We start from the raw sequence: 57,671 nt of genomic DNA, 5'->3' as shown, positions 1-57,671 counted from the left end.
CCGGTCAGGAGCGTTCCGGCATCTCCGGCCCCGACCGCCGTCGCCACCTGTCGGCCGGGGTCGGAATACCGCCAGATGCCCCCGACCGCACCCACGAGGTCGAGTCCGGCGAGGGCGGCCGGCGCTCCGGCATCGATGGCCGCACTGCGCAGGGCATCGGCCATCATCTCGACGGGTGTGCGGGCCAACTCCGGATCGTCCACCCGATCGGTGACCTGGGCGACGCCGATGATCACCGGAGTGCGTGGGTCGATGCTCACCGGACCATCATCGTCCCCACGGTGGCGACCGACCGCACCGGGTCGCCTATCGTCTCGCCGCAAGGTGGCCGACGGCACATCGCGCCCGGTGGGGATCAGCCTGCGTTGTCGACTGGCGATTACTAGAGACGATGACCGGAGGCGGCGATGGGCGACTGGGACCGGGATACCACGACGGACCAGGTGCTGGCAGGCCTCGACCTGTCCGGTCGTCGGATGGTGGTCACCGGTGCATCCGGTGGGCTCGGCGAGGAGACGGCGCGTGCGCTCGCCGCCGCCGGTGCGTCGGTGGTCATGGCGGCGCGGAACCCGGCGAAGAATGAGGAGGCGGCCGGTCGCATCCGGGATCGACACCCCTCTGCCGACCTGGAGCTCCGGGAGCTGGACCTTGGCTCGCTGGCCGCCGTGAGGGACTTTGCCGGGGGATTCCTGGCCGACCACGACGGCCTCCACGTGCTCGTCAACAACGCCGGGATCATGTGCACCCCGTTCGGTACCACGGCCGACGGCTTCGAGCAGCAGTTCGGCGTCAACCACCTCGGCCACTTCCTGCTGACCGGCCTACTGCTACCTGCCCTTACCACCGCGGCCCCGTCGAGGGTGGTTTGCCTTTCGTCCGGGGCCCACGGGATCTGTGGCGTCGACCTCGACGACCTGATGTTCGAGCGCCGTGACTACGAGGGTTGGGCTGCATACGGCCAGTCCAAGTCGGCCAACGCCCTGTTCGCACGCGAGTTGGACCGCCGGGTCGGTGGAGGTGGCGTGCGGGCCCTCGCCGTCCACCCGGGCGTGATCATGACCGAGTTGAGCAGGCACCTGGACGAGGTGGCCTACGAACGCCTCAAGGAGCGCCGCCGGGCCCAGATATCGGCCGCTGTGGACACGTCGGGGATGACCCCCAAGGCGGTGGAGGCCGGCGCGGCCACCAGCGTGTGGGCGGCTACCGCTCCCGAACTGGACGCCCACGGCGGTGCCTACCTGGGCGACTGCCAGCTGGGGGTACCCGAGGGCGAGCCCGGTACCGGTCCGGGTGGTCGCGGGATCTCACCGTGGATCCTCGACGACGACACGGCGGCCGCGTTGTGGTCTGCCAGCGAGGACCTGGTCGGGCTGTCCTGGGGCGGCTGATGCCGACTGGACCCTGGGCTGATGCCGGTCCTGCACCTGCCAGTCGCCCGGATCCGGCGGCGGGGACGGGGCGTAGACTCGGGACGTGCCGTACGAGACGCCGGAGTACCACCCGGCCTTCGAGGAGTACTGCGAGACGATCTTCGAGCTCGCCGAGGACGACCTGGACGTCATACAGGCCCGGATCGCCGAGCGCCTCGAGGTGAGCCGACCGGCGGTGTCCGAGATGGTCAAGCGCCTCGAGAAGGAGGGCCTGGTCACCAGCGACGACCATGTGATCCTCCTCACCGAGGATGGGCGGGAGTTGGCCACCTCGGTGGTGCGACGACATCGGCTGGCCGAGCGGTTCCTGACCGACGTCCTGGGCCTCTCCTGGACCGAGGCGCACCACGAGGCCGGCAAGTGGGAGCACGTCATCTCGCCTGCCGTGGAGTCGGCGCTGGATCGCCTGCTGGGCCAGCCGACCACCTGCCCGCACGGCAACCCGATTCCCGGGAGCTCCTACCGTGAGCCCGACACCCGACAGTTGGCCGACATCGGGGTGGGGGAGTCGTTCACGGTGAGTCGGATCCCCGAGGAGTTGGAGTTCGCCGAGGGGCTGCTGGAGTTCCTGGAGGTCTCCAGCCTCATGCCGGGCGAGCAGGGTGCAGTCACCGCTTCGGCCGATGGCGCCGTAACCGTCGAGATCGGCGGTTGCCGGGTTGAGGTGGAGCAGTACGTGGCCGACCGGATCCTCGTCACCACACGCTGACCGCCCGGCCTGCCGGCCGTTCGGGAGTACGGCACTGGGGGCGTCAGCGCAGGTGCTCGCTGTGGCGCACCACCAGCAGCCAGGTGAGGGCCGCACTGATGCCCAGCAGCACCAGGGCGAGGATCGCAGTCTCCGGTAGGAACAGAGCCTCGTAGGTGTTCCAGATCTGGGTGGCCAGCGTCTGGAACCCTATGGGTGAGGCCAGCAGGGTGGCCGGCAGCTCCTTCATGGTGGAGAGCATCACGAGGCCCGCTCCGGCAGCCAGGCCGGGAGCCATCAGCGGGAGGTCCACGGTGGTCAGGCGTCGAAGGCGGCCGGCGCCCAGGAGGCGGGCGGCGTCGTCCATGCGTAGCGGAACGGTTCCGACGGCAACCTGCGCGGTACGCATGGCCTGGGCCCCGAAGTGGACGACGTAGGCGAAGACCAGCACGGGCATGGAGCCGATGAGGAACTCGAACGGCGAGGCGTGCATCGTCCAGAAGACCAGCGAGAGCGCAACCACCAGGCCCGGGATGGCGAACCCGGCCACCACGACGGCGTTGACCACCTCGCCCAGCCTGCTGCGGTGACGGGCCAGCAGGTAGGCCACGGGGAGCACCACGGCGACCGCCACCATGGCGGTCACCACGCTGATCCAGACCGTGTTCCAGGTGGGGCCCAGGACGTCGTTCCAATCGAGGCGGAGCGGAGCGCCGTCGCGACGGGCCCGCAGGAGGCCGAACAGTCCCCAGTCGGCCAGCGACACCGCCGGTGCGACGAGGGCCACACCGACCACCGAGGTCGTGGCGGCCAGGGCCGGCGCGGTCCAGCCTCTCAGCGGCACGACGAGGGCCCGTCGTTCGCCCACCACGTCCAGCCGCGCTCCCCGTCGTTGGCCGGCCCGGGCCACGGTGCGTTCGGCGGCCACCACCAGCAGCGCCAGAACCAGGAGCACGAGGGCCAAGGCGAACGACCGGTCCCGGTCGAACAGCCGGGTCCGGAAGATCGTCTGGGTGAGCGTCTCGAACCGCATGAGGTGCACGGCACCGAAGTCCGAGACCGTGTACAGGAACACCAGCAGCGATCCGGCGGCGATCGATGACCAGACCTGGGGGAGCACGACACGGGCGAAGACCCGCCCCGGTCCGTCGCCGAGCAGGCGTGCGTTCTCCTCGAAGGCTCCCCGCAGCGCGGTCAGGCGTGCGGCAACCGGGAGGTACACGTACGGGTAGGTGAACAGGGTGAGCACCAGCCACGCCCCGGTCAGCCCGTGGAGTCGGATGGAGAGGTCGATCCCCAGCCCGCCGGCCAGGTCGTCGACGATCCCACCCGGTGTCAGCCCGGAGATGAACGCGGCTGCCCCCACGAAGCTCGGGTAGACGAGCGGGAGCGGTACGACGATGCGCCAGAAGCGACGCAGCGGAATGTCGGTCCGGGTGGTCAGCCACGCCAGGCCGGTGCCGAGCACCGCGGAGGAGGCCGAGACGAGGACGGCCAGCTGGATGGTGCGCCACAGGGGTTCGAGGGTCCGGCGCGAGGCCAGCAGGGCGATCGGCGAGGCCGAGCCGCCGATGACCCGCCAGACCACGTAGCCGCCGGGTAGGGCGAAGAGCGCAGCGACCGCGAGTGCCGCCGCGGTGAGGGTTCTGGGGGGCCGCCGTACGCCCACCCGGCGTTGGACGGCCCCCGTCCGTGGAGCATCGGTGGCGGCCATCGTCACGACGGGCCGGACCGCCATCGGTCCCGTCGACGGCTGGCCACCGTGGCTCCGGCGGTCATTGGTCGAGGATGCCGCTGGCCTCGATGATCTCGATGGTCCGGGTGAATTCGGCGGCCACGTCGTCGATGTCCACGGCACCCACCCGGTCGGCCGGAGCTGGCGGGAGGACGTCGGCCGGGGCGACGCCGAGGGCAAGCGGGTACTCGTACACCTTGTTGGTCAGGTAGGCCTGTTGCTCATCGCTCAGGAGGTGGGCCAGGAGTCGGTTGGCGGCGTCCTTCTCGTCGCTCTGGCTGAGCACCGCCGCCGTTGCGATGATCATGAGGCCGCCGTCGTCGCGCGGGGCGAAGCCGTGGTTGGCCGAGCGCTGGGAGCCACCGTTGGCCGCCACCTTCTGGAAGTTGTAGTAGTGGTTCACGAGGCCGAACTGGATCTCGTTGCGGCCCACGGCTTCCACGATGGCGCCGTTCTTCGGGTAGAAGCGGGAGCCGTTGGCCACCATGGCGTCCAGCCATTCGATCGCCACGTCGTCGCCGTTGCGCAGCCGGAACAAGGTGAACCAGTCCTGGAACGAGGAGTTGGAGCCCGGTACGGCCACCCGGCCGGCGTACTCGGAACTGGTCAGGTCGAATACCGAGTCGGGTAGGTCGGCGGCGTCCACCTTGTCGATGTTGTAGACGAGGACCCGGCCCCGGCCGGCGAAGCCGACCCAGGTGCCGTCAGGCGAGCGGTCGCCGTCGGCCACCCGTTCCAGAACGTGGTCGGCGACGACCGAGAGCATGCCGAGGTCGTCCAGGTAGCCGGCCGGGCCGGGGCTTCGCGAGAGGAACACGTCTGCGGGTGTCTTGTCGCCCTCCTCGGCCAGCAGCAGGGCCAGGTCGTTGGACGAGCCGTAGCGCACCTTCAGGCGGATGTCAGTCTCCGCGGTGAAGGCATCCAGGATCGGACCGACCAACTTCTCGCTGCGGCCGGAGTAGACGACCAGCGACTCGGGGTCGCCGTCTCCACAGGCCGTGGCCGATGCACCGAGGCCGAGGGTGAGGAGGATGACCGTCGCCGTGGCGGCCATCCGTTGGGACAGTCGTCGGAGGCTGCGTTCGTTCATGAGGAGGGGTTAGCCATCTTGGCATGTAGGTGTAAGGGTGCCCTAACAGAGCGTGAAGGGAACCTAACAACTACAGGTCGGCGATCAAACCCCGAGGGCCACGGCACCGGGGCCGACATATGTCACACCGACCGCGTCGCCGCGCTGGTGGGCCAGGTCGGACCCGGTCCTGACTCGTATAGAGGTGCCATCCTGGAGGCGGACCAGGACCATCGCATCGTGGCCGTAGTACTCGACCAGCTCGACGATTCCGTCCTCGCCGTCGGCCACCCGTATGTCCTCGGGGCGCAGGAGCAGCTCGGCTGGTCCGTCCACGCCCTCGGCCACCGGCACGTCGCCCACCGCCGTGCGACACGTTCCGATCGCCTTGGCCACCGGAATCAGGTTGGCGTCACCGACGAAGGTCGCCACCCAGCGGTCGACCGGATGGCGGTAGAGCTCGTCAGGTGTCCCGACCTGGGCCAGGCGTCCGTCGTTCAGGACGGCCACCCGGTCGCCCAGTACGAAGGCCTCCTCCTGGTCGTGCGTGACGAACACCGTGGTCACCCCCAACTCCAGGAGCAGGTGGTGGATCTCGCTCCTGACCTGGACCCGGAGCGAGGTGTCGAGGCTGGAGAAGGGTTCGTCCAGGAGCAGGACGCCGGGCCGTGGAGCCAGTGCCCGGGCCAGCGCCACGCGCTGCTGCTGGCCGCCCGAGAGCGAGCCGGGCATGCGGTCGACCATGCCGGCCAGCCCGACCAGCTCCAGGGTGTCGGCCACCCGTGTGGAACGGCGTTCGGCACGGGGCAGGCCGTAGGCCACGTTCTGGCCCACGTCGAGGTGGGGGAACAGGGCGCCGTCCTGGAAGACCATGCCGATGCGGCGCTTCTCCGGTGGCACGAACGTGGTGCCGTCACTGAGCACCCGGTCACCGAGGCGCACCGTGCCGGTCTGCTGGCGCTCGAGGCCGGCGATGGTGCGCAGCAACGTGGTCTTGCCACACCCGCTGGGTCCGAGCAGGGCTACCACCTCGCCGGCGGCCACCTCCAGCGACACAAGAGTGAGGACGGGTGGACCGTCGTAGGCGACCGACAGGTCCGACACCTCGAGCCCCTCGGCCGTCGCCCGGGGCACATGGGTGCGCCTGTTCAGCATGCCTAACAGGATATGGGTCGCCGCGGCACTCCCCAAGGCCGGGGTTGTGGGCACCTGGAGGTGGATGCACCGCCCGGTGGTTGCTGGCTACGGTGCGACGGTGACCGACATGGACATCGGCTGGTGGGGGCTGGTCGCCTCGCTCGTCCCGGTGGCCGTGGCGGCGGGCGTCTCGGTGGTACGCCACCTAGGGCTGGAGCGGGCGCTGCTCGTGGCTACGGTCCGCGCCATCGCGCAGCTGGTGCTGGCCGGCTGGGCCCTGACCCTGCTGCTGGACGAGGGAACATCGATCCTCTGGGCCTGGGCCTGGGTGGTCGCCATGGTCCCGATGGCCGGCGACGCAGCCCGTCGTCGCGAGCCCCGACTCCGGGGCCTCGGCCTGATGACGACCGGGGGCGCCGCACTGGGCCTGTCGGTCTCGCTGGCCACCGTATTCGCCTTCGGGATTCTTCCGCTGGAGGCACGGGTGCTTGTACCGGTCTCCGGCATGGTTGTCGGCAACTCGTTGAAGGTCGTGGTGGTGGCAGCTACCCGCCTGGTGGACGGCATCCGGGACCGGGCCGGCGAGGTCGAGGCCATGCTCGCCCTTGGCTTCGGACCGGGTCGAGCCGTGCGCGACGTGACCTCCGACGCCCTGCGGCTGGCACTGCGGCCCCAGATCGAGATCACCCGGTCGGCCGGCGTGGTGTTCCTGCCCGGGGCCCTGACCGGCCTGATCCTGGCCGGGGTGGACCCACTCCAGGCGGCGCTGATCCAGGTGGCCATCCTGTTCCTCATCCTGGGGACGGCGGCGGTGACCGCGCTGGTGGTGGTGTTGCTGGGTGTCCGGACGTTTCTCAGCGACGACCGACGGCTGGTCCCGCCAGTCGGCTGAGGTCCCCCGATCAGCCCCCGGGTAGACGTCGCCATGCACCGTCGGCGGGACCGACGGTGGCCAGGAGCTCCAGCACGGTGGTGACCGGCAGGCCGATGACGTTGTCCCGGCTTCCCACCAGCTCCACCACGAAGTCCTCTCCTCCACCCTGGAGCCCGTAGCCGCCGGCCTTGTCGAGCGGCTCTCCCGTGGCCACGTAGTCGGCCACCTCCTTGTCGGAGAGCTCCCGCCAGGTCACCTCGGTACGTACCGTCGTCGATGCCCGACCGGTCGGCCCAGCCACCGCCACGCCGCTCAGCACCTCGTGGGTCCGGCCCGATAGGCGCTTCAGCATGGCGGTGGCGCGGTCCGGCGTGCCCGGCTTGCCGAGCGCCTCACCGTCCAACACCACCACGGTGTCGGCTGCCACCACCCACTCCCCAGCACCGGCCACGGAGTCCCGTTTGGCGCAGGCCAGCCGCTCCACCATGGCCGCCACGTCCTCGCCGGGGAGGCGGGTCTCTTGGACGTCGGGGACACGCACCTCGGGGTCGAGGTCCACCCGGCGGAGCAGGTCGAGTCGGCGGGGCGAGGCCGACGCCAGGATCAGGTGGTCCGGGAGCATCTCTCAAGTAGCCGTGGCGAGGCCGACGACGGGATCAGGTGGTCGGGGAGCATCGGCAGGGTCGGCAGGGCAGACAGGGTCGCCGGGCTCAGCCCCCGGAGACCAGGACCTCGGCGGATGCTGGCGGCGGCGTGGCGTCCAGCGGATCGTCCAGCCAGCCTTCGGGCAGGACCACCGGCCTCGGACCGCTGCGGTGGCTCCGGGGAATGCGCAGCGACCCGGGATCTAGCGTCATGTCGGGATCCACCTCGTCCAGCAGGGCGGCCAGCAGGCGGTCCAGGTGGTCGACGTCGGCGATCGTCTGGAGGTCCCGGCGGGCCGCCGGACCGGTGGCGTAGCCCTTCAGGTACCACGCGGTGTGCTTCCGGAAGTCCCTGATGCCGTGCGGTCCGGCCCAGTCCACCAGCAGCCGGGCGTGGCGGGACATGGCGACCGTGACGTCACGGAGCCTCGGGGGATCTCCCGGTTCCCCGCCGCCGACCGAGGGCTCGTCGCCGAACACGTCGGCCAGGTCGCCGAAGAGCCACGGGCGGCCGAGGCAGCCACGCCCGACCACCACACCGTCGCAGCCGGTGGCCCGCATGAGGCGTAGTGCGTCCCACGGCTCCCAGACGTCGCCGTTGCCGAACACCGGGATGGTGGCCACCGCCGCCTTCAGGTCGGCCACCGCCGACCAGTCGGCCTCGCCCGAGTACAACTGTTCGGCCGTGCGGGCGTGGAGCGACACCGCGGCGGCCCCCACCGCCTCGGCGATTCGTCCCGCCTCCAGGAAGGTGAGGTGGTCGTCGTCGGTGCCCTTGCGGAACTTGACGGTTACCGGCACGTCTCCGGAGAACTCCACGGCGGCCCGCACGATGTCCTCGAACAGCCGTGGCTTCAGCGGGATGGCCGCCCCGCCACCCCTGCGGGTCACCTTCGGCATCGGGCATCCGAAGTTCATGTCGATGTGGTCGACCCGTCCCTCGTCGACCAGCAGGTCAACGGCCCGTCCGATGCTCTCCGGCTCGGTGCCGTACAGCTGGATGCTGCGGGGCGATTCGTCGGGACCGAAGTGGGCGAGGCGCGTCGTCTTGATGTGACCGTCGAGCAGGCCCCGTGCCGTAACCATCTCGCTGACGTAGAGGCCTGCTCCGAACTCCCGGCAGAGGGTGCGGAACGGTGCGTTGGTGACACCGGCCATCGGAGCCAGGACGACCGGGGGCCATACATCCAGTGGTCCGATCCGGGGTACGGCGAACTCGCCGGGGGAGGCCGGCGGGACGTGCTGGTTCACCGCGCTGCGCAGGCCCATGGACCCAATGCTACGGGTGGACCGCCGCGAGGCCGGTCAACGTTCAACGGGCGAGACGGAACCCCTGGTGTCCGGTGGTGCTGTCCGGGGGAGTGAACGACCGGGCGGCCAGCCGATAGCGGTGGCAGTAGCTGTCGTGGCAGAGGTACGAACCACCCTTGACCACCCGGTCCACGCCGATCGGCGGACCGGTCGGATCGATGTGCGGAGCGGTGGCCGGGGCGCCGTGATCGGTTTCGAACCAGTCGGACGTCCACTCCCAGACGTTGCCAGAGCAGTTGTATAGGCCGTAGCCGTTGGGTGCGAAGGCGTCGACCGGGCAGGTGCCTGCCCAGCCGTCCTCGGCTGTGTCCGCGGTGGGGAAGCTCCCGGTGAAGATGTTGAACCGGTGGTCGTCGGGACCGTCGGGTCGGTTCTCGTCTCCCCACGGCAGGCGTTTCTGGTCGAGGCCGCCCCTGGCTGCGTACTCCCACTCGGCCTCGGTGGGCAGGCGACCACCGGCCCAGGAGGAAAACGCCGCCGCGTCGGTCGACGACACGTGGACCACCGGATGGTCGCTTCGGTCGGCGAGGTCGCTGTGTGGGCCTTCGGGATGGCGCCAGTCGGCACCGAATACCTGGCGCCACCACTCGGCGCCCACCACGCCCCGGGTGGCCTCGAACTCGTCGGGCAGCTGCCCGGCGAAGACGAACGACCAGCCCTCGCGCTCGGCGGTGGTTACGTGCCCGGTGGCCTCCACGAAGGCGGAGAACTGTGTCGTGGCCACCGCTGTGGCCGAGATGGCGAACGCCGACAGGACCACGGCCCGGACCGGCCCCTCCCCGTCGGCTGGGTACCCGCCCTCGTCGTTGCCCATGCGGAACCCACCGCCTGGCAACTCGACCATCCGGGCCAGCGGATCGGCTCTCATCCGGTGCCAGCCGGGAGGGGTTCGGTGGTCATGTAGCGGTCGCCGAGTCGGAGCTCGTCGTCATCGACCGTGCAGTCCGGCCATGAAACGCCTTACGGCCGCCGCGCACTCGCCGGGGGCCTTCACGTGCACCATGTGGCCCATGTCCGGGACGACGACGGTCTCTCGCACGTCCAGGTCGCGCTCGAAGAGGGCGGCCGACGCCGCGAAACGGGTGTCACGCTCGCCGAGCAGCACGAGGACCGGAACGCTGACCTCGGCCAGGTGGTCGATGACGTGGGCGTCGTGGTGCATCGAGATCTCCTCGGCTCCCGGTGGCAGGTCAATCCCCGCAGCGGCCTCCCGGACCGATTCGTTCCACTGCTCGCGGGCGTCCACCTTGCGGAAGCCAGGGCCGGTGGCCACGAGCACCAGGCCGGCCACCTCTTCCGGGTGGTCGACGGCGTGGGCCAGCGACAGGAAGCCGCCCAGGCTGTGGCCCATCAGCACGGCCGGGCGACCCGCCCGGTCCAGCACGGCGGCCAGGTCGCCCAGGGCGTGGGCCCGGGTATAGCAGCCGGGGGGTGGGGCTCCGCTGGCCCCGTGGCCCCGAAGGTCCCACGTGGTGATCAGGTGGTCGCTGCACAGGTCGTCAACCATCGGCGTCCAGACGCTCCGGTCGTTGGCCCATCCCGTGGTGGCGACGATCGGAGGCCAGGTCGTGTGGGTTGCCGGACCCCTGGTCTCGGACGCGATCGAGACGGACCCGGCACCGACCAGCATCGTCGCCGGGCTCATCGAAGGCCCCGGAAGAACTCGCGCACGTCGGCCACCAGGGCCTCGGGGCGCTCCATGGCGGCGAAGTGTCCGCCCCGGTTGTGTTCACGCCAGAACGTCACGTTGTGGGTTGCCTCCACCCAGCGCCGGCGGGACATGAAGAGCTCGGCCGGGAATGCCGACACCCCCAGCGGCACCTCCGGATCCTCGGCCAGCACCTCGCCGCGGGCCAGGGCCTTCATCGTCTCGAAGTACATGCGGGTCGAGGAGTTGATGGTGCCCGTGAACCAGTAGGTGCTGACGTTGGCCAGGACCTGGTCACGGTCGACCACGTCCAGCGGGTTGCCGTCGTGATCGACCCAGCCGTGGAACTTCTCGCCGATCCACGACAGCAGGCCGGCCGGAGAGTCGTTCAGCCCGGTGCCGAGCGTCTGGGGTCGGGTCTCCTGGATGCGGAAGTACCCGTTGTCCTCGGCCATGTACCAGGTGCCCCGGTCCATGAGCCGCTGTTCGGTCACTGTGACGTCGTCGAAGTCGTCGTCGTGGCCCGGGGGCCCGCCGGCGAACATGTTGACGTGGCAGCCGACCACCCGGTCGGGTGCGGCGGCCGCCACCTGCCGGGAGACCATGGATCCCCAGTCACCGCCCTGCACGCCGTAGCGGTCGTAGCCCAGGCGGTCCGCCAACTCGACGAACGCCATGGCGGTCCGTCCAACGCCCCAGCCCCGCTCGGTGGTCGGACCGGACCAGCCGTAGCCGGGAAGCGACGGGGCGATGACGTGGAAGGCGTCAGCCGGATCGCCGCCGTGGGCGGCCGGATCGGCGAGCGGCCCGATCACCCCGAGGAACTCCACCACCGAGCCGGGCCAGCCGTGGCTGATGAGCAGCGGTAGCGCATCGGGCTCCGGGGACCGCTGGTGGATGGCATGGATGCGCTGACCGTCGATGGTGGTGACGACCTGGTCCATCGAGTTGAGTCGCGCCTCGGCGGCCCGCCAGTCGAAGCCGTCGGCCCAGTACGAGGCCAGGTCCCTCAGCCAAGCCAGGTCGCATCCGTAGTCCCAGCCGGTGCCCGGGAGCTGGTCGGGCCACCGGGTGTCGGCGAGGCGCCGGCGCAGGTCGGCGATCTGGGCGTCGGACACCGAGATGGTGAACGGCTCGACGTGCGGAGTCTGGGCCACTGCTGCTCCTGGGTTCGGGGTCTCCGTCGGAGATGCGGACCGACCGTACCCGTGGCCGGTGCGCCGTCAGGAAGCCGGAGCCCATCTGGAAGCCTGTCGCTACCGGGCTACGGTCGTCCCATGGAGTTCAAAGGTGCGCGGATACTGGTGACGGGTGGATCGCGGGGGATCGGGGCGGCGCTGGCGCGGGCGTATGCGGCCGAGGGCGCCGAGGTCGTCGTCGCCGCCCGGTCGGTGGTCGACCTGCAGGCGGTGGCCGACGAGGTGGGAGGCCACGCTGTGGTGGTCGACCTATCCGACCCGGCGGCCGTGGAGGGCCTGGTACCGGGAGTGGAGGCCGACCTCGGGCCGATCGACGTGCTGGTCAACAACGCCGGCGTCGAGACCACCGACATGGCGGCGGTCATAAGTCCGGCCGACGTACGTGCGGCCACTCGGGTGAACCTCGAGGCGCCCATGGTCCTGACCCGCTACGTGCTGCCCGGGATGCTGGAACGGGGCAGCGGCCACATCGTCTACCTGTCGTCGATCGCCGGCACGTCGGGCTTTCCGTCGATGGCCACCTACTGCGCCACCAAGGCGGGCATCAACAACTTCGTGGCCTCCCTGCGCATGGAACTCAAGGGTTCACCGATCCGGACGACGCTCGTGGCCCCCGGCCCGGTGGACACCCGCATGTGGGACGCCGTCGAGAACTCGTCGGCCAGCACAGGGCGGGTGGTCGACAGGTTCAACCTGCTGCGGCTCATACCCATGGTCGACCCGGACCGCCTCGCCCGACGGGTGGTCCGGGCCACGGCACGGCGGACCCGCCACGTACGGACGCCCCGCCGCCTATCGGTCAACTTCATGCTCGGCGAGGCGCCGCAGCGGATGACCGAGGGGCTCCTGGCCGGCGTGCGCCTGGACCCGACCGACACACGGCCCGACGGACCCTGAGCAACCCCGGACGGGTCAGGCGTGCTCGGCCAGCTCCCGCAGTCGACCCAGCACCGTGGCGGGCTCGCCGCCCACCGGGGTCACGTTCAGTGAGGTCACGCCGGCGTCGGAATAGGCGGCCAGCCGGTCGACCACGTAGGCCTCGTCACCACACAGGGTCGTGTTCGTGATGAGCTCGTCGGGTAGCAGCCCGGCGGCCTCGTCCTTGCGGCCATCCAGGTAGGCGTCCTGAACGGCGGTCGCCTCGTCGGCGAAGCCGTAGTCCCGGCAGACGTCGTTGTAGAAGTTCTTCCCTCGGGCGCCCATGCCGCCTATGTAGAGGGCGGCCATCGGCCTGGCGAGCTCGCGGTACTGGGCTGCATCATCGCCGATGGCCACGAGGCCGCCGGCCACCACGTCGAGCTCGCCGAGGGTGTCGTCCCGTCGGGCCAGGCCGGCCCTGACGGCGTCGCCCCACACCTGGTCCATCCGTTCCGGGTAGACGAGGAACGGAAGCCAGCCCTCGCAGGTGGCGGCGGTCTCCTCGACGCTCCTCGGCCCCAGGGCGGCGATGTAGATCGGGATGTCGGACCGCTTCAGGTGGTTGATGATCTTCAGCGGCTTTCCCAGCCCGGTGCCCTGGTCGGACGGCAGGGGCAGGGTGAACACGTCGCCGTCGTGCACCAGGCGTTCACGGCGCCAGGCGGCCCGACAGATCTGGATGATCTCCTTCATGCGCGTCACCGGCCTGGCGTACGGCACGCCGTGGAAGCCCTCTATGACCTGGGGCCCCGAGGCCCCGAGGCCCAGCACGAACCGACCGCCGGACAGGGCATCCAAGCCGGCCGCGGTCTGGGCCAGAAGTGCCGGCGTACGGGAAAAGGTGTTGAGGATGCCGCTGGCCAACTCGACGGTGGACGTGCTGGCGGCCAGGTAGCCCAGCAGGCTCACGGCATCGAAGCCGTAGGCCTCGGGGATCCAGATGCGGTCGACGCCGGCCGCCTCCAGCTCCCGTGCCTGGGTGGCGGCGGTCTGGGGGTCGGTGGCGTAGTTGAGGGAGGTGGATATGCGCATATGGCGATCCTCGCATTCCGGGGCCCCTAGACCGCAGCCGGACGGGCCGTCCTGTCCCAGCCGGTGAGTCCAGCCGGACGCGCCTCCGGGTCAGTCCTTCGGAAACCAGGATGAACCACCGGCGCGGGTGCCTGATATCGGTCTGCTGGGCGGTCATCTGATCTCCTGGAATCTCTTTCGACGCCGAATCTCCGTGCCTCCGGAGGCTTGTCGGACGGGCTCCCGTGGACCGGCACCGGTGGATCCGATCCCGAGGTCACCCGTCACATGGCTTCAGGGCCCTGAGGGGCGGTCACCTACCATCGATCCATGACCAGCGAGCGCGTCGATCCCGTGGTGTCGGCAGACGCCTTCGAAGCGATCGACCGCGACGGGTGGCTGCTCCTGGCCGAAGCCGGCCTCAGGGGGCGGTCCGTGGACTCGCTGGCCACCACGACGGCCGACGGGATCCGCATCCCGGTCGTCTACGGACCCGATCGGGCGTCCACCGCGGGTGATCCCGCAGGCCTGCCCGGCGCCGGACCGTTCACCCGGGGGCGTCGATCGTCCGGCCACGTGGTCGACGGTTGGGACGTCCGGGCGCTGGTGGTCGAGGAGGGGGTCGCCGCCACCAACCAGGTGATCCTGGACGAGTTGGAGCGCGGGTCGACCTCGCTGCTGTTGGATCCCGTGGCCATCGGCATCGGATCGGTCGACGACCTGGGTGGCGTGCTGGACGGCGTGTTCCTCGAGATGACGACGGTGGCACTGGTGCCTGGCCCCCGCTCGGTCGATGCCGCCGGGTGGCTGCTCGACCTGTGGGAGGAGCGGGCGGTGCCGGTCGGCGAACGTCGGGGCGACCTGGGCCTCGACCCCCTGGGCGTGGCAGCGCGACACGGCGGACCCACCTTTCTGGATGCCGCCTCCCTGACGGTCGTGGATCGTGCGCTGGGGCTCCCAGGAGTACGTGCCCTGACCATCGACACGACCCCGTACACCGATGCGGGGACCAGCGACGCCCGGGAACTGGCCGCCGGCCTCGCTACCGGCGTCGCCTACCTCAGGGCGTTGACCGGCCATGGCGTGGTGCTCGCCGAGGCACTGCGCTCGTTGACCTTCACGCTCACGGCCGATGCCGACCAGTTCCTGACCATGGCCCGGTTCCGGGCCGCCCGTCGGCTCTGGGCCCGGGTGGCCGAGGCCTCGGGGGCCGACATGGAGGATCGAGCGCCACGCCAACACGCCATGACGTCGGCGGCCATGCTGAGTCGCTGGGATCCGTGGGTGAACATGCTCCGTTCGACGGTCGCTGCGTTCGCCGCCGGGACCGGTGGCGCCGACTCGGTGACGGTCCGTCCGTTCGACAGCGCCCTGGGCAGGCCCGACGAGTTCGGCCGACGTACGGCCCGCAACCTGCAGCTCGTCCTACTCGAGGAGAGCGGCCTGGCGCGGGCGATCGACCCGGCCGGAGGCTCCTGGTACGTCGAGGACCTCACGGAACGACTGGCCGCCGAGGCCTGGGAGCGGTTCCGGGACCTCGAGGCCGATGGCGGGATGGCCGCCGCCCTCACGTCGGGCCGGGTGGCAGCCGATGCCGAGGCCTGCTGGGCCGAGCGGGCCGGTCGCCTGGCCACCCGGCGCGAACCGGTCACCGGGGTCTCCGAATTCCCGGACATCGACGAGGTCCTGCTGGAGCGGCCGCCGGGCCCCACGCCGGCCGCCGGTCCACTGCCACTACGGCGCCGGGCCGAACCGTTCGAGGTGCTGCGCGATGCGACGGCTGCCACTGACCCCGGGCCTACCGTCCTGCTCGTCACCCTCGGACCGGTTGCCGAGCACACGGCCCGGGCCACGTTCGCCAAGAACCTCTTTGAGGTGGCCGGCATCCGGGCCGCGGAGGCCCACGCTCTCAGGGGCTCCATGGGCGCCGGGATCGCCGTGCTGTGCGGCTCCGACGAGCGGTACTCCAGCGAGGCGTCTACCGTCGCCGGCGACCTGAAGGCGGCCGGCGTGCGGCGGGTTTACCTCGCCGGGCAACCCGGCGACGACGAGGAACACCTGCGCTCGTCCGGCATCGATGAGTTCATCCACGTGGACAGCGACGTGATCGAGGTGCTGTCCCGGGCCCTGGACGTCCTAGGGGTTGTCCGATGACCGGGATCCCCGACTTCACCACCGTCGACCTGGGCCCGCCGCCCGGTCCGTCCGACGACCGGGCGGCGTGGGCCGACCGGGTGGCCCACGAGATCGGCTGTACGCCGGATGAACTGGTCAACGAGGCCCCCGAAGGGCTGGCCGTTCCACCGCTAACGAGCGCGGCCGACCTCGAGGGCCTCGACTTCCTGGACACCTGGCCAGGCGCCGCGCCGTACCTGCGGGGCCCGTACCCCACGATGTACGCAAGCCAGCCTTGGACCGTGCGCCAGTACGCCGGGTACTCCACTGCCGAGGAGAGCAACGCCTTCTACAGGCGCAACCTGGCCGCCGGCCAGGAGGGCCTGTCGGTGGCCTTCGACCTGGCCACCCACCGGGGCTACGACAGCGACCATCCGCGGGTCTCCGGCGACGTCGGCATGGCCGGCGTCGCGATCGACTCGATCCTGGACATGCGGATGCTGTTCGACGGCATCCCGCTGGACCGCATGAGCGTCTCGATGACCATGAACGGCGCCGTCCTGCCCATCCTGGCCCTTTACGTCGTGGCGGCCGAGGAGCAGGGGGTCGCTCCGGCGCAACTCTCGGGGACCATCCAGAACGACATCCTCAAGGAGTTCATGGTCCGGAACACCTACATTTATCCGCCGGCCCCGTCCATGCGGATCATCTCGGACATCTTCGCCTTCACGAGCGCCGAGATGCCCCGTTTCAACTCCATCTCGATCTCCGGCTACCACATGCAGGAGGCCGGGGCGACGGCCGACCTGGAGCTGGCCTACACGTTGGCCGACGGGGTCGAGTACGTCCGGGCCGGCGTGGAGGCCGGGTTGGACGTCGACTCGTTCGCCCCGCGACTCAGCTTCTTCTGGGCCATTGGCATGGACTTCTTCATGGAGGTGGCCAAGTTGCGGGCCGCCCGCCTGCTGTGGGCCGACCTCATGAGGCAGTTCTCGCCGGCGGATCCGAAGTCCTCCTCGCTACGTACCCACTCCCAGACGTCGGGCTGGAGCCTGACGGCTCAGGACGTGTACAACAACGTGGTGCGAACCTGTGTGGAGGCCATGGCCGCCACGCAGGGCCACACCCAGTCGCTCCACACCAACGCCCTCGACGAGGCCCTCGCCCTGCCCACCGACTCGTCGGCCCGGATCGCCCGGAACACCCAGTTGTTCCTGCAGCAGGAGAGCGGTACCTGCCGGGTGGTCGACCCCTGGGGCGGCAGCTACCACGTCGAACGACTCACCCACGACCTGGCGACGCGGGCCATGGCGCACCTGGCCGAGGTGGAGGAGATGGGCGGCATGGCGAGGGCCATCGAGGCCGGGATCCCCAAGCTACGGATCGAGGAGGCGGCAGCCAGGACCCAGGCCCGTATCGATGCCGGTCGGCAGTCGGTCATCGGCGTCAACCGGTACCGCCTCGACAGCGAGGACGTGGTCGAGGTGCTGCGTGTGGACAACGCACAGGTGCGGGCCGACCAGGTGGCCCGGCTGGAGCGACTGCGCTCCGAACGGGACGGCGGCGCCTGCGAAGCGTCCCTGGCCGCGCTCACCCGGTGTGCCGCGTCCGGCGATGGCAACCTGCTGGCGCTGGCGATCGATGCCGCCCGGGCCAGGGCCACGGTCGGGGAGATCAGCGACGCCATGGAGAAGGTGTTCGGGCGTCACGTGGCCGAGGTCCGTACGATCTCCGGGGTGTTCAGCAGCGAGATTGGCGACGGCGCGGTGGTTGGGGCGGCGCGTGCCCGGGTGGTCGACTTCGAGGCGGCCAACGGACGACGACCGCGAATCCTGGTGGCCAAGATGGGCCAGGACGGCCACGACCGCGGACAGAAGGTCATAGCAACGGCGTTCGCCGACCTGGGATTCGACGTGGACATCGGCCCCTTGTTCTCCACCCCGGGCGAGGTGGCCCGCCAGGCCGTCGAGAACGACGTCCACGTTGTCGGCGTGAGCTCGCTGGCAGCCGGCCACCTGACCCTGGTCCCGGAACTCCGCGACGAGTTGGCCGCCCAGGGACGTCCCGACATCGCCATCGTGGTCGGTGGCGTGATTCCGCACGGGGACCACGCCACCCTGCTGGAGGCCGGGGCCCTGGTCGTGTTCACTCCGGGGACCGTCGTCTCCGAAGCGGCCGTCGAGCTTCTCGACCGGCTGTCCTGATCGGTACCTCCGGCATGGCCGTACACGAGCTGGTCGACGGGGTCCTGGGCGGTGACCGCGCCGCGGTGGGCCGGGCGGTGACGCTCGTCGAGTCCAACCGGTACGACCACCGGGTCGAGGCCCGCGACCTGCTCGACGCTCTGGCGCCCCACGCCGTGGACGCCCAGCGCGTTGGCGTCACCGGCGTGCCCGGCGTGGGCAAGAGCACGTTCATCGAGGCCCTCGGCTCGTCGCTGACGGCCGTCGGCCACCGGGTGGCGGTCCTGGCGGTGGACCCGACCAGCACGGTGACCGGAGGGAGCATCCTCGGGGACAAGACCCGCATGCCCCGCCTGTCCAATGACCCGTCGGCCTTCGTGCGGCCCTCGCCCAGCGCAGGGACGCTCGGCGGCGTCACCCGCACCACCCGGGAGACGATGGTGGTCCTTGAGGCCGCAGGACACGACGTGGTGCTGGTGGAGACTATGGGGATCGGCCAGTCCGAGACCGTGGTGGCCGCCATGGTCGACTTCTTTCTCGTCCTGATGCTGCCCGGTGCCGGCGACGAGCTGCAGGGCATCAAGAAGGGCGTCCTGGAACTGGCCGACATGATCGCCGTCAACAAGGCCGACGGCGAGAACCTTCCGGCGGCCCGGACGGCGGTCCGTGACTACTCGGCCGCCCTGCGCCTCACCCATCCGGCAAGCCCCACGTGGACTCCGCCGGTGGTGACGTGTTCCGGCCTGACAGGCGATGGCCTCGACGACCTGTGGGGTCGCATCCTCAGCCACCGGTCCGCAATGACGGCCAGCGGGGAGTGGGAGGACCGGCGCCGCGCCCAGCAGCTGGCCTGGATGTGGTCAATGGTCGAGGATCGCCTGCTGGATTCCCTGCGCCGTGATCCCGCCGTGCTGGAGCTCCTCAGGACGGCCGAAGCCGACGTGCTGGAGGGCCGAACCACCCCGGCCGCCGCAGCCGAGCGCCTGCTCGACGCGTTCGGCGGCTGACCGGTGCACCGGCGGGCCTTCCTCCGGAACGGCCTGGCCATGGGCGGCACGGCGGTCGGCTCGACCATCCTGGGTTCGACCATCCCGGGGGTTGTCGGGCTGGCGTCGGCGGCGGTACCGGGTCCGGGACCCTACGGTCCGCTGGATGGCCGGACCACGGACGACAACGGCCTGGTGCTGCCCGAGGGGTTCACCTCGCGCATCGTGGCCGTCGGCGGCGTGCCGGTCGGCGGCACGGGCTACACGTGGCCGCTGTTCCCCGACGGGAAGGGGACGTTTCCGAAGCGGGACGGCGGCTGGATCCTGTCCTGCAATCACGAGGTCTTCGACTTCCAGACTCCGGGCGAATCGGTGGGTGGCGCCTCGTCGATCCGGTTCGACGCGGACGGACGGATCGTCGATGCCGGGCCGATCCTGGTCGGCAGCCACTCCAACAGCCGTGGCGCCACCACCCCGTGGGGAACGTGGCTCTCCTGCCAGGAGGCCTTCGGCGGTGACGGTCTGATCTGGGAGTGCGACCCGACGGGTGGTCGTCCGGCGGTGCCACGCAATGCCCTGGGCGTACGGACCCACGGTTCGGTGGCCGTAGACCCGGCCAGCGGCCGCTGCTACATGACCGAGGCCCACCGTGATGGCCGCCTCTACCGCTTCACCATGCTCGACGAGTCGCTTTCAGGTGCCGCGCTGGCCGACGGGCCTCTGGAGGCGATGGTCGTGGACCCCGACGGTGGTGTCTCGTGGATTCCCGTCCCCGACCCGTCGGGAACAGTGGCCCCCACCCGGGTGCAGGCAGCCGACGGCTTCGTCACTCCCATGGGCGGCGGCGTCTGGGTGCATGACGGCGTCGCGGTCTTCACCACCGGCCTGGACGACCGGGTCCACGCGATCGACCTTGCCGACCAGCACCACTCCGTGGTCTGGGACGGTTCGGGTCACCGCCAGCCGTTGGTCGGCATCGGCGACCTGACCGTCGCTCCCGGGTCGGGCGACGTGTTCGCCGCCGAGGACCGGGGCGACATGGAGCTGGTGCTGATCAGCACCGAGGGTGACGTGGTCCCGTTCTGTCGGATGGTCGGTGACGATCACCGGCTCTCGGCGTTGACCGGCCCGTGCTTCGATCCGTCGGGCACCCGCCTCTACGTGAGCTCGCTGCGGGGTCGTGGCGATGCCCTGGTGCGCGACGTGGTCCCGGCCATCGACTGGGGCGACGGCGCCGAGGGCCGACATGTCGGCGTGACCTACGAGGTATCTGGGGCCTTCCGGCTCGAGTCGGGGGTCGAACTGTCGGCTGGTCCGACCACGACCGGGCCGCCGCCGTCAATGACGGTCGCCTCGAGCAGGACCGACACGACGGCCGTGCCGACTACGCAGCCGGCGGTCACCAGCCCACCGACCTTGCCGCCTACGACCGTGCCGCCGACCACCACGCTGGAGCGGGCGACCGCCGCGGGCGGTCGGGTCGACCGGCGGATCGGCGGGGCGACCCTGGGGTTGGGGGCAGTGGCCGTGCTGGCGCTGGGCGCCAGCGTGGTGGCCGTGCGCCGCCGGGGGTCCGGCGGGCCGGAAGGCTGAGCCGGGCCTAGAAGTCCTCGTCGAAGGCGACCGCGCCCTCGACGCCCGTCTGGTAGGCCGCGACCGTGCGCTCGAAGAAGTTGGTCAGCTCCTGGACGTCCTGGAGTTCCATGAACCCGAACGGGTTCCTGACGTTGTAGACCCGATCCAGGCCCAACTGGGAAAGGCGCTGGTCGGCCACGAACTCCAGGTACTGCCTGGTGTCGGCGGTTGACATTCCCGGCACTCCCTGCCCCAGGAGATCCTCTGCGAACCGGTACTCGCACTCGATGGCCTCGTCGAGCATGGCGTAGATCTGCGTGCCGAGTTCCTCGTCGAACAGCTCGGGCTGCTCGGACCGGACGGTGTTGATCACCTCGAAGGCGAAGTTCATGTGGCAGCTCTCGTCGCGGAACACCCAGTTGGTACCGGCGGCAAGGCCGTTCAGCAGGCCCTTGGAGCGCAGGAAGTACACGTAGGCGAAGGCGGCGAAGAAGAACAGACCCTCGATGCACGTGGCGAAGCAGATCAGGTTCAGGAGGAACGTCCTGCGCTCCTCGTCGGTGTGAAGTTCCTCCAGGTCGTTCACGGACCGCATCCACTTGAAGCAGAACTCGCCCTTCTGGGCGATCGACGGGATGTTGTGGATCGCGGCGAAGGCGGCTTCCCTTTCGGCCATGTCCGGGATGTAGTTGTCGAGGAGCGTCAGGTAGAACTGGACGTGCAGCGCCTCCTCGTAGAGCTGGCGCGACAGGTACATCCGGGCTTCAGGTGCGTTGATGTGCTTGTACAGGTTCAGCACCAGGTTGTTGGACACGATCGAGTCGCCGGTGGCGAAGAAGGCGACCAGGCGGTTGATGAGGTGCTTCTCGGCCGGGAGCAGCTTGCGGTCCAGGTCGATCAGGTCATCCGAGAAGTCGATCTCGTCGACCGTCCAGGTGTTCTTGATGGCGTCCCGGTACATCTCGTAGAACTCCGGGTAGCGCATGGGTCGGAGCGTCAGGTCGAAGCCCGGGTCCAGGATGTTGGCCCGCCGGGTGGTCGGGGCGAGCGTGGGGGTTGCGGCTTCCCCGGGCTCCTCGAAGGGGACCTCTGCGAGGGCCATCAGTTGCACGCCTCACACGACTCGGGGTTCTCGAGCGAACAGGCGACGGTCTCCTCGTCGCTGTACGTCGGCTTCTCCACCACTTCTCCACTGCCGGGTCCATCCACCGGACCGCCGGTGGTGGTCTTGTTGATCCGGGTCGCCGGTCGGGATCGCAGGTAGTACGTGGTCTTCAATCCGGACTTCCATGCGTGCAGGTACATGGAGCTGAGCTTTCCGATGGTCGGGGACTCCATGAACAGGTTCAGCGACTGGCTCTGGTCGATGTAGGCACCGCGTTCGGCGGCCATGTCGATCAGCGATCGCATGGGTACCTCCCATGCGGTGCGGTAGATGTCCAGGAGGTCGTCCGGGATTCCCTCCACGTCCTGGATGGAACCCTCCGACGTCTTGATCCGGTTGGCCATGGCTTCGTTCCAGAGGCCACGGGCCTGGAGCTCGCGCACCAGGTACCTGTTGATCTGCATGAACTCGCCGGACAGCGTCTCGCGCTTGAAGAGGTTCGAGACCTGGGGCTCGATGCACTCGCAACAGCCGGCGATCGACGCGATGGTCGCCGTCGGGGCGATGGCGATGAGCAGGGAGTTGCGCAGGCCGTGCTGGGAGATGCGGTCCCGGAGGGTATCCCAGCGTGCCGGGTCGGTCGGTTCCACCCCCCACAGGTCGAACTGGAGGTCGCCCCCGGCCGCCCTGGTGATGGCGAAGTTGGGGTGGGGGCCAGCCGCCTCCGCCAGATCGGTGGAGGCCCAGAGGGCGTTGAAGTAGATCTCCTCGGAGATCCGCCTGGAGAGTTCCCGTGCCTCGGGGGAGTCGAAGGGAAGCCCCAGCTTGAAGAACACGTCCTGTAGGCCCATGAGGCCCAGGCCCACCGGCCGCCACGCGGAGTTCGAGGTATGGGCCTCGGGCGTCGGGTAGTAGTTGATGTCGACCACGCGGTCCAAGAAGGGCACGGCCAGGCGGACCACCTCGGCCAGCCGCTCGAAGTCGAAGGCGCTGTCGACGACGAGGGAACTCAGGTTCACCGAGCCGAGGTTGCAGACGGCGGTCTCCGACTGATCGGTGACCTCCAGGATCTCGGTGCAGAGGTTCGAGAGGTGCACCACCCGGCCGTCGGTGCCTGTCTGGTTGCACTTGGTGTTGGAGGCGTCCTTGAACGTCATCCAGCCGTTGCCCGTCTGGGCCAGTGAGCGCATCATCCGGCTGTAGAGCTCCCGCGCCGAGACCTGCCGCTCGTAGATGCCCTCCTCCTCGGCCCTCTGGTAGGCGGACTCGAACTCGGAGCCGTACAGGTCGGTGAGGTGGGGAACCTTGTGGGGGTCGAACAGCGACCACTGCCAGTCCTTCTCGACCCGTTCCATGAAGAGGTCCGGAATCCAGTTGGCCAGGTTCAGGTTGTGGGTCCGGCGGATCGGGTCGCCGGTGTTCTCGCGGAGCTCCAGGAAGTTCTCGATGTCGGCGTGCCACGTCTCGAGGTAGACGCAGGCCGCCCCCTTCCGACGGCCTCCCTGGTTGACTGCGGCGACCGAGCTGTCGAGGGTCTTGAGCCATGGGACGATGCCGTTGGACAGGCCGTTGGTGCCCCGGATGAGCGAGCCCTTGGACCGGATGCGGTGCCAGGCCACGCCGATGCCCCCGGCGAACTTCGAGAGCTGGGCGATGTCGGTGTAGCGCCTGTAGATGCCCTCGAGGCTGTCCTCCGGGGAGTCCAGCAGGTAGCAGCTGGACATCTGCGGGTGGACGGTGCCCGAGTTGAACAGCGTCGGGCTGGACGGCAGGTACTGCAGGGAGGAGATGAGTCGGTAGAAGTTGATGGCCTCGTCCGGGCAGGTCGAGAGGCCACAGGCCACCCGGAGGAAGAAGTACTGGGGGGTCTCGACGACCCTGCGGTTCTCGGGGTGCCGCAGCAGGTACCTGTCGTAGACGGTACGGAGGCCGAAGAACTCGAAGAGGTGGTCCCGGTCGCCCTCGACGGTGTCGTTGAGCTTGCGGGCGTTGGTCGCCACGAACTCGGCCACCTCGGCTCCGATGACGCCCTGCTCGAGGCCCATGCTGACCGACTGCGAGAACGAGTGGATGTCCTGGTTGCGGACCTCCTTGTCGATCACTGTGGCCAGTAGGCGTGCGGCCAGGCGTGAGTAGTTGGGCTCCTCCACGATGAGGGCGGCCGACGTGCGGATCGACAGCTCGTCGAGCTCCTCGGTGGTGGCGCCGTCGCACAGGCCCGAGATCGTGCGGGTGGCGACGCGCATGGGGTCGACACCGTGAAGGTTGACGGCGCAGCGTTCCACGGCCTTGACGATCTTGTTGACGTCGACCGGTTCCAGGTCACCATTGCGCTTGCGCACCCTCATGGGTGTCGCACCGGTCGGTTCGGTGTCGACGCCGCCGATGCGGTCCTCGGTGAGTGCCATCTTCCTGTTCCCTCTTTCCCCCGGGTTCCCGCCGGCGTACCCCCGGAGGCCCTGGTACCCGAGCCTCCGATCCAACCCGGGCCACCGTGTTCCTCCGTCCGGTCACCTCTCGGTGGATCGGCCGGAGCGCGCGTCCCGGGTTCTGAATTGCACGCATGTAATTACAAGCGTGTCAAGAGAATCGATGTCGGGATCCGGAATTTCTCAGTGGGCGCGCGTGGCGTGGTTGGCCCCACCCCGAAACGGCCACGATTCGCGCTCCGGGTGGTCGGCCACGTGACGGATCCGGGGCCCGCGATCAGGTAGTCGGTGGGCGCCGTCGGCCTAACGTGTCGGCCGTGACCGATTCCCGCCGATCCCACACGTCGCCGATCCTGGACGTCGACCTCCCGGCGTTCGAATCCGGCGATGCGGCCACCCGGCGCGCCGTCGTCGACGGCACCATGCGCAGCCTCGCCACCGGCTTCGTGTACGTACGCCACGACCTGTCCGAGGACCTGCTCGACGACGCATACGGACGCCTCTCGGACTTCTTCGCCCTCCCGCAGGAACGCAAGGACCGCTACACCGTGGAAGGGGCCAATGGACAGACCGGGTACACGGGCCTGCTGGTCGAGACCGCAGCGGCCTCCGACGTCCCGGACTGGAAGGAGATGCTCAACTGGAGCGCTCCGGTGCCGATCGGCCATCCACTCCGCCGGCGCTTCCCCCACCGGTACGGCGATCCCACGCTGCCCGACGAGGACCTCCCGGGCACGACGGAGGTGCTGATGGAGTTCCACAGGGTCACCCTGGAACTGCAGCGCAGGGTGCTTCGGATCCTGGCGGTCGGCCTGGGGGTCGACGAGGGGTTCTTCGATGCCATGCTGCGAGACGGGGCGGCCCTCACCCGGGCCCTCCACTACCCGTCGATGGACCTGGCACCCGGCGACGAGCACGTCTGGGCCGCCGAGCACGGAGACATCAACCTCATCACCGCCCTTCCCCGGGCCACCGCCTCGGGCCTCCAGGTCAGTACCGACGAGGGGTGGATCGCCGCCGCCCCGCCCGATGGACATGTCATCGTCAACACCGGGATCATGCTCGACCACCTCACCAACGGCCTGATCTCCCCGGGCATACACCGGGTGGTCTCCGACGCTCCGGGCGAGCGCCACTCGGTGGTCCAGTTCTGCCACCCGACGCCGTGGACGATGCTGGCCCCGATATCGACCTGCGTTACGTCGGAGAACCCTCTGCGCTACCCGACCATCTCGGCATCGGACCGCCTGGAGCAGGTGATCTGGGAGATCAACCTGGTGGAGGCGGGTCGGCGGCTGGACGACTGAAGGGATAGCGGCCCTGCCCCATTCGGGGCCGGTTGACCGATCCTCCGTGCCGGGGCTGGTGGCTCGTTCCCCCTGGTCAGGTTGTGCTCAACCGGAAGCGGAGCGTGGCTCCTTCCACGGTGGCCACGATGGCTCCGTCCGAGTCGGCGTCCACCGGACCGTAGGCCAACTCGGTTGCCAACACCTGGCCGGCCACGTGGTCCTCATGGGCACGGACGGCATCCAGGACGGCGTCGTCGCCGTCCAGCACCAGCCTGATCCGGTCGGTTACCACCAGCTCCGCGTCCCGTCGGGCCTGCTGGACCTGGCGGACCACGTCGCGGGCCAGGCCCTCCTGGGCCAGGTCATCGGTGACCTCGGTGTCGAGCACCACGACCGCGTCGCCGCTGCTCAGCGCGGCGGCGGTCACGCCTTCGGGTGACTCGACGCCCAGGGCGAACTCGTCGGGCTGGAGCAGGTGTCCGGCCACGGTCGCAGTGCCGTCATCGTGGAGGTCGTACCGGCCGGAGCGTGCCGCAGCGAAGACTGCCTGTACCTCACCACCCAGACGGGGTCCCAACGCCCGCCCGTCGGGTCGGAGCACGAAGCGGGCGTGGCCCCCCAGGTCATCGGTCAACTCCACGGACTTCACGTTGACCTCGTCGACCAGCAGGACGACGAGGTCGGCCAGGGCCTCGCAGTCGGTACCCGCCACGGTCAGCGACGACAGCGGCAGGCGGACCCGAAGCCCGTGTTCCTCCCTGAGTCGCAGGGTGGTCGACGCCACGTCGCGCAGGCGGTCCATGTGAGCGACCAGGGTCGGGTCGGAGGGGAGGTCGTCGGGTTCGGGCCAGTCGGCCAGGTGCACGCTGGCACCACCGGTCAGGGCGGTGTGGATCTCCTCCATCACCATTGGGAGGAACGGCGCGGCCACCCGGGAGAAGGTCACCAGGACCGTGTAGAGGGTGTCGTAGGCATCGCGCTTGTCGGCGTCGTCGGCGGCTGCCGACTTTGCCCAGAACCGGTCCCTGCTGCGGCGGATGTACCAGTTGTTGAGCGCGTCGATGAACCCCTGGATCTCATGGGTGGCGCCCGGCAGGTCGTAGGCGTCCATCCGTTCGGCCACCGCCTCCACCAGCGTGCGGACCTTGGCGAGCAGGTAACGGTCCAGCAGCCGGGTGGAGTCGGTTCGCATCGTGGCCCTGTGCCCGTCGACGTTGGCGTACAGGGTGAAGAAGCCGTAGGCGTTCCAGACGGGCAGCAGCACCTGGCGCACCACGTCGTCGATGCCGGCATCGGAGATCCGCAGGTCGCCACCCCGGAGGATGGTCGACGACATCAGGTACCAACGCAGGGCGTCGGACCCCTGGTGGTCGAAGATGACCGACGGCTCGGTGTAGTTGCGCAACTTCTTCGACAGCTTGGTGCCGTCCTCGGCAAGCAGGATTCCGTGGCATATGACGTTCTCGAAGGCCGGCCGGTCGAACAGGGCGGCGGCAAGGACGTGCAACGTGTAGAACCAGCCGCGGGTCTGGTTTATGTACTCGACGATGAAGTCGGCCGGGAAGTGCTCGTCGAACCACTCACCGTTCTCGAACGGGTAGTGCACCTGCGCGAACGGCATCGAGCCCGACTCGAACCAGCAGTCCAGGACCTCCGGTACCCGGCGCATCGTCGACGCACCGGTCGGGTCGTCGGGGTTGGGCCGGGTCAGGTGGTCGATGAACGGCCGGTGGAGGTCGTCGGGCCGGACGCCGAAGTCCCGCTGGATCTCGTCGAGGCTGCCGTAGACGTCGATCCGCGGGTATGCCGGGTCATCGCTGCGCCAGACCGGGATGGGTGAGCCCCAGAAGCGGTTGCGGCTGATCGACCAGTCACGGGCGCCCTCCAGCCACATGCCGAAGCGGCCGTCCTTCACGTGGTCGGGGACCCAGTTGATCTGCTGGTTGGTGGCCAGGAGTCGGTCCCGGATGTCGGTGACCTTCACGAACCAGGACGAGATTGCCTTGTAGATGATTGGCGTGTCGGTCCGCCAGCAGTGCGGGTAGTTGTGCTCGTAGGTGTCGTGGCGGACGACCTTGCCGGCCTCCTTGAGGTCGCGGATGATCTCAGGGTTGGCGTCGAAGACGTTCAGGCCGGCCCACCGCCCGACCTCGTCGGTGAACCGTCCCTGGTCGTCAACCGGGACCACCCGTCCGATTGGGATGCCGGCGGCCTCGCAGACGACCTGGTCGTCCTCGCCGAAACCGGGAGCCATGTGGACGACGCCGGTGCCGTCCGAGGCATCCACGAAGTCGGCCCCCAGGATCCGGAAGGCGTCTGTCCTCTCGGCGAAGAAGTCGAACATCGGGGTGAAGGTTCGGCCCACCAGGTCGCGTCCGGCGAGCGTGCCTATCTCGGTGGTGTCCTCCAACTGGGCGGCGTAGCGGTCAACGGCGTCGGCACCCAGCACGAACACCGTGCCGTCGGCGGCCTGGTGCAGCGAGTAGGTGACGTCGGGCCCGACGGCAAGGGCGAGGTTCGATGGCAGGGTCCATGGAGTGGTCGTCCACGCCATGATCCGCATGGGTCCCGGGTCGCCGTCGGCCGGTGTCAGGTCGAAGGTCACCGTGATCGCAGGGTCCTGGCGGGGACGGGTGGCATCGTCGAGGCGGATCTCGAAGTTGGACAGCGGGGTCTCGGCTCCCCAGGAGTACGGCATTACCCGGTACGCCTCGTAGACGAGGCCCTTGTCCCAGAGTTGCTTGAACGCCCACATGACCGACTCCATGTAGGAGAGGTCCATGGTCTTGTAGTCGTCCTCGAAGTCGACCCACCGGGCCTGCCGGGTGACCGTCTTCTCCCACTCTCCGGTGTAGCGGAGCACCGACTCCCGGCACTGGTCGTTGAAGCGGCCGATGCCGTAGTCGATGATGTCGGCCCGTCCGGAGACCGGGAGTTCCTTCGCGGCCTCCATCTCGGCGGGCAGCCCGTGGCAGTCCCAGCCGAACCGTCGGTCCACCCGTTGGCCGCGCATCGTCCGGTAGCGGGGGACCACGTCCTTCACGTAGCCGGTGAGCAGGTGGCCGTGGTGGGGCAGGCCGTTGGCGAATGGTGGGCCGTCGAAGAAGACGAACTCGTCGTCGACCGGGCGGGCCTCGATGGAGGTGCGGAACGTGCCCTCGGACTCCCAGCGGGCCAGAACCCGTTCCTCGATGGCCGCGAAGTCGGCCCGACCCACCTCGGGATACGGGGCGGCCGGCAGGTCGGGGGCGTCTGGGGAGGGGGGGTGCTCGTCGCTCATGGCCGGGAGCAGGCTACCGGCGTCCCCCGGGGGGCCGTAGGGAGGGTCCCGGCGGTTCAGTCGATCGCCGCGCCCCGTTCCCTGAGCTCGAACTTGAGGACCTTGCCGCTGGCGTTCACGGGCAGGGCATCGACCACCTCGACATGGCGTGGGGCCTTGTAGTTGGCCATCTCGGCCTTGCACCAGGCGAGGATGCCCGCCGGATCCGGTGAGGTTCCGACGGCCGCCACCACGAAGGCCATGCCCACCTCTCCCAGCCGCTCGTCCGGCACTCCGACTACCGCCACCTGTCCGATGTCGGGGTGGGCTCCCATGACCTGCTCTACCTCCGCCGGGTACACGTTGAAGCCGCCGTTGATGAACATGTCCTTCACACGGTCGGTGATGTCCAGGTAGCCGGCGGCGTCCATGACCCCGATGTCGCCGGTGTGCAGCCAGCCGTCGGGGTCGATGGCCTCATCCGTCTGCCCGGGATCGTCCAGGTAGCCGACCATCACGTTGTAGCCACGGATCACCACCTCACCCGGTTGGCCGGCTGGGCACTCCGTGCCGTCCGGGTCCACGACCCGTACCTCGACGTCGTCGATGGCCCGTCCCGAGGTCCCGGCGATGAGGGCCGGGTCGTCGTCGTGGCGGCACATGGTGGCGATCCCCGAGGCCTCGGTGAGCCCGTAGCCGGTGACCACCTTCTCGAAGCCGAGACGGTCGCGCATGTCGTGGATCATCTGCACCGGTATCGCTGCCGCGCCGGTCACCGCCAGCCGCAGCGAGGACAGGTCGAACCCGTCCAGGTCGGGGTGGTTCAGGATGGTCTGGTAGATGGCTGGAGGGCCGGGGAACATGGTGATGTGCTCCTCGCCGATGCGCCTCATTACCGCCGGTACGTCGAAGACCGGGTGGGGGACGAGCGTTACGCCCCTCATCAGGCAGGCGAGGATGCCGGAGTTCAGGCCGAATGCGTGGAAGAACGGGTTGACGACCAGGTAGCGGTCGCCGGCCCGGAGCCCGACCACGTCGCTCCACGACTCGAAGGCCCGGCAGATCGCCGAGTGGCGGAGCATGGCGCCCTTCGGAGATCCGGTGGTGCCCGACGTGAACATGAGATGGCAGAGGTCGTCGCCGTCGACGCCCGCCGATCGGGCGGCCCGGTCCGCGTCGTCGACACCGTCTCCGGCGGCCATGAACTCCTGCCAGGAGGTGCAGCCTTCGGGGACGGTGCCCCGTAGCACGACCACCTCGTCCAACCCGGTGCCCTGGTCGGAGTCGCGCAGCAGGGCGACGTAGTTGGTGTCCAGGAAGTCGGTGACTGTGAAGAGGATCCGGGCCGACGTGCGGTCCAGGAGGTGCCCGGCCTCACGGCCCTTGAAGCGGGTGTTGATCGGGACGAGGACCGCGCCAACACAGTGGGCGCCGATCGCCGCCACCGCCCACTCAGCCACGTTGGGGGCCCACACGGCTATGCGGTCGCCGGGGCCTATTCCCCGGGCCATCAGGGCCCGGGCGGCGGCGTGTATCCGGTCCCGGTACTCGGCGAACGTCCACCGCCTGTCGCCGTCGACGAAGGCCTCGAGGTCGCCGAAGCGTTCGGCGGCGTCGTCGACCAGCCGCGGGATCGTGGACCAGGACGCACTCATCGGCCGGACCCTACGGGCCGGCTCCAGACCTGTGGACACCCGGGGTGGTCGACGACCGGGTCACCGGATCGGATGTGGGCGTGATGGGGTTTGGAGGGCGCTCCGGGTCGGATCTCGTAGCGGACGCCGTCGCCGCAGTAGCGCACCGAGACGGCACGCCGGCGCGTGGTGGCCGACCGGTTCGGACCGGAGCCGTGGAGGGTGGCGGCATGGTGGACGATCACGTCGCCCGGCTCGGCGGGAATGCACGCAACACGGTCGTCGTCGGGCTGGATGGTCGGGACGGCTTCGCCTTCGGTGTCCGGGAGTGGATCACGGGTCACGAACCAGTTGGGCCGGTACACGGTCCCCGAGCGGTGCGAACCACGTACGTAGACCATGGCGCCGCTATCGACGGATACCGGATCGAGGGGAACCCAGCAGGTGCAGATGCGTTCGCCGGACAGGTGGAAGTAGCCCAGGTCCTGGTGCAGGACCGTCGCCTCGACGGTTCCCGGCTCCTTGACCAGCACCGAGTCCTCGTAGAGGTGGATCCGGTCGGCGCACATGAGGGCGCCGGCGATGGCAGGTAGCGGCGAGGTGGTGGCGAAGGAGGCGAAGGCGCTGTCGTGTAGCCAGTGGTCGACTCCGGAGAGGAAGCGGCCGCCTTCCTCTGCCTTGTCACCTGCTCCGCCCAGCCCGGCCCTGAGCGCCGTCATGTCGGCGGTGATGGACGGATCGGCGATCGTCTCGTCGACAGGTCCGGTCAGGTGTTTCAGCCAGGCGGTGGGGAGGATTCCAGGGAGGTGGACGACGCCGTCGGCGACGAACCTGGCGAGCTCGTCATCGGTGACTGGCCTGAGGGGCTCGGTCGACAGCGCCGACATGGTCCGGGGTCCTATTCCTCCTCGTCGGCCAGGGCTTCTTCGTCTGGCGTGTCGGCTGCTTCTTCGGCCGGGGCCTCGTCGGGGAGTTCCTCTCCATCGCGCAGCCGCTGCCAGGTGTCGAACGCCGTACGCCATTCGGCCTCGGCGGCGGCCACGGCCTCGGCACCGTGGGCCTCCTTGAGAGCGGCAGCGGCTTCGTCCTTGGCCTTGACGGCCTTCGTCAGGCGGCGCTCGGCGGCCTTGGCTGCTTCGGCAGCCTCGGAGCGGCGATTGAAGAGGAGAAGGGCCTTCTGGGTGTCGTCGTCGATCTTGACCATGGCCCCATGATCGCCGGTCAGCGGCCGACTCGCACCCTCCCGGCCGTGATCTCTCTGTTCCGGTCAGGAGAGCGGCCTGTTCGTTCCTGTCGTAGAAGTGGCTCCGGTCAGAGAAGTGGCCGGACCTGCTCGCCGAACGCGGCCAGCTGGTCTAGGTATTCCTCGATGGTGCGAGCCCGGAACTTCAGGTGGAAGGTGTTGGCGCCGACGTCGCGGTCGGCTCGCAGTTCTTCGGCGATCCTCTCCGGTGGGCCGGTCAGCCAGGCGGGGGGAAGGCCATCGGGCGGTTCACCGATGTAGGCCCAGCCAGGCATGATCCCGATGTCGAACCCGGTACCGCCCCGTCCTGCCTCGTCGGCTGATCGGAGGATGGCGTCGATGATCTCCGGGTACTGATCCCGTTGTGCCCCCATCGGTATGTAGCCGTCGCCCCTCTGGCCGGTCCGTCGCCACGCCGCCGCGCCCGAGCCACCGACCCAGATCGGGAGGTCCCGTGACGTCGGACCGGGGGAGATGCCGACGTCGGCGTACGAGTAGGCCTCGCCGTCGTGGCTGACGTACGTGTCCGCATACGCGCCACGTACGGCATCGATGCACTCGTCGAGGAGTCGACCCCTGCGGTGGTAGTCCACGCCGAGCGCCGCGAACTCGGCCTCGACGTGTCCGGCGCCGACGCCGAGGATGAGCCGATCTCCGGTCAGGTGGGCGAGGGTTCCGAACGAGCTGGCCGTGAGGAGGGGATGGCGGTAGGCGGCGATCCACACCACGGAGAGGAGGCGGATCGACTCGGTCTGACCGCCCAGCCACGCCAGCGTCGCCACTGGGTCGTACCAGGTGGTCCGCATGTGGGCGGCGTAGTCGTTGTCGGGGATCGCCACGTGGTCGCAGACACCTATGAAGTCAAGGCCGGCCGCCTCGGCCGCCCGGGCGACAGTGACCAGGTCGCCGGCGGTGGCGTCGTCCTCCCAGGGGTCGACGAGGGTGCGCGTCAGAGTCTGGATGGGGAGTTGGATGCCGTAGAGTGCCCCACCCTCGGGGACCAGGTTGGCCATCGGAAACCTCCGGGTTCATGCTTGGCTCAGGATGGCACGTCGGACCGGCGCTGGTTCAGTTGGCGTCCGGCCTGCCGAGGCTGGGGGCCTGCGCCGCCAGCAGGGCCTCGACCTCGGCGACGGCAGCATCGAGGTTGTCGACCCGGCGCTCGACGGCCGGGGTGCCGTCGGGCCCGCCCACGAAGCAGAAGACCATGCGGTGGACGGGCCGACCGGTGGTCCGACCGAGGGCGAGGGCGTAGGCGGCGCCCTGGTGCCGGTAGCGGGCGACCTTGGCATCGAGGTCGACATCGTCGGTGAAGGCGTCGGTCTTGTAGTCGAGGACCGTGAGGCCGTCGACGCCGTCTTCGGTTGAGCGCCACGCCAGGTCGAGGTAGCCCTCGAGGAGTACGTCGTCGTTGATCGGCACGGCTACGTAGAGCTCGCGCCAGTGCTCGACAGCAGCAGCGGCCCGCACCGAGGGTGCCGCAAGAGCGGCGGCGACCTTTGCGACGACAGCATCGGGATCGACGTTCTCGGCTGTCGCCGCTGCAAGTCCCTCGGCGCTGCCGTCACCTGCCAAGTCGGTGACCTCGAGGGCCTGGTGCACAGCTCGCCCGATCGCCGGACCGTGCCGTCCGGCCTCGCCGTGCCACCGGCGTTCGGCCTCGTCGTCCGGTTCGGCGTCGTCGGCAGCCAGCGATGTGGCCGAGACGGTGCGCCGCCTCTCGCCACCGACCCGGGCGTTGTCGAGTTCGACAGCCCAGGTTGCCTCGTCAGGGATCGGCGTAGTGTCGGGTGGGAGCAGCGCCGGCAGCGGAAGCACGGTCGGCTCGAGCACCACGTGCGTGTCGAGGTCGGCCGAGGCGGTGGCGAGGATCTCGGCGTTGGTCACCGTGCCAGTGTGGTCGGGCTCCTTGGCCGGCGTGCTGCGGTGCAGGGCGAGGACTAGGTGGTCGCGGGCACGGGTGGCGGCTACATAGAGGAGGCGTAGCCGCTCGAGGTGGTCGGCATCGAGCAGGGCGTCGGCGTGGGCCCGATGGGCGGCGTTCGCCAGCTTCTTGGTGAGCGCCACGGCGATGCCACCCTCCTCGGGGAAGTGGACGGCCATTCCGCCGCTCATGCGCTTGCTGCCGAGGTCGGCGAGGACGCAGATCGGGAACTCGAGGCCCTTGGCGCCATGCATCGTGAGGATTCGCACGGCGTTGTCATCGGGTTCCGGCGGCACGACCTCGTCGACCCGGACGTCGTCCGCCGCATGGAGGCGGCACCAGGCCAGGAACGACCGGAGGTCGCTGCCCCGTGTCTCGCCGAAGGCCCGTGCCGTGTCGAGGAACGTGCGGATGCGTCGCCATGCGTCGCGGGGCCGCGGCGAACAGAGCGCCAACTCCATGGCGCGACGGTCCCGCACGAGGTGGCCGACCAGGTCGGCAGCCCCCTCCCAGGGCCGTCGGGCGTGCATGGTCGCCATCCAGGCGATGCCCTCGAGCACCGGGTGGTCGTCGGAGAGGCCGGAGGAGCCGGGGTCCTGGTGGTTCCAGCGCCCACCGGCCGAGGTGAACTCGAACAGGTCGTCGTCGCCGCAGCCGAAGAGAGGCGAGCGCAGTGCCGTGGCCAGGGCCAGTTCGTCCGTGGGGTCGTCGACGGCCCGGAGGGTGGTCAGGAGGTCGCGGACCTCGTCGGTGGCCAGGGGGTTGAAGCCCGCTTCGATGCGGTAGGGGATCCCGGCATCGGTGAGTGCGGCGGCCAGGGCGTCGACCGGGGTACGACTGCGGACGAGGATGGCTATGTCGCGGGGTTGGCAGGGTCGCCAGGCCTCGACGGGTGGGCTGCCGTCGGCGGCCGGCTTCAACTCGTTGACAACCGTCCAGCCCTCGGCCAGTGCCGTGCTCACGACGGCGGCGACATCGGCTGCCGACGTTGCACGGAGGTCGTCGGCACCGCGCTTTTCCGAATCGTCGGCGCCGAGTAGCACAACCGGGGGACCGGTGGAACCGTCAACCCGGGCGGGAACCAGGGGCGTGTACTCGGGTTGTTTCCGGTGCCGGTGGTCGATGAGGCGTTCGAACACGGCGTTGACCCAGTCGAGGATGGGCACGGTGGTCCGGAAGTTCTGCTCGAGGTGCACGGCGTTGTCGCCAAAAGCCTCGCGGGCGTCGAGGTAGACGGCCATGTCGGCCCGTCGGAACCCGTAGATCGACTGCTTCGGGTCGCCGACGAAGAACAGCGACCCGGGCCGGGGGCGCAGTCGGCGCCAGTCGTCCGTGACGGTGTCTGGGTCGGCGATGAGGGCTGCCAACTCGATCTGGAGCGGGTCGGTGTCCTGGAACTCGTCGAGCAGGAGGCAGCGGTAGTGGTCGGCGAGAGCGGCGCGCACGGCGAGCCCATGGCCTGATTCGGTCAGGACGCGCCGAGCCAGGACCAGCAGGTCGTGGAAGCCGAGCTGCCCCTGCCGCCGCCGCTTTTCGGCGGCTTCGACCGCACCACGGCCCACGACCTCTACCAGGCGGTCGATTACCTCGTCGTTGAGCCGTTGCACCTCGGCTTCGATGCGGTCGTCGGCAGACCAGAGTTGGTCGCGCACCTGATCGATGGGGACGCTGCCCGCCCAGTTCTTCTTGTTGCCGACCTTCTTCCGGCTGGTGACGTCCTTGCGGTCGCCGAGGACCCGGACCACGGAAAGGGGGTTGCCATCAGCCTCTTGGAGTTGGTCGGCGATCGCCTCGACCCGGTCGAGGCGATCGAGCATCGTGTCCGCCTGGGCGGTGCAGTGTTCGCGGAGGTCAACCACCTCACGCAGGTCGGCGAGCAACGGCCCGATGTCGATCGGCCGGGGATCGGGCGTGGACACCAGCCGGTCATCGACGAGGTCCCAGTTGTCGTCGAGTCGGTGAGCCATGTCGCGGAGGAGGCGGAGGCTGATGCCGAGTTCGAAGGCGACCAGCACCGTGAAGGCGTGCTGTGGATCGCCGAGCAGCGTGTCGACGACTCCGGCCCAGCGCTCATCGAAGTCAACCAAAGACGACACCTCGTCCATGACCTCTACCGCCGGCGGCAGCCCGGCCTCGATGGGGTGCTCGACGAGGATCCGCTGGGCGAAGGCGTGGAGGGTGCACAGCGCAGCCCCGTCGAGTTCCACGAGCGCCCGGCCGGCGGCCTCGGCCTCGGTACCCTTCCCGGTGGCCATCGCCTCGAGGCGGCGACGGACCCGGTCACGGAGTTCGGTGGCCGCCCGGTCGGTGAACGTAATGGCGGCGATGTGCTCCACGGACACGCCCGAGACCACGAGGGACACGATGCGGTCGACGAGGGCGCTGGTCTTGCCGGTTCCGGCACCGGCCTCGACGAACAGGGTCGTCTCGAGGTCGCCGACGATGCGGTCACGCGCCGCCTGGTCGATGGGCACGGTCGGCTCAGGCACCGGAGCCTCCGAGGTCGATGACGGCGATCGGTCCGTCGTCGGGCAGGTCGCCGATGAGGCGGCGGTAGTCGTCGAGTCGGGGGTCGAGGCGCTTGCGGTCCCAGAGGTCGGTGCGGGACTTCGTGCCCAGGTCGTCGGGGTCGCAGTAGTCGCAGCCGATGCCGTACGAGGACTTCGGTGGGCGGGCTGGGAAGAGTCCCCGTTCGATGCCGTCCACGATCGTGGTCAGGACGAGGTCGAACCGTTCGAGCACGGGATCGGACAACGGGTGCCCGACGACCCGGCCGCCGTCGGTGAGGAACCAGTAGCGGGCCTCAACATCGGCGTCCGGTCTCGCCAGGCGTTCTCGGGCTGCGAGTCCGTAGAGCGGCAACTGGAGGTACTGGCCATTGGCATCGGGCAAGTCTTCGCTGACCTTGTTGTAGTACTGCTTCTTCCCGGTCTTGAAGTCGGTGACGACCAGCCCGCCGCCGACGGCTCGGTCGACGCGGTCGATCCGCCCGCGGAACCGGAGCGTGCGGCCGTCTGAGAGGTGGAGGACGAAGGGCTCGGCGCCGTCGAACCCGAACGCCATCTCGGCGGCGACCGGGGTGAGGAGGTCATCGCTGCGTCGTTCGTCGTCCTGGAAGAGGAACTCCTGGAGGGCTCGCCGAAGGCGACCGCCGTCGCGCTGCCACAGGAGGGGTCGTCCTGTGAGGCCACGGGACTCGACCAGGGCGAACTCCTCGTCGCAGATGCGGTCGAGGCGTTGGTGGTGGGCGGGACCCCAGGGGACGTCGGGGGAGGGCAGGTCATCGGCCTCGATCGACTCGGTGAGGAAACGGTCGAGGATCTCGTGGGCAAGCGATCCGCGTGCCAGAGGCGTGATGCCGTCCTCGTCGGCGGGCTCGTCGAGGGACCCGACTCCGAGGACGTACCGCATGAAGTAGGCGTACGGGCACCTGACCCAGTTCTCGAGCCGGGTGGCGGAGAGGATGGTGTGGCCGTCGGCGGGCGAGGGGAGTTCGACGCCGTCGAGCAGGCCGTCGAAGCGGGTCAGTTCCGGATCCTCCCGTCCCCGGACGAGGGCGATGCCGCGGTCGAGCACCACGTCGGTCAGTCGTCGGTCGCTCACGTCGGGGAGGAGGCCCCGGTGGCGGTCGCGGAGGAGTTCGGCAAGTGCGTACTCGTGGTGGTCGGCCGGATGGTCGAGCTGTTCGAGAGACTGGGCGAAGGACGACGACGTGGCGAACCAGTCGCTTTCGAGGGCTTCGAGTTGGGCCGGGTTGGGTCGTTCGCCGAGTTCGGCTTCGACCTGGTCGAGCAGCCATCGAGATGGCACGGCCTCGGTCCTGGAGCCGAAGTCGCCACGGGAGAACACCAGCACCCGGTCGGTCGCACCGGCAGCGAACGTGGCGAGGAGGCTGCGGTGGAGGTCGGCCTGGCGTTCAGCTCGCAGGGTGAGTGCCCCGTCAAGGGTGCGGCGGACGGCGTCGGCCAGCAGCGGGTCATCGCGTCGGCGGGACGGGGTGACCCCCTCGGCGAGGCCGACGACGACCACCCGGTCGAAGTCAAGTCCGGCGGTGGCCCCGAAGCCGCCGACGAACACGCCGTTTCCGAACCGGCCCTCGCGGTCAACCTCGCGGTCGAGCCCGTCGGCAACGGCTCGCCGGAAGTTGGCAAAGCCCGGAGCGGCCTCGATCGTTCCGAGGCCTGCGAGGTTACGGAGCAGGTCGCCGACCCGGACGTGGGCGTCGGCCTCCTCGGGTGGCCAGTTGGCACGGTCGGCCGGCGACCCCAGGTAGCGCTCGAGGAGTCCGGCGGCCCAACGGGTCAGGCCCGGCCAGTCGGTCGGGTGTTCCTCGGGATTGAGGTCGTCGGCGAGGCGCTGGACGAACGCCAGCAGGTCGTCGGCCCGTGCCCTGCGCTCACGGGGCCCGCGCAGCCGGGACTCGTCGGCGCCCTCGGCCTCGAGTTCGGTGAGTCGGACGTCCTGGTCGTCGGCGTACCGCTCAAGTCGTTCCTGCCACTGGGAGATCCCGGCGGCGACACTGGCCTCGCGGGACAGCCGCTCCCAGGCGGTGACCGGCACGGGTCGGCTGTCGATGCCGAGGATGGCCCCCGAGGACAGCACCGCCATGACGGCGGTCCGGGCGAGGTCGTGGTCGGGGAGGGCGAGCAGTGCCAGCAGGGTGCGCCCGGTGAGGGACTCTCCCAGTCGCCGGCCGGCCACGCCGTTGAACGGCACATCGGCGGCGGCGAGGTGCTGGTGGAGCAGTCGGGCGTAGCGGTCGTTGCCCGGGTGGGCGATCGCCATGTGGTTGAACGCGATGCCGGCCCTCGCCCCAGCGAGCACCTCGCGGACCGCCAGCCGTGCCTCTTCGTCGGGGTCGGCGACCGAGCGCACCAGTAGGTGCGACGCAGCCACTGCGGGTGGTTCGGTGGGGAGCGTGCCGCCCAGCCGCCCGACCAGGTGGCGCAGGGGTGCATCGGCCTCGGCGTCGCCGGTGTGGGCGGCGACGGCGGCGACCGGGCCGTTGGCCGCCAGTGCCTCAAGGAGTGCGAGGCCCGACGCCGGGAGCCGTTCAGGGAGGTGGAGCACGACAGCGCCCAGCCCGTCGAACAGGGGGTGCCTGGCGGCAACGGTGGCCGCGGCAGCCCGGTGCAGGTCGACCTCGTCGACGTAGCAGTCGGCTAGGCGGCCGTGGACTTCTCGATGAAGCCGCACCACCTCGGCGGCCCGCGGACCGGCGTCGGCCAGTGCCGTGAGGGCGTGGTCGTCGAGTTCGCGTAACTCGCGGTGGACCCGGATCAGCGCCCGCTCGGTCGCGGGGTGGCGGGCAACCGGCCGTAGGAGGTCGGCCGACGCCGTGAGGACGGACCGCACTGCAGCACCCACGACGGGGTCGGTGACCCTGCGGCGCTCGCCGGGAAGCGAAGGCCCAGCCAGCAGGCGGGCGAGGCCCAGGACGGTCTCGAAGCGGACTGCGGCCAGTCCGGCGGGCGAGCCGGCGGCCAGCGTGCGCCTAGCCGAAACGCCCACGAGGTTCGACGGCACCACCACGGTGACGGGAGCCAACGGGTCGTCGCCCTTAGCCGCTGTGATGGCGTCTGCGAGTGCGGCGGTGGCGGGCGCCCCGCAGGCGGTGAAGGTGAAGGTCGTCTTCATGTCGGATCAAAGAGTAGGCACCTCGTGTGACTACCCATCCGCGTCGCACCCGCCTCGGTCCCACGTGACGTCCAGCGGTACGGTCCGGCGTCATGAGCGACGACACCTCCGCCCCTGAACTGGCGCTGACCGAGTACCCGGGCCACTGGGCCACCGAGGACCCCGGCCGTCTCGCTATCGTCATGGCTGGCTCCGGCGAGACGATGACCTTCGGCGAACTCCACGAGCAGGCGTGCCGCATCGCCAATCTGTTCCGCAGTCTCGGGTTGGGGTTCGGCGACCACATCGCCTTCTGTCTCGAGAACCGGATCGAGTTCCTGCCGCTCGTCTGGGGCGCCCACTACGCCGGCCTCCGATACACGGCGGCTTCATCCCGGCTGACCGCCGACGAGTTGGCCTACATCGTCGACGACTGCGGCGCTCGCATGTTCGTCACCTCCCCCTACAAGGAGGACGTGCTGGCCGAGGTCACCGCTGCAACGCCGAACGTCGAGGTCCGCTTCTCGATCGGCGGCGAACTGCCCGACCACGCCCCCTTCGAGGACGCCGTCGCTGCCCAGTCCTCTGACGCCGATCCCGACTGGGTGAGCGGCACCGACATGCTCTACTCGTCGGGCACCACCGGCCGGCCGAAGGGGGTTAAGCGGACCCTGGTCCCCGAGCCGCTCGGCACGGCCGGATCCATCTCGGCGATGGCGCAGGTCCTGTTCGGCTCACAGCCGGGAGGCACCTACCTCTCGCCTGCGCCGCTGTACCACGCGGCGCCGCTGCGCTTCTGCATGGGCTACCTGGGCCTCGGCACCACCATCATCGTGATGGAGAAGTTCGACCCCGAGCAGTCCCTGGCCCTGATCGAGCGCCACGGCGTCACCGACAGCCAGTGGGTGCCCACCATGTTCGTGCGGATGCTCAAACTCGACGATGACGTCCGAGCCCGGTACGACGTGTCGACAATGCGGGTCGCCATCCACGCCGCCGCCCCCTGCCCGGTCGAGGTGAAGCGCCGGATGATCGACTGGTGGGGACCCGTGCTCTACGAGTACTACGCCGGCACCGAGGGCACCGGCCTCACGTTCACCAACTCCGAGGACTGGCTGGCCCACCCAGGCACGGTCGGAAAGGCGCTGATGGGCGAGGTCGTCATCGTCGACGACGAGGGAAACGAGCTCCCGGCCGACGAGGAGGGCGGCATCTACTTCCGCTCGGACATCAAGGTCGAGTACCACAACGACCCGGAGAAGACGGCCGCTGCCCGCCTGGGCGAGGACCTCTCGACCCTCGGCGACGTGGGCCGGCTCGACGATGACGGGTTCCTCTACCTCACGGACCGCAAGGCGTACATGATCATCTCGGGCGGGGTGAACATCTATCCCCAGGAGACCGAGAACGTCCTCACTATGCACCCCTCGGTGTTCGACGTGGCTGTGTTCGGCGTACCCAACGACGACTTCGGCGAGGAGGTAAAGGCCGTGGTCCAGCCGGCTGACGGCGCCGTCCCCGGCGCGGAGCTCGAACGCGAGTTGATCGCCTACTGCCGGTCACACCTCGCCGACGTGAAGTGTCCCCGCAGCATCGACTTCCGCGATGAATTGCCCCGTCACCCGACCGGCAAGCTCTACAAGCGCCTCCTCAAGGACGAGTACTGGCAGGACCACCCGGCCAATATCTGACCGGGTGCCGCTGCTACATTGCCGCGCTCTGCACAGGTTCTGAACGACACGTGGGTCCGATGGGCGTCGCCGAACTGGTTACCGACGAAGTGGTCGACGTCTATTCGCGTGACGGCGCTGTGTGCCTGCGACAGGCGTTCGGTCCCGGATGGATCGACATGCTGACCGCCGGCATCGAGCGCAACATCGCCGAGCCGTCCGGCCGGGGCCGCTTCTGGGACCGGGATGCTGACGGGCACACCACCTTTTACGACAGCCAGTCGTGGATGCACATCCCCGAGTACCGCGACTTCGCCTTCCACTCCGACATGGCGGAGATCGCCGGGTGGCTCATGGAGGTCGAGGCCGTCAACTTCTTCTTCGACGCCGTGTTCGTCCGTTCCGCAGGGACGCAGTTCCGCACCCCATTTCACCAGGACGAGCCGTACTGGTCGGTCGAGGGGTTCGACACCTGCTCGGCATGGATGCCGCTGGTGGCCGTCGAGCGGGCCAGCACCCTCGAGTTGGTGGCCAGGTCGCACCGGTGGACGCAGAAGCTCGTGCAGGAGAACTTCGGGGCGCTCACCGGCGACGATCGGGACCAGGTGGCATTCGATGACGACGCCGTGGCGTTCCCCGACGTCGAGGGCAGCCGGGACGACTACGAAATCCTCGGCTGGGACATGGAGCCCGGCGACGTGGTCGTGTTCAACGCCCGCATGGTCCACGGCGGGTCCGGCAACCTCGCCCCCGACCGGGACCTGAAGGTGTTCAACACCCAGTGGTTGGGCGACGACGTGCGTGTGCTGTTTCGCCCCGAGGGCATGGACCCCGACAACACGGCCGTCATGACCCAAGTGGGCCTGTCGTCGGGTTGCCGCATCGGCACCGACCTCTACCCTGAGCTCTGGCGCCGGGAACCCGCCAACGCCTGAAGACCAGAGGGCAGCCGGGTCAGCCGGCTTCGGAGTGGGTGACGGGTTGTTCGCCCATCCATTCCCTCAGCGTGTTCTTCAGCTTGGTCTGCTGGATGAACAGGTCGTGTTCAGCGCCGGCCTCGCCGGCCGCCTGCGGTGCTTTCAGGTAGAAGGACAGCCACTCCTGCACACCCGACTGGCCGGCCCTGTGGGCGAGGTCCAGGAACAGCGCCAGGTCCAGGACGATCGGGGCGGCCAGGATCGAGTCACGGCAGAGGAAGTCCACCTTTATCTGCATCGGGTAGCCCATCCATCCAAAGATGTCGATGGCATCCCACCCCTCCTTGTTGTCCCCGCGGGGCGGGTAGTAGTTGATCCGCACCACGTGGTCGATGTTGCCGTAGAGCTCCGGGTAGGAGTCCGGCTGGAGGATGGCATCCAGCACTCCCAGCTTGGACATCTCCTTGGTCTTGAAGTTCTCCGGGTCGTCGAGGACCTCACCGTCGCGGTTCCCCAGGATGTTGGTGGAGTACCAGCCGCGAAGGCCCAGCATCCGGGCCTTGAATCCCGGGGCCAGGAGGGTCTTCATGAGGGTCTGGCCGGTCTTGAAGTCCTTGCCGGCGATCGGTACGCCGCGGCGGGCGGCCAACTGGATCATGCACGGCAGGTCCACGCTCAGGTTGGGAGCGCCGTTGGCGAACGGCACGTCGCTCATCAGAGCGGCGTAGACGTAGATCTGGCTGGGTGAGATGTTCTCGTCGCCGGCGCGAAGGCCCGCTTCGAACGCCTCGACGGAGTCGTGGACGGCGCTGGGCTCCTGGTAGGCCTCGGTCGAGCCACACCAGATCATGACCAGGCGGTCGCACTCGTTCTGGATGCGGAACCGTTCGATGTCCTCGATGAGCGCCTGGGCCTGCTCCCACTTGGCGGTCACGGACTTGACCCGGGTTCCTTCGAGCTTCTTGACCCAGCGCTGGTCGAAGACGGCGTCCATGGCGACGATGCCCTCCAGCTCGGCCGACACGGGAGCGAGGTCCCGCTCCTCGAGCACGCCACAGGTGCGGGCCGCCTCCAGCACGTTGGCCGAGATGGGGTCCCAGCCTCCGAAGACGATGTCGTCCAGCCCGGCCAGCGGAACGAACTCGCGGATGAGCGGGTTGCGGTCCTCGTCGCGGCTGCCTAGGCGGATGTGGGCCATCTGGCTGACCGAGCCGATGGGAGCGGTGAGGCCGTTCCGGGCGGCGATCACGCCGGCGATGAAGGTGGAGGCCACGGCTCCCATGCCCGGGGTGAGGATCCCGAGGCGGCCGGAAGCGGGTGCGATGTCCAGAGGTGTGTTCATGGCGGTTGAGGATAAGCACATGCTAATGATTTATAGCTAAGATTCAGGAAGACTGAACTGAGCATCAGCACACGTCAAGTGCCTCGCCACCCGCCGGACCAGGGAAACCACCGATGGTCGACCCGACGCTCCCGAACCTGACCGTCCAGCAGTTGGAATACATGGTGGCTGCCGCGGCCTCGCCGACCCGAGCGGCCGCGGCAGCTGGGCTGGGCGTGACGCCGTCGGCCCTCACCCAGGGCCTGGCCGAGCTCGAGCGGCGTGTCGGCGTACCGTTGTTCGAGCGCCATGGCCGCCAGACCAGGCTCCGACCGCAGGCCGCCGAGGTCCTCGCCCACGCCCGCCGGGTCGTGGCTGAGACCCGGGACCTGGCCCGGTGGGCCGAGACCCGGCGGAGCGGAAGCGCTGGCACGGTGAGGCTCGGCACCATCGACGCGGTGGCCGTCCACCACCGGGCCGCCGCCATCCGCCGCCACCGGCGGGTCAGCCCGGATCTCGACCTGAGGCTCACCGTGGCGCCCTCGGGAGCGCTGCTCGACTCGCTGCGCGTGGGCGACCTGGACCTGGTGGTCTGCGTCGAGTCGGCTGATCCACCGGTCGGCATCGACACCGTGATCTGCCTCGAGGAGCCGCTGCACGCCTACGCCCCGGACGGCGCCGCCGTCGGAGCCCCCGCGACCTGGGGGCCGTGGGTCACCTACCCCGACGGGTCCCATACGCGCAGCGTCATCGCCGCCGGCCTGATGGCGGTCGGGGCACCGTTCGAGGTGGTCGCCGAGTCCAACCAGCCGGACGTGCTCCGGGAGATGGTCCGCCTGGGCATGGGTTGGGCGGTGCTCCCCGAGGCACAGGCCGAGGCCGGCGTCGAGTCGCTGGAGCGGGTCCGTCGGCTTCCTATCGGGGTACGGCGCCTGGTGGTGGCCCGACGCTCGGGCGCCCCAGCCGATGCCGCCGTCGAAGCGCTGGCCACCGTGCTGGTCGAGGGCTGACCCGCTGCCGGTCGGGCCGGGTGACGACCCGGGGTCTGGACGGGTAGTCTCCCGGCGCGACTCCGGTCGTCATCGGCGATCTGGCCGATGATGCCGGGGTGCACCAGATCCGATCATCCTGCGACGTTCGCCCCTACCTTCAGGCGGCTCCCATGCCCTGGCCCACCTCCCGTGACGACGAGCTATTCGGCCACGTCCAGAACGAGCTCGAGCGGCAGAACACCACGCTGCAGCTGATCGCATCGGAGAACTTCGCCTCGCCGGCGGTGCTGGAGGCCAGCGGCTCGGTGCTGACCAACAAGTACGCAGAGGGCTATCCGGGCAAGCGGTACTACGGTGGCAACGTCCACGTTGACGAGGTCGAGGACCTGGCCCGCGAGCGGGTCAAGGCGCTGTTCGGCGCCGACCACGCCAACGTCCAGCCCCACTCGGGAGCCAACGCCAACATGGCCGTGTACCAAGCGCTCCTAGAGCCCGGCGACACCGTGCTGGGCCTCAGCCTCGACCACGGCGGCCACCTCACCCATGGATCGCCGGTCAACGCCAGCGGCAGGCTCTACAACTTCGTGTCCTACGGCCTGACCGGCAGCGACGAGCGCATCGACATGGACGAGCTGCGCGACAAGGCCAGGGCGGCCCGTCCGAAGATGATCGTGGCCGGCGCCACGGCCTATCCGCGGATCATCGAGGCGGCTCCGCTGCGGGAGATAGCCGACGAGGTGGGTGCCGTGCTCATGTTCGACGCCGCCCACATCGCCGGCCTCATCGCCGGCGGGGTGCACCCCAACCCGGTACCGCACTGCGACATCGTCACCTTCACCACGCACAAGACCCTCCGGGGCCCACGCGGCGGGTGCATCCTCACCCGGGAGGAGTATGCGGCGGCGATCGACAAGGCGATCTTCCCCGGCTCGCAGGGCGGACCACTGGAGCACCACATAGCGGCCAAGGCCGTGGCCTTCCGCGAGGCGGCCGATCCGTCGTTTGCCGACTACGCCCGCCAGATCGTGACCAACGCTTCGGCGCTGGCCGCCGCCCTTGTCGGCTACGGCCTCCGCCTGGTCACCGGCGGGACCGACAACCACCTGATGGTCGTCGACCTCCGCACCTTCGATGACGACATCACCGGCGCGGTGGCCCAGACGGTGCTGGACCGGGCCGGGATCACGCTGAACAAGAACACGGTCCCCGATGACCCGCGGTCACCGTTCGTGGCCAGCGGCGTGCGAATCGGCACCCCGTCGACCACCACCCAGGGGATGGCCGAGCCCGAGATGGCCGAGATCGCCGACCTGATGGTGCGGACGCTGCGGGGGCGGGACGACGACGCGGCCGTAGCCGCGGTCCGAGCCGACGTGAACGCCCTCTGCGCGCGGTTCCCCGTCTACGGGGGCTGAGCGGGCGACGGGTACGTTCGCCGCTGGGACCCTGAGGCTGATCCGACGTGCCGGGCATCGTTCCCCACCTAGTCGTCGGCGCCGTGGCCGCCCTGGTGACCGCCACGGCCACCCCGCTGGTCCGGCGCTTCGCCGTCGGCTCCGGCCTGCTGGTCGCCCCCGACGAGCGCAACGTCCACTCGGCACCCACCCCCCCGCTGGGCGGAACTGCGATGCTCCTGGGCCTGCTGGCCGGGGTCCTGGTCGCCTGGATGCTCGGAGACTTCCGGGAGGTGTTCGCCGCTCCGTCGGAGATGGTCGGCGTGGTGGCGGCTGCGGTCATCATCTGTGCAGTCGGGGTCATAGACGACGTGCGACCCGTGTCCGCACCGGCCAAGGTCGCCGGGATGGTGCTGTCCGGCAGCGTGCTGTCGCTGTCCGGCGTATCGCTGGTCGTGCTGCGCATCCCGTTCCTGGACGTCGTGCTGCTCTCGCCCGACCTGTCGGCCCTGCTCACAGTGGTGTGGGTGGTGCTCCTGGCCAACGCCCTGAACCTGACCGACGGGCTGGACGGCCTGGCGGCCGGCATCGCGGCCATCGCCGCGGCCACCTTCTTCCTGTACGCGATCCGCCTCGGAGACGAGGGGCTCCTCTTCGACGGAAATCCGGGATCGGTTCTGGCCATCATCGTGGTCGGGATATGCGTCGGCTTCCTGCCCCACAACGTCCACCCCGCCCGGATCTTCATGGGCGACGGCGGGGCGCTGCTCCTGGGCCTGCTCATGGCGGCCTCCACGGTCTCGGTGGGTGGTCGTACCGAGGCGGCCTACAGCGGCCAGTCGTTCTTCTTCTTCGCCCCCGTGTTCATCCCCGTGGTGATCCTCGGGGTGCCGTTGTTCGACATGGCCTTTGCCATCGTCCGGCGTGTGGCCACGCCCGGCCTGCACGTCACCGCCGCCGACAAGGAGCACCTGCACCACCGCCTGCTGCGCCTCGGCCATGGCCACCGCCGGGCCGTGCTGATCCTGTGGGGGTGGACGGCCCTGCTCTCCGGCTTCGTGCTCTGGCCCACCTACTCGGGCGACGGCGACGCCATCGTGCCGATCGGGATATTGGCCATCGGCCTGCTCCTCTTCACCGTGCTCCACCCGCGCCTCCGGACGACTCCGGCGACGAACGGGGCGGACTGGTCGGCAGGTTCGGACTGGTCAACGGGTTCGGGCGGGCCGGGCGGTTCGGGCGTGCCCAGTGGCGGTCCGGCGGGTGTGACCGATTCGGGGGTTGCCGGAGGGGGAGTTGGTGATTAGATTCACAAGCGCGTCCGGGGACCGTCGTCACCGGACCGCCATGCACGACGACCGTGGGGCCGATTGCGCCCACTGGCAGAGGACCATTCCGATGGCGCAGGCCGAGACGCGTGAGATGCGACAGGGCTTCAGCGACGCGTTCGCTGCCGCCTTCGAGCTCGTGGTAACGCCGGCCATATTCGGCTTCCTGGGCTGGCTCCTGGACGGCCGGCTGGGTACGACCCCGATCTTCACCGTCGCCTTCGTAGTGATCGCCCTCGCCTACTCGTCCTGGCGACTAGCCCACGACTACGGCGAGAGCCTGGAGCGGGCCCGAGCCGAGCGCCGGGCCACCTGGCAGGCCGAGGGCTCCCCGCTGTGAGCGTGGACGTGGAATCGGCAGCCCCGGAGTCGGCGATAGCGCGCGACCTGGTTCGCCGGGCCCTGTACGTGGCTCCGGCCTTCCTGCTCGTGGGCCTCCTGGGCTGGGGGACCACCGGCCTCTTCTCCACGGCGTTGGCGCTGGTGCTCGTGGCCCTCAACTTCCGCCTCGGCGCGGCGATCATCACCCGCGCCTCGCAGATCTCGCTAAACGCCCTGTTCGGTGCGGTCCTGGGTGGCTACATCGTCCGGCTCGGCCTCATGACGGCAGTCGTGCTGGTCGTGAAGGCCGGCGGATGGCTGGCCACCGTCCCGTTCGCAATCACCCTGCTCGTCACCCACCTAGGCCTGTTGACCTGGGAATCCCGGCACGTCGCAATGACGCTCGCCGCCCCGGGCCTCAGGCCCCGAAGTAGATCCCCACAGGAGAAGCGCTCCACGTGAACGTGCTCGCACTCGAGTTCCCGCCCATCAGCCACCTCTTCGAATGGCCTGAGATCGCGTTCCACGGGACCTTCTACGCCATCAACAAGACGGTGCTGGTCTACCTGGCCGCCGTGGCGATCACAGCGGCCATCTTCCTGGTGGCCGGCCGGAAGACCGGCTCGCTGGTGCCGGCCGGGGTCCAGCACGTCGCCGAGGCGGGCGTGACCTTCATCGAGGAGTCCGTGGTCATGGAGACCATCGGCGAGGAGGGCAAGAAGTTCATGCCCTTCCTGACCACGATGTTCTTCTTCATCCTCTTCTCGAACATCTTCGAGGTCGTCCCGGGCATCCAGTTCCCGGCCAACAGCCGCATGGCCATCCCGATCACCCTCGCCCTGGTCGTATGGGTCATCTACAACTACGTGGGCATAAGGTCCCAGGGCCTCGGCGGCTACCTCAAGAACTCGCTCTTCCCACCGGGCGTGCCGGTGGCCCTGTACCTGATCGTGACGCCGATCGAGTTGGTGTCGACGTTCATCGTGCGGCCCTTCTCCCTGGCCATCCGGCTCTGGGCCAACATGGTCGCCGGACACCTCCTGCTGGTCACGTTCGCAATCCTCAGCCACACCATGTTCACCAGTGGCATCATCGGCAAGGTCGGCTCGGTGGCACCGTTCGCAATGCTCACCATGATGACCGGCTTCGAGATCCTGGTCTCGGTGCTGCAGGCCTTCATCTTCACGATCCTCACCGCCGTGTACATCGGCGGCTCCCTCCACCCGGCCCACTAGGGCGCACACGATCACCGCCCGCCATCCGGCGGTCACGAGACCACCTACCAACACAAGATCTCCGGACCGGAAGCCCCGGCCGGGTTCCATGAGACAAATAGGAGAATCCAAGTGCTGAACGTTCTGGCGCAGACGGCAGCTGGTGAAATGCTCGAGGGCCTCAAGGCCATCGGTGCCGGCCTCGGTTACGGCCTCGCGGCCATCGGACCTGGTATCGGCATCGGAACGGTGGTCGGAAACGCCATCTCCTCGATGGCCCGCCAGCCCGAGTCGGCCGGCATGGTCCGGACCACGATGTTCTTGGGCATCGCCTTCACGGAGGCGCTCGCCCTGATCGGTTTCGTCGTCTTCATCCTCCTGATGCCCTGATCGGGTTCGACGAGCAGAGACGAGAAGAACCCATGACAAACCGACGGAACCGCCTGCTGGTGGCCCCGCTGCTCGCCCTCCTGGCGCTCCTGGTCTTTGCCGCCCCGGCATCCGCCTCGGGAGAGAGCGTCGGCTCCTGCATCGCCGAGAAGCTCGGAGAACTGATCGAGGAGAGTCACGGCGACCTCGAGGAGGTCCTGCACGAGCTGCACGTGGATGCCTCGATCGGAGACCACTTCGAGAAGAAGTGCATCGAGGCTCCCAGCCCGATCCTGCCCGAGACGAACGAGATCATCTGGGGAGGCTCCGCCTTCCTGATCCTCTTCGTGCTGATGGTCAAGAAGGGCTTCCCGGCCGTGAGGGGCGCCATGGACGCCCGCGCCGAGAAGATCCGGAGCGACCTGGACGCCGCCGAGCAGGCCAGGGTGGATGCCCAGTCGGTCCAGTCGGACTACGAGGCCCGGCTGGCCGATGCCAAGACCGAGGCCTCCCGGCTGATCGACGAGGCCCGCGTGGCTGCCGACCAGCTCAAGGGTGACCTGGCGGACCGCGCCGAGACCGACATCTCCGAGATGCGCGAGCGTGCCGCCGCCGGCCTCGAGTCGGAGCGAGCCCAGGCCATCGCCGACCTCCGTGCCGAGGTTGCCGGGATCGCCCTCGGTGCCGCCGAACGCGTGGTCCACGCCAGCCTGGATGCCGAGGTGCAGGGCCGGCTCATAGACGCCTACATCGACGAGGTGGCAGGCACCGATGGCTGATCCCAGGGTGGCCGGCTATGCCGAGGCACTGTTCGCCGTCGCTGCGGCGGAGGGTGACCTCTCCGTGGTCGAGGACGAGCTGTTCGGTTTCGCCCAGGCCCTCCGGTCCGACGACGACCTGGGTTCCACCCTGGCCGACCGGGCCCTGCCGATGGCGCGTCGCCTCCAGGTCGTCGAGGACCTGCTGGGTGCCAGGGCGTCTGCCGTCACCACGGCGCTGGTCTCGATGGTGGTCGGTGCCGGTCGGGCCGCCGAGCTGCCCGCCATCGTGGACGCCATGCTGGAGCGCAGTGCGGCCTCACGGAACAAGGCGGTTGCGACGGTGCGGAGCGCGGTCGACCTGACCGCCGACCAGCGCGAGCGCCTGGCCGCCGCAATCAACACCCGGACCGGTCGCGAGGTCGAGGTCAGGGTGGTCATCGATCCGTCCGTGCTGGGCGGCGTGGTCACCGAGATCGGTGACGACATCATCGACGGCAGCGTCCGACGCCGCCTCAACCAGCTCCGCGAGAGCTTTCGCTAGGCCGCGGGCCAGAGACGAGAGAGACACACAATGTCTGAACTGACGATCGACACGAATGAGATCGCCGCAGCGATCCGGAAGAACCTCGACGGTTTCGAGCCGAGCCTCGAGCAGACCCAGGTCGGGCGTGTACTCGAGGTGGGCGATGGAATCGCCCGCGTGTCGGGCCTTCCCGACGCCGCCGTCAACGAGCTGCTCCAGTTCGAGAGCGGCACGTTCGGCCTCGCCCTGAACCTGGACGAGCACTCCATCGGTGCCGTCGTCCTTGGCGAGGTGGACGACATCGAGGAGGGCCAGACCGTCCGCGCCACCGGCGACATCCTGTGGGTACCGGTCGGCGACGGCCTCCTGGGCCGTGTGGTGAACGCCCTCGGCGAGCCGATCGACGGCAAGGGTCCGCTCACCAACACGCAGCCCCGACGCATGGAGATCCAGGCGCCGGGGATCATGGGACGCAAGCCCGTCCACGAGCCGATGCAGACCGGCATCAAGTCCATCGACTCGCTCATCCCCATCGGTCGTGGCCAGCGCGAGTTGATCATCGGCGACCGCAAGACTGGCAAGACGACGATCGCAATAGACACGATCATCAACCAGGCCGGCCAGGGCATGAAATGCGTCTACGTGGCCATCGGCCAGAAGGCCTCCACGGTCGCCCAGACGGTCGCTGTGCTCGAGGCCCACGGGGCCATGGAGTACACCGTCGTGGTGGTAGCTCCGGCGTCCGACCCGGCGCCCTTCAAGTACCTCGCCCCGTACGCAGGCTGCGCCATCGGCCAGCACTGGATGGACAACGGCGGGCACGCCCTGGCGGTCTACGACGACCTCTCCAAGCAGGCCGAGGCGTACCGCCAGATGTCCCTGCTGCTGCGTCGCCCGCCGGGCCGCGAGGCCTACCCGGGTGACGTCTTCTACCTGCACAGCCGCCTGCTGGAGCGGGCCGCCAAGCTCAGCGACGACCTGGGTGCCGGTTCCATGACAGCCCTGCCGGTCATCGAGACCAAGGCCGGCGACGTCTCGGCGTTCATCCCGACCAACGTGATCTCGATCACCGACGGCCAGATCTTTCTGCAGGACGACCTCTTCAAGTCGGGCGTGCGGCCTGCCGTGGACGTCGGCATCTCGGTCTCCCGTGTCGGCTCGGCCGCCCAGGTGAAGGCCATGAAGACGGCCGTGGGCACGCTCAAGTCGGACCTCCAGCAGTTCCGCGAGCTGGAGTCGTTCGCCGCCTTCGGGTCGGACCTGGACGCCGTGTCCCAGGCCCAGCTGGACCGTGGCTACCGCCTCACCGAACTGCTCAAGCAGGGCCTCAACTCCCCGCTGGTTGTCGAGGAACAGGTCGTGCTGATCTGGGCGGGTACCCGGGGCCACCTGGACGGCATCGAGGTCACCGACGTGCGGCGCTTCGAGGCCGAGGTGCTGGACTGGTTCCGCACACGCCACAGCGACGTGCTCGCCGACATCCGGACCTCCGGGAAGATCGCCGACGAGGACGCCTTCGAGGCGTTGATCGCCGCGTTCGCCGAGCAGTTCCAGGGTTCGGCGTCGGATGTCGAGTCGGCCCCCGACGCAGAGTCCACCGACATCGAGTCGCACATCGTGGATGCCACCACGACGCTCCCCGAAGAGGACATCTCGGAGACCGAGTGAACCTCGTTACCTGCCTGCTGGGCTTCGCGACGTTCCGTACCGCAGCAGCGGTGTACGTCTTCGCGACGATCCCCCCGATGAAGGGAACGTCCCGTGGCCGGCGGTAGGGAACGGGTACTGCGACGCCGCATCGGCAGCGTCCAGAACACCAAGAAGATCACCCGCGCCATGGAGCTCATCGCAGCCACACGCGTCGTCAGGGCCCAGCGGCGGGCCCGAGCCGCCAAGCCCTACGCCGAGCAGATCACCTCGGTCATCGAGAACCTCGCCGCAGGTGGTGCCGAGATCGACCATCCGCTGCTCCGCCGGGCCGAGAAGGTCGCCCGCGTCGGCGTGGTTGTCATCTCCTCGGACCGCGGGCTGGCGGGCCCGTACAACTCGGCGGTCATCCGGGCTGCGGAACGCCAGGTGCAGAACGCCCGCTCGGAGGGCGCCGACTACGCCCTGATCGTGATCGGCAAGAAGGCCCGGGACTACTTCAGGTTCCGCAACTTCACGATCGACTTCTACACGGACGGCATCAGCGACAACCCCACCTACGAGGACGCCCGCCGGGTGGCCGAGACGGTGGCGTCGATGTTCACCGACGGCCGGGTGGACCGCGTCGAGCTCGTCTACACCGAGTTCATCAGCATCGGAAGCCAGAAGGTCGCCACCCGCCGCTTCCTGCCGCTGGAGAGCACCGAGACCATTGCCGCCGAGGGCGGCGGAGACGCCAGTATCAGGGGCTCTTTCGAGTTCGAGCCCTCTCCGGAGGCGGTGCTGGCCGCCCTGCTGCCGCGCTATGTGGAGGCCCGCCTGTTCGGCGCCCTGCTGGAGTCGGCGGCATCCGAGCACGCCAACCGCCAGCGCGCCATGAAGGCGGCCACCGACAACGCCGAAGAGCTGATCACCAAGCTCTCCCGAGAGATGAACCGGGCCCGCCAGGACTCCATCACCACCGAGATCATGGAGATCGTGAGTGGTGCCGAGGCGCTCGGATCCGATGACGAGACCACAGAGGTGCCCTTCGCCGCCGGCGTCGAGGCCTGAGAAGACACGTACGAGAACGAAGAAGGGCCAGGAGCAACAAATGACTGACACCGCGCTCACCGACGGTCACATTGTCGGCATCGCCGGACCGGTGATCGACGCCGAGTTCCCCATCGGGGACCTGCCGCAGATCAACACGGCGCTGGAGTTCGACGTCGTGATCGACGGCAACGAGGTCACCATCGTGGCCGAGGTAGCCCAGCAGATCGGCGATAGCCGGGTGCGGGCCATCGCCATGAAGCCCACCGACGGCCTAACCCGTGGCACAGCGGTGCGTAACACCGGCAAGGGCATCAGCGTGCCGGTCGGTGACGCCACCCTGGGTCACGTGTTCAGCGTGACGGGTGCAGGCTTGGACGACCCGACGGCCGGAGAGGGGGCGGAGCGCTGGGAGATCCACCGTCCGGCCCCGTCATTCGACTCGCTGGAGCCCAAGGCCCTGATGTTCGAGACCGGCGTGAAGGTCATCGACCTCCTCACCCCCTACCTGCAGGGCGGCAAGATCGGCCTTTTCGGTGGCGCCGGTGTGGGCAAGACGGTCCTCATCACCGAGATGATCAACCGCGTGGCCACCAACCACGGTGGCGTGTCGGTGTTCGCCGGAGTGGGCGAGCGGACCCGTGAGGGCACCGACCTCCGCCTGGAGATGGAAGAGTCGGGTGTGCTGGAAAAGGCTGCCCTGGTCTTCGGCCAGATGGACGAGCCGCCCGGTGTCCGCCTCCGGGTGGCGCTATCGGCCCTCACCATGGCCGAGTACTTCCGCGACGTGCAGGGTCAGGACGTGCTGCTGTTCGTCGACAACATCTTCCGGTTCGTCCAGGCCGGCTCCGAGGTGTCGACCCTGCTGGGCCGGATGCCCTCGGCCGTGGGCTACCAGCCGACGCTGGCCGACGAGATGGGCGACCTGCAGGAGCGGATCACCACGACCCGGGGCCGGTCGATCACCTCGATGCAGGCCGTGTACGTGCCCGCCGACGACTACACCGACCCGGCTCCGTTCACGTCGTTCACCCACTTCGACGGCACCACCGAGCTGAGCCGCGACATCGCCGCACTGGGCATCTACCCGGCCGTGGATCCGCTGGCATCCACGTCGACCATCCTCACCCCGGAGGTAGTCGGCCAGAAGCACTACGACACGGCCCGCCGTGTCCAGGAGATCCTCCAGCGCTACAAGGAGCTGCAGGACATCATCGCCATCCTCGGCCTCGACGAGCTCTCCGAGGAGGACCGGATCACGGTGTCCAGGGCCCGCAAGGTCCAGAGGTTCCTGTCCCAGCCTATGAACGTCGCCGAGGTCTTCACCGGCCTGCCAGGCGTGACAACCCCGGTCGAGGAGACCGTGGATTCGTTTGCCGCCCTCGTCGACGGCGAGCTGGACGACTTGCCCGAGCAGGCCTTCCTGAACGTCGGCGGCGCTGAGGACGCGCGGCGCAAGGCCCGCGAGCTGCAGGGCTGACCCGGGCAATGACGTTCCAGATCGAGCTGGTCTCGCCGGAGGCCATCTCATACAGCGGCGAGGCCGAGATGGTGGTTGCACGGACCCTGGAGGGGGGCGACATTGCCTTCCAGCCGGGCCACGTGCCCTTCATCGGCGTGCTGGCGGTCTGGTCGGTCGACGTGATCCGCCCCGATGGCGACCGGGACACCATTGCCGTCCACCAGGGCTTCGTGCAGGTCGCAGGCACGAGGGTGAGCATCCTCTCGGACGTGTCCGAGTCCTCAGACGGGATCGACGTCGAACGTGCCCGTGTGGCCAGGGCCGCAGCCGAGGCTGCACTGGCGGCCGACAAGGAGGACGCCGACGCAGCCTGCGCCCTGGCACGTGCCGAACTGCGCCTCCGGGTGGCAGGCGCCGAGGCCTGAGCCCGGTCTCGGAACCACGGCGCTCCGGGCCCGGCGGCCCAGCAGGTGCCAGACCGTCGGCCTCCGGCCGTCGCCGACCGCTGGCCGGCACGGATCAATAGACGGGCGAGAACGACTCCAACTTGTCCAAGGAGTGGTGGGCGTCGATCATGCGAACCGTGCCCGACCGCGAGCGCATCACCAGCGACTGAGTGCGGGCCGACCCCGACGTGTAGTGCACGCCCTTGACCAGGTCGCCGTCGGTGATCCCGGTGGCCGAGAAGAAGCAGTTGTCTCCGGCCACGAGGTCGTCGGTGGTCAGGACCCGTGCCAGGTCGTAGCCGGCCTCCACCGCGGCGTTGCGTTCGGCCTCGTTTCGGGGCCAGAGGCGACCCTGGATGGCACCCCCCATGCACTTCAGGGCTGCGGCGGAGATGACGCCCTCCGGCGTGCCACCGATGCCGAACAGCACGTCGGCGCCCGAACCCGGCCACGCCGACGAGATGGCGCCGGCCACGTCGCCGTCGGGTATCAGCCGGATGCGCGCCCCGGCCGCCCTGACCTCGGAGATGAGCTCGGCGTGGCGGTCCCGGTCCAGGATCACCGCGGTCAGGTCCCGGACCTCCTCGTGCTTGGCCTCGGCGATGCGCCTCAGGTTCTCGGTGACCGACTCAGTGATGTCGATGACGCCGGCGCACTCGGGGCCGACGGCGATCTTCTCCATGTACACGCACGGCCCCGGGTCGTACATGGTGCCGCGGTCGCTCACGGCGATCACCGCGATGGCGTTGGCCCTGCCCAGGGAGGTCAACGTGGTGCCGTCGATGGGGTCCACGGCGATGTCGGCGGCCGGCGGCTGCCCGTTGCCGATGTGCTCGCCGTTGAAGAGCATCGGCGCCTCGTCCTTCTCGCCCTCCCCGATGACGACGACGCCGTCCATGGTGACGGTGTCCAGCACGTGGCGCATGGCGTCCACCGCCGCCCCGTCGGCCCCCTCCTTGTCACCCCGCCCCATCCAACGCGACGCAGCAAGGGCGGCCGCCTCGGTGACCCGGCAGAGGTCGAGGGCGAGGTTGCGATCGGGTACCTGGGCGTTGGCGGTCATGGGAGGTGAACATAGCCCCGTCCACTCCCGGTCGTGTCCGATCGCCGTGGCCCTGCGGGGCGTCGACCGGTGGCAGGATGACGGCCATGGGATGGTGCTTCCAGTGCGGGATCCAGTACACGATGGGCGTGGAGGACTGTGTGGAGTGCGGCGTGGCGCTGGTGGACGAGGCGCCGACCGACGCCGCCGACGTCGGCTCGACCGACGAGGACCAGTTGGCCTACGAGCTCCATGAGTGGGCCGGCGAGAGCCGTCGGATCCTGGACCAGCTCCTGACCGGTGGCGGCATCGCCCATGCCTGGCAGGGCGCCACCCTGGTGGTGCTGGTGGCCGACGAGGAGGCCGTGGACCTGGCGGTGGCCGAGGCCGACGACGCCGGGGGCCCGGCGCTGGATCCCGATGCCGAGAAGTTGGCCTATGAGATGGGTGCCTGGGCGGCCGATGAGCAGTCGGCCTTCGGCGAGCTCCTGGGCCGGCTCGAGATCCCCTACGAGTTCGACGCCGAAGGGGACCTGCTGGTGCTGGTTGCCGACGAGGAGGCGGTGGAAGCCGCGCTGGATGCCTTCCAGGCTGGAGCAGACGAACGCCCGGAGCTTGAGGGCCTGGAGGCCAACCGCCTCCTGAGCGACATGTTCGTGGCCTGCGACCGACTTCGGCGTGACGCCCGCGACCTCGCGGGAATCGAACAGCTCATCCAGCTGGTCCCGGTACTGGTGGACCACCGGCCCCCGTTCGGAATCGACGGCCAACTCTGGAACGCCCTCGGGGACCGGACCACTCAGCTCATGGCCCTGCTCGCCGACGGCGATGCGGACGAGGCCGAGGTGACCGGCCTGGCCGGCGGCCTGACCGAGGTGCTCCGAACCCTGACCTGAGTTTGGTCGACGGGCCAGCGCCTTGTGGCGGCCCCACCCACGCGGGATCCTCCCTTCCCCGATCGGGATATTCCCGGCGGCAGACAGGGAGGCACCCCATGCGTTTCATCCAGATCATCGAGTCCGAGTCGGATCCGGCCGAGGAGTTGGCAAAGGTCCAGGGATATGCGGAGCAGATGGCCGGAGAGACAAACGCCCGGCGGGCCACCGTGTGCGGCGACCGGGACCGGCCGGGGGTCACGCTGATGATCGTCGAGTTCGACTCGGCGGAGTCGGCCGCCGAGAACGACGAGAAGGCTGGCACCCAGGAGGCAGCGGCCGAGAATTCCGACGGCACGACGTTCCGGAACCTGGACGTCCACGGGGTCGTCGAGATCTGAGCCCTACCCGACTCGGGTCCCGTCGCAATAGGTCCGGCCCGGGAACGACCCAGTCTGCAGTCGAGTCGGGCCGGGAATGGGTCAGGCCGCTACGGGCTCGGCGGACCGCAGGGTCCGCCAGAGCGCCCGGTAGGTCGGCCACTCGACATCGCCGACGTATCCGTCCTCCACCAGCGCCTCGTGTAGGCGGGGCAGGTTGCGGTAGGGGACCGTCATGTCGGCGTGGTGGGCCAGGTGGTAGCCGACGCTCAGCGGGACCATCACCATTCGGGCGAGGAGCGACTGCCGGACGTGGTGTGTGGTTCGTCGCCGGTCCAGCGACCGGGTCATCCCGGCGTGTTCGGCGATTGCCCGGAGCCGGTTGACCACCTGGTAGAGCGTCGCCCAGGGGAGGACCCAGAGCGCCAGGTAGAGCCATGGCCGTCCGAAGGACCAGAAGGCGCTGAACACCAGCGCCTGCCCGGCGAGGAACCAGTAGGTGAGGCGGCGGTGGCGGGCCTCTCCTAGTCGCTGGAACCGGGGGCGCACGATCCGGAACGCCGACACCCCGAACAGGTCACGGCGGTGCTTTCGACGCATCGACGCAGGGGTGATCGGGTACTGCGAGTAGAGAAGGAAGTCCGGTTCGTCGGGTCCGAACTCGTCACGGTGGTGTCTGATGTGGCCGATCCTGTAACCGTGGCCGCCGGTGCCGAAGGTCAGCCAGCCAATGAGGTTGATGCCGACCAGGTCGTTGACCCGCCGGCTCGAGAACAGGACCCGGTGGGCGGCCTCGTGGTGGAGGATGAACAGGCGGTTCTGTGCCACCGGCATGACCATGAACGCCAGCACCCAGGCGATCGGGTGGGCGATGGCCACGGCGGCTGCCACCACGGCGACCGGGAACAGGACCGCGCCGGCGACCGTGAAGGCGTTGCGGGCGTCTGCGGGATTC

General features: G+C 69.3%; 48 protein-coding genes (2 of these 48 cut by a window edge). 26 read left to right on the top strand and 22 right to left on the bottom strand.

All coding sequences use genetic code 11. From position 1 onward, the window contains the following. On the bottom strand, positions 1-260 hold the 5' end (the start) of the coding sequence (locus tag MK177_02560) for a hypothetical protein (protein ID MCH2426199.1). 1,225 nt of this gene lie to the left of the window's left edge; only the first 260 of its 1,485 coding nucleotides appear in the window; its start codon is at positions 258-260; its stop codon lies beyond the left edge, outside the window. Between the two features lie 147 nt (positions 261-407). On the opposite strand from MK177_02560, the gene MK177_02555 reads away from it, so the two are divergent. Continuing rightward, positions 408-1,388, top strand: a complete 981-nt coding sequence (locus MK177_02555; GenBank protein ID MCH2426198.1) for an SDR family NAD(P)-dependent oxidoreductase — start codon at positions 408-410, stop codon at positions 1,386-1,388. Between the two features lie 85 nt (positions 1,389-1,473). Then, entirely contained in the window at positions 1,474-2,139 is a 666-nt protein-coding gene (locus MK177_02550) for a metal-dependent transcriptional regulator (GenBank protein MCH2426197.1), read from the top strand. A 43-nt stretch (positions 2,140-2,182) separates the two neighbouring features. Here the strand turns inward: MK177_02550 and MK177_02545 are convergent, their stop codons facing one another. The 3 genes from MK177_02545 to MK177_02535 form a co-directional block, all read right to left on the bottom strand. Continuing rightward, entirely contained in the window at positions 2,183-3,856 is a 1,674-nt protein-coding gene (locus MK177_02545) for an iron ABC transporter permease (GenBank protein MCH2426196.1), read from the bottom strand. Between the two features lie 37 nt (positions 3,857-3,893). Then, positions 3,894-4,907, bottom strand: coding sequence for an extracellular solute-binding protein (locus MK177_02540; protein ID MCH2426195.1), 1,014 nt, complete (start codon positions 4,905-4,907; stop codon positions 3,894-3,896). 120 nt (positions 4,908-5,027) lie between these two features. After that, complete coding sequence (locus tag MK177_02535; GenBank protein ID MCH2426194.1) at positions 5,028-6,077, bottom strand: ABC transporter ATP-binding protein; 1,050 nt, start codon at positions 6,075-6,077, stop codon at positions 5,028-5,030. A gap of 109 nt (positions 6,078-6,186) precedes the next feature. Between MK177_02535 and MK177_02530 the strand changes: the two genes are divergently transcribed. After that, complete coding sequence (locus MK177_02530; protein ID MCH2426193.1) at positions 6,187-6,951, top strand: ABC transporter permease; 765 nt, start codon at positions 6,187-6,189, stop codon at positions 6,949-6,951. 10 nt (positions 6,952-6,961) lie between these two features. On the opposite strand, the gene MK177_02525 is transcribed toward MK177_02530, so the two are convergent. The 5 genes from MK177_02525 to MK177_02505 form a co-directional block, all read right to left on the bottom strand. Beyond that, positions 6,962-7,555 (bottom strand): Maf family protein, encoded by a 594-nt coding sequence (locus MK177_02525; GenBank protein ID MCH2426192.1) that lies wholly within the window; start codon positions 7,553-7,555, stop codon positions 6,962-6,964. Positions 7,556-7,643: 88 nt separating this feature from the next. Further along, complete coding sequence (dusB, locus tag MK177_02520) at positions 7,644-8,846, bottom strand: tRNA dihydrouridine synthase DusB (GenBank protein MCH2426191.1); 1,203 nt, start codon at positions 8,844-8,846, stop codon at positions 7,644-7,646. 43 nt (positions 8,847-8,889) lie between these two features. Beyond that, entirely contained in the window at positions 8,890-9,756 is an 867-nt protein-coding gene (locus tag MK177_02515; protein MCH2426190.1) for a formylglycine-generating enzyme family protein, read from the bottom strand. 60 nt (positions 9,757-9,816) lie between these two features. Then, on the bottom strand, positions 9,817-10,533 hold the full coding sequence (locus MK177_02510) for an alpha/beta hydrolase (GenBank protein MCH2426189.1): 717 nt from the start codon (positions 10,531-10,533) through the stop codon (positions 9,817-9,819). Continuing rightward, positions 10,530-11,693, bottom strand: coding sequence for an alpha/beta fold hydrolase (locus tag MK177_02505; protein MCH2426188.1), 1,164 nt, complete (start codon positions 11,691-11,693; stop codon positions 10,530-10,532). Before MK177_02505 ends, MK177_02510 begins: the two co-directional genes overlap by 4 nt. Positions 11,694-11,813: 120 nt before the next feature. Between MK177_02505 and MK177_02500 the strand changes: the two genes are divergently transcribed. Then, positions 11,814-12,632 carry an SDR family oxidoreductase gene (locus MK177_02500; GenBank protein MCH2426187.1) on the top strand — a complete coding sequence of 273 codons (819 nt, stop codon included), beginning with the start codon at positions 11,814-11,816 and terminating at the stop codon, positions 12,630-12,632. Between the two features lie 15 nt (positions 12,633-12,647). Here the strand turns inward: MK177_02500 and MK177_02495 are convergent, their stop codons facing one another. Continuing rightward, positions 12,648-13,685, bottom strand: coding sequence for an LLM class F420-dependent oxidoreductase (locus MK177_02495; protein ID MCH2426186.1), 1,038 nt, complete (start codon positions 13,683-13,685; stop codon positions 12,648-12,650). 309 nt (positions 13,686-13,994) lie between these two features. On the opposite strand from MK177_02495, the gene MK177_02490 reads away from it, so the two are divergent. Genes MK177_02490 through MK177_02475 form a run of 4 tightly spaced genes read left to right on the top strand, consistent with a single transcriptional unit; the run spans position 13,995 to position 20,541 of the window. Then, entirely contained in the window at positions 13,995-15,818 is a 1,824-nt protein-coding gene (locus MK177_02490) for a methylmalonyl-CoA mutase family protein (protein MCH2426185.1), read from the top strand. Continuing rightward, positions 15,815-17,983 (top strand): methylmalonyl-CoA mutase, encoded by a 2,169-nt coding sequence (scpA, locus tag MK177_02485; protein MCH2426184.1) that lies wholly within the window; start codon positions 15,815-15,817, stop codon positions 17,981-17,983. Before MK177_02490 ends, scpA begins: the two co-directional genes overlap by 4 nt. Before the next feature lie 14 nt (positions 17,984-17,997). Continuing rightward, positions 17,998-18,969 carry a methylmalonyl Co-A mutase-associated GTPase MeaB gene (gene meaB, locus MK177_02480; GenBank protein ID MCH2426183.1) on the top strand — a complete coding sequence of 324 codons (972 nt, stop codon included), beginning with the start codon at positions 17,998-18,000 and terminating at the stop codon, positions 18,967-18,969. Between the two features lie 3 nt (positions 18,970-18,972). After that, positions 18,973-20,541 carry a PhoX family protein gene (locus MK177_02475; protein ID MCH2426182.1) on the top strand — a complete coding sequence of 523 codons (1,569 nt, stop codon included), beginning with the start codon at positions 18,973-18,975 and terminating at the stop codon, positions 20,539-20,541. 7 nt (positions 20,542-20,548) lie between these two features. On the opposite strand, the gene MK177_02470 is transcribed toward MK177_02475, so the two are convergent. Together MK177_02470 and MK177_02465 are read right to left on the bottom strand one after the other, a co-directional pair. Further along, complete coding sequence (locus tag MK177_02470; protein MCH2426181.1) at positions 20,549-21,625, bottom strand: ribonucleotide-diphosphate reductase subunit beta; 1,077 nt, start codon at positions 21,623-21,625, stop codon at positions 20,549-20,551. Beyond that, positions 21,625-24,036, bottom strand: a complete 2,412-nt coding sequence (locus tag MK177_02465) for a ribonucleoside-diphosphate reductase subunit alpha (protein ID MCH2426180.1) — start codon at positions 24,034-24,036, stop codon at positions 21,625-21,627. Before MK177_02465 ends, MK177_02470 begins: the two co-directional genes overlap by 1 nt. A 338-nt stretch (positions 24,037-24,374) precedes the next feature. On the opposite strand from MK177_02465, the gene MK177_02460 reads away from it, so the two are divergent. Further along, positions 24,375-25,364 (top strand): isopenicillin N synthase family oxygenase, encoded by a 990-nt coding sequence (locus MK177_02460; GenBank protein ID MCH2426179.1) that lies wholly within the window; start codon positions 24,375-24,377, stop codon positions 25,362-25,364. 76 nt (positions 25,365-25,440) lie between these two features. Here the strand turns inward: MK177_02460 and ileS are convergent, their stop codons facing one another. The 7 genes from ileS to MK177_02425 form a co-directional block, all read right to left on the bottom strand. After that, positions 25,441-28,626: an isoleucine--tRNA ligase gene (gene ileS, locus MK177_02455; GenBank protein ID MCH2426178.1), complete on the bottom strand. Its 3,186-nt coding sequence runs from the start codon at positions 28,624-28,626 to the stop codon at positions 25,441-25,443. A gap of 56 nt (positions 28,627-28,682) precedes the next feature. Beyond that, complete coding sequence (locus tag MK177_02450; protein ID MCH2426177.1) at positions 28,683-30,260, bottom strand: FadD3 family acyl-CoA ligase; 1,578 nt, start codon at positions 30,258-30,260, stop codon at positions 28,683-28,685. After that, positions 30,257-31,126 carry a phytanoyl-CoA dioxygenase family protein gene (locus MK177_02445; GenBank protein ID MCH2426176.1) on the bottom strand — a complete coding sequence of 290 codons (870 nt, stop codon included), beginning with the start codon at positions 31,124-31,126 and terminating at the stop codon, positions 30,257-30,259. Before MK177_02445 ends, MK177_02450 begins: the two co-directional genes overlap by 4 nt. A gap of 11 nt (positions 31,127-31,137) precedes the next feature. Beyond that, entirely contained in the window at positions 31,138-31,443 is a 306-nt protein-coding gene (locus MK177_02440; protein MCH2426175.1) for a hypothetical protein, read from the bottom strand. Between the two features lie 107 nt (positions 31,444-31,550). Continuing rightward, entirely contained in the window at positions 31,551-32,495 is a 945-nt protein-coding gene (locus tag MK177_02435; protein ID MCH2426174.1) for a TIGR03619 family F420-dependent LLM class oxidoreductase, read from the bottom strand. Positions 32,496-32,550: 55 nt separating this feature from the next. Next, positions 32,551-35,895, bottom strand: coding sequence for a UvrD-helicase domain-containing protein (locus MK177_02430; protein ID MCH2426173.1), 3,345 nt, complete (start codon positions 35,893-35,895; stop codon positions 32,551-32,553). Beyond that, on the bottom strand, positions 35,888-39,043 hold the full coding sequence (locus MK177_02425) for a PD-(D/E)XK nuclease family protein (protein ID MCH2426172.1): 3,156 nt from the start codon (positions 39,041-39,043) through the stop codon (positions 35,888-35,890). Before MK177_02425 ends, MK177_02430 begins: the two co-directional genes overlap by 8 nt. Before the next feature lie 92 nt (positions 39,044-39,135). Here MK177_02425 and MK177_02420 point away from each other — a divergent pair, with 92 nt between their 5' ends. Continuing rightward, positions 39,136-40,713, top strand: a complete 1,578-nt coding sequence (locus MK177_02420; GenBank protein ID MCH2426171.1) for an acyl-CoA synthetase — start codon at positions 39,136-39,138, stop codon at positions 40,711-40,713. A gap of 59 nt (positions 40,714-40,772) precedes the next feature. Further along, positions 40,773-41,627: a phytanoyl-CoA dioxygenase family protein gene (locus MK177_02415; protein MCH2426170.1), complete on the top strand. Its 855-nt coding sequence runs from the start codon at positions 40,773-40,775 to the stop codon at positions 41,625-41,627. A gap of 19 nt (positions 41,628-41,646) precedes the next feature. Here MK177_02415 and MK177_02410 read toward each other — a convergent pair whose 3' ends face one another. Further along, positions 41,647-42,951 (bottom strand): inositol-3-phosphate synthase, encoded by a 1,305-nt coding sequence (locus MK177_02410; protein ID MCH2426169.1) that lies wholly within the window; start codon positions 42,949-42,951, stop codon positions 41,647-41,649. A gap of 113 nt (positions 42,952-43,064) precedes the next feature. On the opposite strand from MK177_02410, the gene MK177_02405 reads away from it, so the two are divergent. From MK177_02405 to atpC, 13 genes are all read left to right on the top strand, one after another. Further along, positions 43,065-43,940, top strand: a complete 876-nt coding sequence (locus tag MK177_02405; GenBank protein MCH2426168.1) for a LysR family transcriptional regulator — start codon at positions 43,065-43,067, stop codon at positions 43,938-43,940. 152 nt (positions 43,941-44,092) lie between these two features. Then, complete coding sequence (locus MK177_02400) at positions 44,093-45,337, top strand: serine hydroxymethyltransferase (protein MCH2426167.1); 1,245 nt, start codon at positions 44,093-44,095, stop codon at positions 45,335-45,337. A 47-nt stretch (positions 45,338-45,384) separates the two neighbouring features. Then, positions 45,385-46,623 carry an undecaprenyl/decaprenyl-phosphate alpha-N-acetylglucosaminyl 1-phosphate transferase gene (locus MK177_02395; protein MCH2426166.1) on the top strand — a complete coding sequence of 413 codons (1,239 nt, stop codon included), beginning with the start codon at positions 45,385-45,387 and terminating at the stop codon, positions 46,621-46,623. A gap of 40 nt (positions 46,624-46,663) precedes the next feature. Next, positions 46,664-46,984, top strand: coding sequence for an AtpZ/AtpI family protein (locus tag MK177_02390; GenBank protein ID MCH2426165.1), 321 nt, complete (start codon positions 46,664-46,666; stop codon positions 46,982-46,984). Next, positions 46,981-47,427, top strand: coding sequence for an ATP synthase subunit I (locus MK177_02385; protein MCH2426164.1), 447 nt, complete (start codon positions 46,981-46,983; stop codon positions 47,425-47,427). Before MK177_02390 ends, MK177_02385 begins: the two co-directional genes overlap by 4 nt. After that, positions 47,424-48,200 (top strand): F0F1 ATP synthase subunit A, encoded by a 777-nt coding sequence (atpB, locus tag MK177_02380; GenBank protein ID MCH2426163.1) that lies wholly within the window; start codon positions 47,424-47,426, stop codon positions 48,198-48,200. The genes MK177_02385 and atpB overlap by 4 nt, the downstream gene beginning before the upstream one ends. 111 nt (positions 48,201-48,311) lie before the next feature. Beyond that, positions 48,312-48,569, top strand: a complete 258-nt coding sequence (atpE, locus tag MK177_02375) for an ATP synthase F0 subunit C (GenBank protein ID MCH2426162.1) — start codon at positions 48,312-48,314, stop codon at positions 48,567-48,569. A 32-nt stretch (positions 48,570-48,601) separates the two neighbouring features. After that, the gene (gene atpF / locus MK177_02370; protein ID MCH2426161.1) at positions 48,602-49,327 is read left to right on the top strand and encodes a F0F1 ATP synthase subunit B; all 726 of its coding nucleotides are present in this window, start codon (positions 48,602-48,604) and stop codon (positions 49,325-49,327) included. Further along, complete coding sequence (atpH, locus tag MK177_02365; protein MCH2426160.1) at positions 49,320-49,850, top strand: ATP synthase F1 subunit delta; 531 nt, start codon at positions 49,320-49,322, stop codon at positions 49,848-49,850. The genes atpF and atpH overlap by 8 nt, the downstream gene beginning before the upstream one ends. A 30-nt stretch (positions 49,851-49,880) precedes the next feature. Continuing rightward, positions 49,881-51,500, top strand: coding sequence for a F0F1 ATP synthase subunit alpha (atpA, locus tag MK177_02360; protein ID MCH2426159.1), 1,620 nt, complete (start codon positions 49,881-49,883; stop codon positions 51,498-51,500). 93 nt (positions 51,501-51,593) lie between these two features. Continuing rightward, complete coding sequence (locus MK177_02355; protein MCH2426158.1) at positions 51,594-52,532, top strand: F0F1 ATP synthase subunit gamma; 939 nt, start codon at positions 51,594-51,596, stop codon at positions 52,530-52,532. 40 nt (positions 52,533-52,572) lie between these two features. Beyond that, complete coding sequence (gene atpD / locus MK177_02350) at positions 52,573-53,991, top strand: F0F1 ATP synthase subunit beta (GenBank protein ID MCH2426157.1); 1,419 nt, start codon at positions 52,573-52,575, stop codon at positions 53,989-53,991. A gap of 8 nt (positions 53,992-53,999) precedes the next feature. After that, the gene (atpC, locus tag MK177_02345; protein MCH2426156.1) at positions 54,000-54,398 is read left to right on the top strand and encodes an ATP synthase F1 subunit epsilon; all 399 of its coding nucleotides are present in this window, start codon (positions 54,000-54,002) and stop codon (positions 54,396-54,398) included. Between the two features lie 94 nt (positions 54,399-54,492). Here the strand turns inward: atpC and glpX are convergent, their stop codons facing one another. Further along, positions 54,493-55,482 (bottom strand): class II fructose-bisphosphatase, encoded by a 990-nt coding sequence (glpX, locus tag MK177_02340; protein MCH2426155.1) that lies wholly within the window; start codon positions 55,480-55,482, stop codon positions 54,493-54,495. A gap of 86 nt (positions 55,483-55,568) precedes the next feature. Between glpX and MK177_02335 the strand changes: the two genes are divergently transcribed. Both MK177_02335 and MK177_02330 read left to right on the top strand, forming a co-directional pair. Next, positions 55,569-56,357 (top strand): hypothetical protein, encoded by a 789-nt coding sequence (locus tag MK177_02335; protein MCH2426154.1) that lies wholly within the window; start codon positions 55,569-55,571, stop codon positions 56,355-56,357. A 98-nt stretch (positions 56,358-56,455) separates the two neighbouring features. Further along, positions 56,456-56,737 carry a hypothetical protein gene (locus tag MK177_02330; GenBank protein ID MCH2426153.1) on the top strand — a complete coding sequence of 94 codons (282 nt, stop codon included), beginning with the start codon at positions 56,456-56,458 and terminating at the stop codon, positions 56,735-56,737. Between the two features lie 81 nt (positions 56,738-56,818). Here the strand turns inward: MK177_02330 and MK177_02325 are convergent, their stop codons facing one another. Continuing rightward, a protein-coding gene (locus MK177_02325) for a fatty acid desaturase (GenBank protein MCH2426152.1) crosses the window boundary here: on the bottom strand, positions 56,819-57,671 show its 3' portion. Its footprint extends 155 nt past the window's final position; only the last 853 of its 1,008 coding nucleotides appear in the window; its start codon lies off the right edge, out of view — the gene reads right to left on this strand; its stop codon occupies positions 56,819-56,821.

It is taken from the genome of Acidimicrobiales bacterium, assembly GCA_022452145.1.
Taxonomy (GTDB): Bacteria; Actinomycetota; Acidimicrobiia; order Acidimicrobiales; family MedAcidi-G1; genus UBA9410.
This window is presented reverse-complemented; position numbering and strand designations above follow the sequence as displayed.

Coding starts and splice junctions, on each gene's coding strand:
- MK177_02555 (MCH2426198.1), top strand. CDS start 408: ATGGGCGACTGGGACCGGGATACCACGACGGACCAGGTGCTGGCAGGC.
- MK177_02545 (MCH2426196.1), bottom strand. CDS start 3,856: ATGGCGGTCCGGCCCGTCGTGACGATGGCCGCCACCGATGCTCCACGG.
- MK177_02540 (MCH2426195.1), bottom strand. CDS start 4,907: ATGGCCGCCACGGCGACGGTCATCCTCCTCACCCTCGGCCTCGGTGCA.
- MK177_02535 (MCH2426194.1), bottom strand. CDS start 6,077: ATGCTGAACAGGCGCACCCATGTGCCCCGGGCGACGGCCGAGGGGCTC.
- MK177_02530 (MCH2426193.1), top strand. CDS start 6,187: ATGGACATCGGCTGGTGGGGGCTGGTCGCCTCGCTCGTCCCGGTGGCC.
- MK177_02525 (MCH2426192.1), bottom strand. CDS start 7,555: ATGCTCCCGGACCACCTGATCCTGGCGTCGGCCTCGCCCCGCCGACTC.
- dusB (MCH2426191.1), bottom strand. CDS start 8,846: ATGGGCCTGCGCAGCGCGGTGAACCAGCACGTCCCGCCGGCCTCCCCC.
- MK177_02515 (MCH2426190.1), bottom strand. CDS start 9,756: ATGAGAGCCGATCCGCTGGCCCGGATGGTCGAGTTGCCAGGCGGTGGG.
- MK177_02510 (MCH2426189.1), bottom strand. CDS start 10,533: ATGAGCCCGGCGACGATGCTGGTCGGTGCCGGGTCCGTCTCGATCGCG.
- MK177_02500 (MCH2426187.1), top strand. CDS start 11,814: ATGGAGTTCAAAGGTGCGCGGATACTGGTGACGGGTGGATCGCGGGGG.
- MK177_02495 (MCH2426186.1), bottom strand. CDS start 13,685: ATGCGCATATCCACCTCCCTCAACTACGCCACCGACCCCCAGACCGCC.
- MK177_02490 (MCH2426185.1), top strand. CDS start 13,995: ATGACCAGCGAGCGCGTCGATCCCGTGGTGTCGGCAGACGCCTTCGAA.
- scpA (MCH2426184.1), top strand. CDS start 15,815: ATGACCGGGATCCCCGACTTCACCACCGTCGACCTGGGCCCGCCGCCC.
- meaB (MCH2426183.1), top strand. CDS start 17,998: ATGGCCGTACACGAGCTGGTCGACGGGGTCCTGGGCGGTGACCGCGCC.
- MK177_02470 (MCH2426181.1), bottom strand. CDS start 21,625: ATGGCCCTCGCAGAGGTCCCCTTCGAGGAGCCCGGGGAAGCCGCAACC.
- MK177_02465 (MCH2426180.1), bottom strand. CDS start 24,036: ATGGCACTCACCGAGGACCGCATCGGCGGCGTCGACACCGAACCGACC.
- ileS (MCH2426178.1), bottom strand. CDS start 28,626: ATGAGCGACGAGCACCCCCCCTCCCCAGACGCCCCCGACCTGCCGGCC.
- MK177_02450 (MCH2426177.1), bottom strand. CDS start 30,260: ATGAGTGCGTCCTGGTCCACGATCCCGCGGCTGGTCGACGACGCCGCC.
- MK177_02445 (MCH2426176.1), bottom strand. CDS start 31,126: ATGTCGGCGCTGTCGACCGAGCCCCTCAGGCCAGTCACCGATGACGAG.
- MK177_02440 (MCH2426175.1), bottom strand. CDS start 31,443: ATGGTCAAGATCGACGACGACACCCAGAAGGCCCTTCTCCTCTTCAAT.
- MK177_02435 (MCH2426174.1), bottom strand. CDS start 32,495: ATGGCCAACCTGGTCCCCGAGGGTGGGGCACTCTACGGCATCCAACTC.
- MK177_02425 (MCH2426172.1), bottom strand. CDS start 39,043: ATGAAGACGACCTTCACCTTCACCGCCTGCGGGGCGCCCGCCACCGCC.
- MK177_02420 (MCH2426171.1), top strand. CDS start 39,136: ATGAGCGACGACACCTCCGCCCCTGAACTGGCGCTGACCGAGTACCCG.
- MK177_02415 (MCH2426170.1), top strand. CDS start 40,773: ATGGGCGTCGCCGAACTGGTTACCGACGAAGTGGTCGACGTCTATTCG.
- MK177_02410 (MCH2426169.1), bottom strand. CDS start 42,951: ATGAACACACCTCTGGACATCGCACCCGCTTCCGGCCGCCTCGGGATC.
- MK177_02405 (MCH2426168.1), top strand. CDS start 43,065: ATGGTCGACCCGACGCTCCCGAACCTGACCGTCCAGCAGTTGGAATAC.
- MK177_02400 (MCH2426167.1), top strand. CDS start 44,093: ATGCCCTGGCCCACCTCCCGTGACGACGAGCTATTCGGCCACGTCCAG.
- MK177_02390 (MCH2426165.1), top strand. CDS start 46,664: ATGCACGACGACCGTGGGGCCGATTGCGCCCACTGGCAGAGGACCATT.
- atpF (MCH2426161.1), top strand. CDS start 48,602: ATGACAAACCGACGGAACCGCCTGCTGGTGGCCCCGCTGCTCGCCCTC.
- atpH (MCH2426160.1), top strand. CDS start 49,320: ATGGCTGATCCCAGGGTGGCCGGCTATGCCGAGGCACTGTTCGCCGTC.
- atpA (MCH2426159.1), top strand. CDS start 49,881: ATGTCTGAACTGACGATCGACACGAATGAGATCGCCGCAGCGATCCGG.
- atpD (MCH2426157.1), top strand. CDS start 52,573: ATGACTGACACCGCGCTCACCGACGGTCACATTGTCGGCATCGCCGGA.
- atpC (MCH2426156.1), top strand. CDS start 54,000: ATGACGTTCCAGATCGAGCTGGTCTCGCCGGAGGCCATCTCATACAGC.
- glpX (MCH2426155.1), bottom strand. CDS start 55,482: ATGACCGCCAACGCCCAGGTACCCGATCGCAACCTCGCCCTCGACCTC.
- MK177_02335 (MCH2426154.1), top strand. CDS start 55,569: ATGGGATGGTGCTTCCAGTGCGGGATCCAGTACACGATGGGCGTGGAG.
- MK177_02330 (MCH2426153.1), top strand. CDS start 56,456: ATGCGTTTCATCCAGATCATCGAGTCCGAGTCGGATCCGGCCGAGGAG.